The following is a 57,671-nucleotide window of genomic DNA, read 5'->3' as shown; positions in this document are numbered from 1 at the left end:
GAACCCGAAATTACACTGCGATACTCACGAGAATTGTCAAACTTAGAATACGAAGAAAAAGAAGAAGTGACGCGTATTTTAAAAGAACTGACAGATTTTGTACGTCCATTTGCTCCACTTTTGGAAGAATACCAACATTTTTTGAGTGATTTAGATGTGAGTTACGCAAAAGCAAAATATGCGGATTCTATGAATGCCATTTTGCCTGAAATCTCAGAAAATCGCGAACTATTCCTAAAAGATGCATATCATCCACTACTCTATTTAACCAACAAAGAACGAAACGAAAAAACCTATCCGCAAACTATTGAACTCAGTCAGGACAACAGAATCATTGTTATTTCTGGACCAAATGCTGGTGGAAAAAGTATCACGTTGAAAACCATTGGCTTATTGCAATTAATGTTGCAAAGCGGAATGTTAGTTCCTGTTCACGAACGCAGTAAAATGTGTTTATTTGAACGTATTCTAACAGATATTGGTGACGGACAATCAATTGAAAATCATTTAAGTACGTATAGTTACCGTCTAAAACAGATGAATTATTTCTTAAAGAAATGTAACAATCAAACACTATTTTTAATAGATGAATTTGGTACCGGAAGTGATCCAGAATTAGGTGGCGCGTTGGCAGAAACATTCTTAGAAGTATTTTACGAACGTGAAGCATTTGGAATCATTACCACACACTATTCAAATCTAAAATTATTAGCGAACGAATTGCCGCATGCGACGAATGCGAATATGATGTTTGATCGTAAAACATTACAACCTATTTACCAATTGGCATTAGGACAAGCAGGAAGTTCATTTACGTTTGAAGTAGCGCAGAAAAATGGAATTCCGTACAGTTTAATCAACAAAGCCAAAAAGAAAATTGAACGCGGGAAAGTTCGTTTTGATGCTACAATTGCAAAATTACAGAAAGAACGAAGTGCAATGGAGAAAACTTCCAAAGCGCTACGTGAGGAAGAAATAAAAGCGCGTGAAGAAAACGATCGTTTGGAAACGTTGAATACCAAAATGAAATCGAAGTTGGAAAGCTACCAACAATTGTACGATCATGACAAGCGTATGATTCATTTAGGGAATAAAATTAACGAAATTGCAGATCGTTATTTTGACAACCAAAAGAAGCGTCCGTTAATTTCTGAGTTTTTACGTATTGTAGAAACGGAAAATTCCAAACGGAAAAAGCAATCTGTAAAAGAAAAGAAAGTACAGAAAGAAAAACAGAAAGAAGCGAAAAAAGAAGTCATTCAGAAAGTGGCTGTCATTCGTGAAGAAAAGAAAGTTGAAAAGAAAAAAGCAGCCAAAAAAGAAGCGCAAAAGCCTAAACCGATCTTAAAAGTTGGCGATCGCGTTCGCATGCATGATGGAAAAGCTGTAGGAACCATTGATAGCTTGGAAAAAGGCAAAGCAACAGTGAATTACGGATTGTTTACCACTAGTATTTCTGTAGATCAGTTGGAATTGGTACAAGCGAAAAAATAGGTGTGTTTGGTGTTGGGTTGTTCTTTTGTTAAGTTGTTCATTTGTTGAGTTGTTGATTGCAGGAAGAACATACTTTTTCATTTCATATTTCGTTCTCACTAATGTATGAAAAGAAAAATTGGGTATACAATTCTAATAATTATCACAATAGGATATCTAATTCCTGAGAATTTCAGCATGCCAGTTCAAGGAGGAACTTCAAAAGATTACAATCAACAATCATTTTGGTATTATCCTTGGGGAAAATCAGTAACCCATAAAGGTGTCGATATTTTTGCTAAGAAAGGAACACAACTCAATACTTCTACAGCAGGAATTGTGTTATATACTGGAACGATCGAAATTGGCGGAAACGTAGTAGTTGTTTTAGGTCCAAAATGGAAATTACACTATTATGCACATTTGGATACCATTACAACTTCTTCCCTATCGTATGTAAGCAGAGATGAAAAAATTGGTACAGTTGGTAATTCTGGAAATGCAAAAGGTAAATCGCCACACGTACATTATGCAATTGCAACCATTATTCCGTATCCTTGGAAAATTGATAGCGACAGACAAGGTTGGAAAAAGATGTTTTACTTGAATCCTATTGAACAATTAAAAGCGTCAGGATATTAGTTAATCATTTAAGTTTTAGCATTGAGTTTCGCTAATTTACCAATATCAAAAGATATACAAACCAAACACCCAAACTCCCAAAACCCAAAATCCAATTCCAAAGACCAAAGACCCAAAACCCAAATCCAACATATTGTTCATTTAAAAAATTCCTCATTTACAATTTAAAATTTCACAAAGTCGTATCTTTGTATGATTACTGAAAAAGAAGTTAAAATGATTGATTCCTTACCAAAAGATAAAAAAATTGTACTATTTGATGGCGTTTGCAATCTTTGCAACGGTTTTGTGGATAAAATTATTTCAAAAGACAAAAAGGATGTTTTTCGTTTTGCATCGTTACAATCAGAAATCGGCATCGCAATACAAGAACACTTACAACTTGATGCTTCAAAATTAGATTCCGTCATTTTATACGAACCTGGCGTTGCTTATTATCACAAATCGACTGCAGCTTTAAAAATTATGAAAGAATTTGGTGGCGTTTGGAGTTTGATGCAAATTTTCGTAATACTGCCAAAATTTCTTCGTGATGGCGTTTATAACATCATTGCAAAATACCGTTACAAATGGTTTGGCGAAAAAAATACCTGTCGAATGCCAACTCCTGAAGAAAGAGCTCGATTTTTATAAGTACTTCACACTTTTCATCCAAAAAAAGCAACACTTGGTACACTTTTGGTTAAAAAGTTAGCAACGATTTGCGCTAAGCAAAATCGAAATACTATTTTTACAGCATCAAATATGGATACCATGAAAAAACAACTCATCACAACAATACTCCTATTTTCAATAGGTTTTTCATTCGCACAGAAAAAAGAAAAAATCAAAGGAAATCGTGAAGTAACAACCGTCATTTATGAATTAGATGCGTTTACTACGCTTGAAATTAAAGAAGACTTAGAAATTATTCTCATTAACGGAACAACATCGCAAGTCGAAATCAATGCAGATGAAAATTTACATGAAGTATTCACTGTTGAAGTTGTAAATGAAACGCTTCGTATTGCAACAACGAAAGAAATTAGAAGCAGTAAAAAACTTGAAATATTTGTTACTATTAGTGAAGATCTAAAACGTATTCATGTTGAAAATGATGCTGAATTGAAGTCGTTAACAACCTTAACAATCAATAATGCTGAAATCAATGCTATGGGAAATGCTGAATTAAAACTGAAATTGAAATCAGATTCATTAGCGATTAATAGTTACGGAAAAACTAAAGGACGTTACGAAATTGATACCAACGAATTGATTTTAACTGCTTTTGAAGATGCAAGCGTAAAAGCAAAAGTAAACGCTACAAAAGTTACTTCACAAGTAGAATTTGCAGATGTTAACGTAGAAGGTCAAACCGATAGTTTGTTTTTAGAAGCAAAAGAAAAAGGCGAATTTATTGCTCCATTATTCAAATCAAAAGAAATTAGCGTCACTACTACCGAACAAGCCAAAGTAAGCATTAACGCAACAGAAAAGATTCAAATTGACGCACATGATAATTCAGAGATTGATTTACTAGGAAACCCAACTTCAATTATACTATACAAGTTTGAAGAAGAAGCTATTTTACGTAAAATTGATGAAAATAAAAAAGGTTTCTTAAAGCATATTTTTTAAATCAATAAACGTATAGTTTTTGTATTTTTGAATTCCTATTTTCCATGGGAATGACACATAATTACAAAATCAATACATAACTACATGGGGACATTTTTTATCATTTTTATTATTTTCGGAATTATAGTGGTCGGCGGATTTGTGGTATTGATCGCTTTCATCATTAAAAAATCTACAGAACCGAAATCTGAAGCCTATATAGCGAAAGAAAAAAAGAAACTCTTCAATAATGTCATCAAAAAAAGAAAAACACTCAGCACGCATACGTCTCCATTATATGCTGAAATCACTGATGCAATGTCGTTTAATTATGTAAAATCGGTTACGTATGCGAAGCTTTCTGGAGTTATTTTGAATGAAAAACGCAAACCAATTGTTGCATTTGAGCGCATAGAACGCGGTTTTGACACCAAAGGTCATATGTATGCCATGAGTAAAAAACGTGAGTTTTACTATGAATTCACAGGATTAGAAGCTACATTTTATTGTGATGGGAAGCTTTTAGGACGATTTGACAAAGAAGGCATTATTTATGATCATAATAATCAACGTATTGGAAAAGCAAAACATCCTATAAAAGCTTCTTTTGAGATTGAAATTTTCAAAAAAGTAAAACATCGTTTAGGCGAAGGTCTCTTTCCTTTGGTAATAAATGATAGAGAATTAGCAACCATAAATGTTGTACCAAATTATGATGATATCGACTACGGACATTCAGTAGATATACTATTTGATGAATTAGAATTTGGAACGCCAATTATTACACTTTCAAAAAATATAGAACCAACGGTAGACGAAGAAAAATGGTTGTCAGCATTTGCAATATTTGAAACAGCTTTTCACGGACATTGGCTAATTCCGTAAAAACGCCAACTCAACTTATGAATTGACGTCTTTATTGTTTCCCTAAAACTTAAATTTTTAATAATGATTTGGGCAACAAAAACCTGCGCCACTACATGCCCAATTTGGCGGACAATCAGAATCTCTGTTGCAATAAATTTGTATTCCTCCATTAATTTTCGCTTGTGCTTCTTTCGTTAATGTTTGTGCATTTTCTACGTTTACGATTTTTTTTAACATACTATTTGTTTTTTGATGATTCCTACTCTATTGAAGCTTTTCGGATAACGCCTTTAAGAGTTATGAATTTAAAGCTAAAAATCATTAAAATTGTCAATCCCTATAAGCATTGACGGATTAGTTGTTTAAATTTATAAAAATGAAGTATGAATGCATGTGAGCATGAAGAAAGCTCAAAATAACGCTAAAAATAGGTTAGAATGACATTGTAATTTCAAAGCCTTTTTTGAAACAAATTTGCGTTACAAATCCTCTCAAAGTGACATTTCGAGTAGTTTAAATAACCAAGTAAAGTGACCCAAAAGCGTCTGCACTGAGCCTGCCGAAGTGAAGCGACCCAATTAGAACAATCCTATTTGTCCGTCATCAGCTGGTTTTTCGCCGCTTTCACTGCCTTTTACGGTTTCTTCGTCTACAACTTCAATTTCTTCTGCTGGCACTTCTTCTTCCTCTTCATAAGGTAAAGATTCCAACGTATTTATCTGTCGCACTTTATCTGTTGTGAGTTGATTTCCAAGTGCTTTGATTCCTTTTAAAGAAATAAATTCTTCCAAATTGACTTCTAAATTTGGCTTTTGGTCTTTTCCACGTTGTTTGTAGAAAACCACTTCTGCCATTGGTCGCCAATCTGTCATCACAATTTCTAGTTGCGATTTTGGATGATCCGTAATGAATAATTCTACTTTAGACGTATTTTCAACCAAGAAACGTTTTACATAGTAACGTTCTTTTTCTCCATCAAAATAGATGGCTGAAATTGGTTTTTTTGGATTCCATTTTTCCAACACAATCATGTCACTATCAAAATGAGCCGTCAATTCTGGAAGAATGGTTTTGATCTCTCCTTTTTGATTGATGATGAGCAAACGATCTTCTCCTCTAAATTCGCCGATCAATTCGCCTCTTCCATCAACATTCAAACGTTGTACAGTATCGTCAAACCATATTTTACGTGGTTTTAGTGTAGAAACTCCTTTTTCTTTGAGTTCGATACGTTTGATAGCATATTTTGTAACAATGTTTCCTTTTACGCCTCTTCCTTTGATCGATAAATCTGCAAAATCAATATCCCACTTCAACTTTTTGATACTTCCTGCTTGACGTAATAATATCGTAACGATTTCGGCTTCTCCATTTGGATTTGCTGAAAAATACGTTACCATAGAACCACTTTTTCCTTGTGTTAAATCGTACGCTTTGTCACGTGTAACTCCTGTAATTGCAAAACGTTTTATGTAACTTGCGCCACCTTTTCCATCACGATAAATCATGTTGTAAATGGTGCGTTTGTCTTTTTTCTTAAAAATGGCAACATGAATGATGTTTTTGCCAATAAAGGTTTTTGCATCAACACGTGTCACTTGCATTTTTCCGTCGCGTGTAAACACGATAATGTCATCAATATCCGCGCAATCGGCAACATATTCGTCTTTTTTCAATGATGTTCCAACAAAACCTTCTTCCCTATTTACATAGAGTTTTGTGTTTCGAATCACTACTTTTCTCGCATCAACATCATCAAAAATTCTGATTTCAGTTTTACGCTCTTTTCCTTCTCCGTATTGCTTTTTTAAACGTGTAAAATAATCAATAGCAAACGTGATAAGGTTTTCCAAATGATGTCTTACTTCTGCGATAGTTTCTTCTAACGCATCAATTTTTTGTTGTGCTTTGTCAATGTCAAATTTTGAAATACGCTTGATTCGAATTTCCGTCAAACGTGTAATATCTTCAACGGTTACCGCGCGTTTTAAATGTGTTATATGTGGTTTTAAACCTTCATCAATCGCATTGATAACACCTTCCCAAGTTTCTTCTTCTTCTATTTCACGATAGATTCTGTTTTCAATGAAAATTCGCTCTAACGACGCAAAATGCCATTGTTCTTGCAGTTCTGCCAATTGAATTTCCAATTCCGCTTTTAACAATTCTACGGTATGATCTGTAGAACGACGCAACATTTCAGAAACACCTATGAATAAAGGTTTGTTATCATAAATAATACAACCTAATGGCGAAATTGAGCTTTCACAATTCGTAAATGCATACAACGCGTCAATGGTTTTATCTGGCGAAATATTGTTTGGCAAATGCACTAAAATTTCAACATCTGCCGCCGTGTTATCTTCAATCTTTTTAATCTTGATTTTCCCTTTGTCATTTGCTTTCAGAATCGATTCAATTAATGAAGTTGTATTCGTTCCGAAAGGAATTTCAGTAATGACCAAGGTATTTTTATCCTGTTGTGAAATTTTTGCACGAACGCGTACTTTTCCACCGCGTAAACCATCATTGTAATTGCTGGCATCCATAATTCCCGAAGTTGGGAAATCTGGCAAGATGGTAAATCGTTTTCCTTGCAAATGTTTGATGGAAGCATCAATAAGTTCGAGAAAATTGTGTGGTAATATTTTAGTCGATAAACCAACCGCAATTCCTTCCGCACCTTGCGCTAACAACATTGGAAATTTTACAGGAAGATTGACAGGTTCGTTTTTACGACCATCGTATGACAGTTGCCAATCTGTAATTTTTGGACTGAAAACGACATCTAACGCAAATTTAGACAAACGTGCTTCAATATAACGTGAAGCTGCAGCTCTGTCGCCCGTGAGAATGTTTCCCCAGTTTCCTTGTGTGTCAATGAGTAAATCTTTTTGACCAATTTGAACCATGGCATCGGCAATACTGGCATCTCCGTGTGGATGATATTGCATCGTATGTCCAACAATATTGGCTACTTTATTGTAACGCCCATCATCTAAATCCTTCATTGAGTGCATGATACGGCGTTGCACTGGTTTAAAACCATCTTCAATAGCCGGAACTGCTCTTTCTAAAATTACATACGAGGCATAATCCAAAAACCAATCCTTGTACATGCCTGTAACTTTGGTTATGGTATCTTGCGAATTGTTTTCTTGTTGCTGATTTTCAGCATGTAATTCGTTATTTTCTTCCATTAAGAAATTGCGTTATTATGCTTTAAGACTTTGTCTAATGATTGTTTTAATGCTCTTTTTTTTCTGCGACTCAACAATGAAATGTTGAATTGTATTCGTTTTATTTTATTATTTCTCGATTTGATATAGACATATAACAAACAAAACAATATGTAATTTTTGATGCGATAGCTTTTTAGTTTTTCTTTGGGAAATTCTGCTCGTTGTTCTCTGTAATTCACAAAATTGGAGATGAATAATCCTTTGTTGATAAAAGTTAGCACATTGCCATCGCTGTCAAATTCAAAATATTTGGCGCTCGTGTATATCATTACAAAAATCACAACCAAAAAAATTGGAATTAGATACCAAAGTTTTACTTGATTGAATTCATCTTGAAAAAACATAACAAATAATATTGCTACTAAACTTCCCAATCCTAAAAAAAAATAAAGAAATGGAATCCACTTCTTTGTACTTGCGTTACTAAACCGCATATTACTCCCGATTATTTTTCTTCTATCAGATCCAATTCGACCTTCAAGTTATTAATGATAAATTCTTGTCTGTTCGGGGTATTTTTTCCCATGTAGAATTTCAATAATTCTTCAATGGATGTTTCACGATCTAACATGACAGGATCTAAGCGAATGTCGTCTCCAATGAAATGCTTGAATTCATCAGGAGAAATTTCACCTAATCCTTTAAATCGTGTGATTTCTGGTTTCCCAGATAATTTTAATATGGCTGATCTTCGTTCTTCTTCGCTGTAGCAGTAAATGGTTTCTTTTTTGTTTCGAACTCTGAATAATGGTGTTTGTAAGATGTACAAATGTCCCTCTTTTATCAATTCTGGAAAGAACTGCAAGAAGAAGGTAATTAAGAGTAATCGAATGTGCATTCCATCTACATCGGCATCGGTTGCAATTACAATGTTGTTGTAACGCAAGTCTTCCATTGATTCTTCAATGTTTAATGCTGCTTGTAATAAGTTGAATTCTTCATTTTCATAGACAATTTTTTTCGACATTGAATATGAGTTCAACGGTTTTCCACGCAAACTAAAAACCGCTTGTGTATTTACGTCTCTCGATTTTGTGATGGAACCTGATGCAGAATCTCCCTCGGTAATAAATAAAGTAGATTCTAAACGTCTGTCTTTTTTTACATCGCCTAAATGAATTCTACAATCACGTAATTTTTTATTGTGTAAACTTGCTTTTTTAGCACGCTCTTTGGCTAATTTTCGAATTCCTGATAATTCTTTACGTTCACGTTCTGCTTGCAAAATTTTACGTTGAATTTTTTCAGCAGTATCTGGGTTTTTGTGCAAATAGTTATCTAAGTATCGACCCACAAAATCGTTGATGTACGTACGAACTGTTGGCAAATTCCCGCCCATTTCTGTAGAACCCAATTTTGTTTTCGTTTGTGATTCAAAAACGGGTTCCATGACTTTGATACTTACCGCAGAAATGATGGATTTACGAATATCAGAAGCTTCATAGCTTTTTCCGTAGAAATCACGAACTGTTTTTACAATCGCTTCTCTAAAAGCAGCTTGATGCGTTCCACCTTGCGTAGTATGTTGTCCGTTTACAAACGAATGATATTCTTCACTGTATTGTGTTTTACTATGTGTAATTGCTACTTCAATATCATCACCTTCTAAGTGAATGATTGGATATAGCATGTCTTCTTTGTTGTTGTTGTCTTCTAAAAGGTCTTTTAAACCATTTTCCGAAAAGAATTTTTCACCATTAAAAATGATCGTCAAACCTCTGTTTAGATATACATAATTACGAAGCATTTTAGCAACATATTCTGTTCTAAACTTATACTTTTTAAAGATCAATTCATCTGGAATAAACGTAACTTTTGTTCCGCGTCTTCTTGAGGTTTCCTCTAAAAACTCTTTGTCAGTTAGGTTTCCTTGTGCAAATTCGGCTGCACTTGATTTTCCATCACGTGAAGATTCTACTCTAAAGTATGAAGAAAGTGCGTTTACTGCTTTTGTACCCACACCATTTAATCCTACAGATTTTTTAAAAGCTTTGGAATCGTACTTTCCTCCTGTGTTCATTTTGGAAACGACATCAACCACTTTTCCTAATGGAATTCCACGACCGTAATCACGCACGATTACTTTTGTTCCTTGAATAGAAACTTCAATCGTTTTCCCTGCGCCCATTACATATTCATCGATAGAATTGTCAAGTACTTCTTTTACAAGAATGTAAATACCATCATCCGCAGAAGATCCGTCACCCAATTTCCCGATATACATTCCAGGACGCATTCGGATATGCTCTTTCCAGTCTAGTGAACGTATGTTATCTTCGGTATATTGTGTGTTTTCTGCCATAAGTTGAAGTGGTATTAGGGTTGGTTGCTAATATAACACATACCTTTAAAAAATAAAACAGGAACGCCCGAAAATAATCAACAAAAAGCGCAATATTTTTGTGAATATTGCGCTTTTTTAATGGATTATGATATATTTCTATTATTCTGACCAATAACGTAGTGTTACCACAATGAATCCATCACTTCCAACTAAGCTTTGATCTAAGGTTACAATAGCGCTTGAAGCACCATCAAAGTAACCATCATACGCATCAAAACGATAGGTTCCTGCTGGTAAGTTTGCAAAGCTATCAAAGGTGTAGTAATCTGTATAGAAAATTTCACCAGTAGCTTGATTGGTAGCTGCATATCCTGGCAAAGTTCCTGCTGGTACTGAAGCGCCCGAACGCTCATCCACCAATTCAATACGAACATTGTATGTAACTGCTAGTGATTTTAAAGCCGTAGCTTCCGTTTTGATTTCTTTTGCTAAACGAATTTGCGTATTTAGTAATGCTCTAATTTCACGAATTAACTGACGTGCTGTTCCTCTGTTGTTTTGCTGAATTGCCGTTGCTAATGATGCACTTTTGATGCGTACAAAATCTTCATTGCCTTCAATCGTAGAAGCTTTCCCTTGAATGCTTGAAGGATCAATATTACTATTTCCTTGTGCTGCTTGTCCGATGTAATAGATAACTTCATCACTGAATTCTTCTACCACTTCCATGCTAACGTCCATAATTTGAAGATATGTTGCGACATCTGCATTTACATTGTTGTTTACTAAATAGTCTACAGTTAACACTTTTAAAGCCGCTTTTGTTCTTTTGGCTTCGATGAGAATTACATTTGCGGAATCAAATGTTTCGTCTAAATCGTCAATAACTGACTGTTGTGCTTGCATATTCATAACGAATAGCATTAGCACTGCACTGAATGCGTAGGTAATTTTTTTCATGATACATGTGTTTATATGGTTATTCAGCTAAAGTACGACCACAATGTATCTAAATGTTTACTGTTATATTATAAAAATCTTAATGTTTAATCTTACTTTTTGAAGTGATTTTGTATGAAATTTAATATGAAAATGAATAGATTTTATAAGATGAGTGCTATTTACGCAATCAAAACCGCAAATATATGGCATAAAAAAAGTGAACCTTTGGAGTTCACTTTGTTATATTTTTTGAGTAAAATTTATACATTAAACAAGAAATGCATTACATCGCCATCGCCAACAACGTATGCTTTTCCTTCTACTGAAAGTTTTCCTGCTTCTTTTACTTTGGCTTCTGTTCCATAACTTACGTAATCATCATATTTGATTACTTCCGCACGAATGAATCCTTTTTCAAAATCTGTATGAATCACGCCAGCCGCTTGTGGAGCCGTTGAACCAATTGGAATGGTCCACGCACGCACTTCTTTTACACCAGCCGTAAAGTATGTTTGTAAGTCTAATAGTTTGTAAGCGGCACGAATTAAGCGAGAAACGCCAGGTTCTTCTAAACCTATATCTTCCAAGAAAAGTTGACGTTCTTCATAGTCTTCCAATTCTGCAATATCTGCTTCTGTTCCGACTGCTAAAACAATAATTTCTGCATCTTCATCTTTTACAGCTTCACGTACTTTTTCTACATATGCATTTCCAGATTTTGCCGAAGCTTCATCAACATTACACACATATAAAATTGGTTTTGCTGTCAATAATTGAAAACCTTTCATTAATTCTGCTTCATCATCTGAAACTTCTACGGCACGAGCAGAAATTCCTTGTTCTAAAGCAGTTTTGAATTTTTCTAGTGTAGCTTGTTCTTTTTGTGCTTCTTTATTTCCTGTTTTTGCAGCTCTTTTTACTTTTTCCAAACGTTTTTCAACGGTTTCTAAGTCTTTTAGTTGCAATTCGATATCAATCGTTTCTTTGTCACGAATTGGATCAACACTTCCGTCGACGTGTACAATATTGTCATTATCAAAACAACGCAATACGTGCATAATTGCATTACATTCGCGAATGTTTCCAAGAAATTGATTTCCTAAACCTTCACCTTTACTTGCTCCACGAACCAATCCGGCAATATCTACAATTTCTACAGTTGCAGGTACAACACGTTCTGGGTTTACTAATTCTTCTAATTTTTCTATGCGTGTATCAGGTACGTTTACCACACCTAAGTTTGGCTCTATGGTACAAAATGGAAAGTTTGCACTTTGTGCTTTTGCACTTGATAAACAATTAAATAAGGTTGATTTTCCAACATTTGGCAATCCTACAATTCCAGCTTTCATTTGTATGTTTTTATTGTTTTCTATCTGTCAAATGGAACATCTTATACTGTCATTTTTTATCCTTTAGTATGTCAGGAATAGATGTTTCATGTGTATGTTTTGATAAAAATTTTCGTGGTGCAAATATAGTATTTATGCGTAGATATTATAATTTTATTTTTAGACAACTTAGACGTATTAGATTGTTGGATATTTAGAAGCGTTAGATTGTTGAAATTATTTGATACATGTTGGTTACTCTATTTATCCGAGTAAATTGTCAGCGTAAGTTTTTTTCCCATAACAGGTTTTATTAACACATAACCAAAACTTAAAATAAGCGTAAATTTATCTTTAGAATCAAAATAGAAATCTGCCTTTCCCATTTTATTCGATTTTACAATTAAAAATGGTGATGGAGTTACATATTCAACAAGTTCTCGTCCTGTTTCTGGATTAATATTAGTTTTCGGCCTATTATTAATAATTCGTATGGTTTGTTCTACATGTAAACTGTCTTTTGTTAGTATTGATAAACGCAACAGGAAACTCTTTGAATCTAAATGTTCACTTACTTTAGCACTATAATTAGTCGCTTTAATTTCTTGACCGTAAAGACTTATTCCTTTTGAAGGATTTTGATAAATATAACTTCTACAGCTTATCAAGAAACTGCATGCTAATATATAAATAAGCAATTTGTATTTCATATTTTAAATATAACAAAAATAAGGAAGTCTAAATCATTTAAATAAATTCAAAAACACTTCTCGAAAATAGAAATAATATTCACTTTTACATTTATAATTTAGCGTCATTTTTTGTTAAATACGGTATTCACGTTTTGAATTGAATCTCAAATAGTTGATTTTTGTACTTCAAACCAAACCAAAACAGTTAGATGTCTCAATTTTCAAGATGTATCTTAAGTGTACTTTTTCTGAGTACTTTCGCGTTAAGCGCACAAGAAACCACTTCACTTTCGTATTATTTACCACAAGATGTAACGTATAATAAAAGCATTCCAACACCAGAAAGTGTTATTGGTCATCCTGTGGGAAAATGGCATGTAACGCATGATAAATTGGTTATGTATATGAAAGTTTTGGCGAAAAGTTCAGATCGTATTACGCTGGAAGATCGTGGAAAAACCTTTGAAGATCGTCCGTTGTTATTATTGACCGTGACTTCGCCGAAGAATCATCAAGATATTGAAACTATTCGTAAAGAACATGTTTCGTTGACTGAAACTAGCGGACAAAATACAGATGTTTCTAAGATGCCAATTGTGGTGTATCAAGGATTTTCTATTCATGGAAATGAAGCTAGCGGAAGTAATGCAGCATTGCTCCTCGCCTATCATTTGGCTGCTGCAGAAGGAGATGCCATGTATGATTTACTCAATAATACGGTCATTTTATTAGATCCTTCTTACAATCCTGATGGATTGCAGCGTTTTGCAAGTTGGGTAAATATGCACAAAAGCGAACATTTAATTTCGGATCCACAAGACAGAGAATATAGTGAATCGTGGCCACGCGGACGTACCAATCATTATTGGTTTGATATGAATAGAGATTGGTTGCCTGTACAATTGCCAGAATCGAGAGCGCGGATTCAATCGTTTCATAGTTGGATGCCAAATATTTTGACAGATCATCATGAAATGGGTTCAAATTCTTCGTTCTTTTTTCAACCTGGAATTCCTTCACGAACGCATCCGCTAACGCCTCAGATGAATCAAGATTTGACGAAAGAAATTGGTACTTATCACGCAAAAGCATTTGATAAAATTGGTTCTTTATACTATACAGAAGAAAGTTTTGACGATTTTTATTACGGAAAAGGTTCTACGTTTCCTGATGTGAATGGAAGTATCGGAATTTTGTTTGAACAAGGAAGTGCACGTGGACATGTACAAGAAACAGAAAATGGTTTGCTAACATTTCCTTTTGCGATTCGAAATCAGTTTACAGCAGCTTTATCTACATTGGAAGCAGCAAAGAAGATGCGAACGAAAGTATTGAAATATCAGCAACAATTTTATAAAGACGCACAAGTTTTTAAATCACCACAACTAGGAAAAGCAATTGTTTTTGGAGATGAAAAAGATGCAGCAAAAACGTATCACTTTGCGGAAATGTTACAAAGACATCAAATTGCATTTCATGAAGTAAAAAACGACTTTACACATAACGGAAAAAGGTATAAAAAAGGTGCAAGTTATATTGTGCCAACCAATCAGCGACAAAGCAAATTGATTGCTGCAATGTTTGAAAAACGCACAGAGTTTCAAGACAGTTTGTTTTATGATGTTTCTGCGTGGACATTGCCTTTAGCGTACAATTTACAGTACGATGCGTTAAATTCTATTTCGAATGCTGGTACAAAAGTGACCAATTTGAAAGCGCCAAATGGTGCGGTAAAAGGAAACGGAAACTATGCATATCTTTTTGAGTGGAATGAATATTATTCGCCGAAAGCATTGGCACAAATTAAAGCAAAAGGATTGCGTGCAAAAGTTGCGATGAAACCATTCACTTTGGAAGGAAATCGGTATGATTATGGAACGATTATGATTCCTGTGCAAAATCAAAAGTTGAATGCGCAAGAAATTAAAGAATTTCTGAATACAGTTGCCAAAGAAAGTCATTTGATTATTACGGCTGTTCGTTCTGGCTTGACCGAAGGAATTGATTTGGGAAGTAATAATTTTGAAGCAATACAAGATACTAAAATTGCGATGTTGGTTGGTGGAAGTATCAATTCGTATGATGCTGGAGAAATTTGGCATTTGTTTGATCAGCGTTATGAAATTCCGTTAACAAAGCTAGATGTTCGAAACTTTGGCAGAATGGATTTAGACAAATACACACACATTATTTTACCAAATACGTATTCGTTAGATTCAAATGACACCAATAAACTAAAGTCTTGGGTTCAACAAGGCGGAACAATTATAGGTTACAGAAATACAAGTCGTTTTTTGAGTAATAAGAAGTTCATTTCCTTAGAATTTAAAAAGACGGAAATTGAAGCGAAGAATGTTTCGTTTGGCGACAGAAGAAATCACAATGGTGCGCAAGTGATTGGTGGCGCTATTTTTAATACAAAAATTGACCGTTCGCATCCAATCAATTTTGGGTATTTACATGATGAATTGCCAATATTTAGAAATACGACATTGTTTATTGAACCACATAAAAGAAGTTATAATAATCCAATTCAATACACTAATAATCCATTGTTAAGTGGTTATATTTCAGAAGAAAACTTGGAACATTTAAAGAATAGTGTGCCGTTTCAAACTTCACGATTGGGAAGCGGACGCGTGATTATTTTTACGGATAATACAAACTTTAGAGCTTTTTGGTACGGAACCAATAAGTTGTTGATGAACGCGATTTTCTTTTCGAATATGATGTAAGTTGGGTTTTGGGTTTTGGGTTTTGGGTCTTGGGTTTTAGGTCTTGGGTCTTTGGTGTTGGGTTTTGGGTTATGAGATTTTTAGACCATTTGGAATTTTTTCTGAAGGCTGCATTAAAATGACATCATCGCCATCAACTGCGCCCATAACTAAGCATTCTGAGAAAAAGTTCGCAATTTGTTTTTTAGGAAAATTTACAACTGCCATGATTTGTTTTCCAATCAATTCATCTTTGGTATAGCGTTTTGTGATTTGCGCTGAAGATTTTCGAATTCCAATTGTTGAACCAAAGTCAATTGTGAGCTGATACGCTGGTTTTCTGGCTTTTGGAAAATCGTTTACTTCGGTAATTGTCCCGATACGCATGTCTACTTTTTCAAAATCGTTCCAAGTTAAGTCGCTCATTGTATTTTTTTGAGTAAATTTAAACCATAAAAACGAAATAACAAATGGCACTTACTCCTTCTAATATGCTTTCTTTAGGTACGAAAGCTCCCGATTTTATGTTGTATGATACCGTTTCTGACCAAAATGTTTTCTTAAATCAAGAAAAAGGAAAAAAAGGAACGGTAATTATGTTTATCTGTAATCATTGTCCGTTTGTAAAACATGTGAATGCAGGAATTGTACAATTGGCAAACGATTATATGGACAAAGGAATTGGTTTTATTGCAATTTCTAGTAATGACGCTGTTAAATATCCTGATGATGCGCCTGATATGATGCAAAAAAATGCCAAAAAAGAAAAGTTTCCTTTTGTGTATTTATATGATGAATATCAAAATATTGCAAGAGCTTATGATGCGGCATGCACACCTGATTTTTACATTTTTGATGCTACATTGAAGTTGGTGTATCGTGGGCAATTAGACGATTCGCGTCCAAGTAACGGAATTCCAGTTACTGGAAAAGATATGCGAACGGCTTTGGATGCTTTGTTGAGCGGAAATGAAATTCCACAAGATCAAAAACCGAGTATTGGTTGTAATATTAAGTGGATTTCTTAGGTGTGTTGGTATGTTAGTGTTTTAGGAAGTAAACTTTTTTTAATTTAACATTCAGCATTTAACATTTATAATTCAACTCACTTCCAGTTTTCACGAATCATTAATTGATTGATATGTTCGTAATGATGATTGCAATGCCAAGCGTAGATTCCAATATTTTCTTTTAATGATACTTCTTCATTTCCTTCTGGATGAATGAATATTTGATTTAATTCATGATTGCTTAAACCTTTTAAAAAATAGGTCCATTTTGCATGCAACGCAGTAAGTGAATCTAGTGAAAGTTTAATGGGAGCATTTTTACTATCAAACAATTCCGCCCAACGATCTTCAAAATAAGCTTTAATTACAGGTTTATCTTCTGTTAATGTCCATTTGAATCGTGTGTAACTGTTGTGATGACTATCTGCTAAATGATGAATCACTTGTCTTACAGTCCAACCATCTGGACGATACGGCGTATTTAGTTGCGTTTCAGAAAGGTTTTCTACTAACGTTTTTAATCGTTCAGGGAATTTTTCTAATACTTCAATCCAATCAATAATATGTTTAGTAGTTATGAGTGTTGGAATTTGTATTTTCCCGATAGGATATTTTAATTTTTCTAAATCCATAGTATTTACAAGCAATAAAAAACGCTCTGAGATTTTCAGAGCGTTTTGTGTATTTATTTTACATCCATAAGTTCAACATCGAACATGAGTGTTGCATTTGGCGGAATAACGCCTCCTGCACCTCTTTCTCCGTATGCTAAGTGTGGTGGAATGACAAAACGAGCTTTATCGCCTATTTTCAATAATGCGATTCCTTCATCCCAACCTGGAATTACATTTCCTTGTCCTAATGGGAAATCGATTGGTTCATTTCTTTTATAAGAAGAATCAAAAACGCCGCCATCAGGAAACATTCCTTTATAGTGTACAGAAACTATTTTTCCTTTTTCTGCTTGCGCTCCTTCTCCTTTTTGAATGATTTTATAACGCAAACCACTTTCTGTTTTGTCAAAACCTGTAGCAATTTCTTCCAATGCTTTTTCTGCTTTTTCCTTCGCTGCTTTTTCTCTTGCGGCTTTGGCACCATCAAACAATCTAAATGCTTCTACGGCTTTAAATGCTTCCGCTTCTGCTCCAACACGTACAATTTCCACTGTATTTATGACATCACCTTGTGCAATAGCATCTACAACTTCTTGTCCATGTGCTACATTTCCAAAAACGGTATGTTTTCCGTCTAACCAAGGAGTTGCTACATGCGTGATAAAGAATTGGCTTCCATTTGTTCCTGGACCAGCATTTGCCATTGAAAGTACTCCTGGTTCACTATGTGTAAGTTCTGGATGAAACTCATCATCAAATGTATATCCTGGGCTTCCTGTTCCAGTTCCTTGTGGACAACCACCTTGAATCATAAAATCTGGAATAACTCTATGGAATTTTAAGCCATCATAATAAGGAGTTCCTTGTGATTTTGCATTATTTTCAAGTTGTCCTTCAGCTAATGCAACAAAGTTTCCAACTGTTCCTGGTGTTTTTTTAAAAGTTAAGTTGATTAAAATTTCACCTTTAGTAGTGTGCAATTTTGCGTATAATCCGTCTTCCATTTGTATATTTTTAATTTAAAGTGCGAAGATACACAACCTTCTACAATTAATAAATAAGTACTTTGAAATATTATTGAATGATGTTTTACTGTTAAACCATATTTATTTTATCGGAAAACCATACCACATTTCCCTAAGATGATTTTAACTTGATTTCATAAATCAAGTTAAAAATCTTTTAATTTAACACTATTGATTATCAGATAGTTAACTTTATTTTTTTGAAAAAGTGATTCAAATTTTGTCAAACATTACTAAGAAGAATGCTATTTACTAGAATTCTCTATAAAACAAATGTATGACAAGTTGTTTTTCGTAGTATACAAAAATATAGGAAGATTATTACGGTAATAACTTACAAATTATAAAAATTTACTTTTTCAATAAATAGTTTTAAAAAAAATGATTAACAGAATAGAAAAAAGATAACTAGTAAATAACTTAATTAAAATTTAAAAAAATGAAAAAAGTATTCGGATTATTCGCCTTATTAGTAGTAGTAAACTTAGGATTTATAGCTTGTGAGCCAAACAGCACTTCTGATGCAGGAGACGATAATGTATTTGAAAATGTAACAGGGACTGAAGATACTGATGTTGAACATGATCAACCTAATCAAGAAGGCTAAAAAATGCAAAAAACATATATAAAAAAGTCTTAAGCAAGTGTTTAAGACTTTTTTTTGTGAAAAAATACAAATAGATTTGTATACTAATACTAAAAAAAATTGTTCAAGAAGATTTACATCCTATTATTTTTTTTCCCAACATATTGCCTCTGTCAAAACGTTGGAAATGGTACAGTGGAATTTTCTACTGATGAGTCATCTATTGAAAAACTTATTAGCGAATCTAGAGAAAAGAAATTAGACCTTGTTATACGGAAGGCAGCCATTGATAAAGCCTACAAGTTAGTATTAGAAGAAGATAATACTATTGAAAAAAGTAAATTATTACAAAAAATTTCAAACACATATCTAAATTTAAAAGATTCAACAAGTTTCAAAAAGACAAATAAAGTTGGTAAAGCTGTTTCTACAGCTATAAATGATTCAATAACTTTAGCCAATCATCATTGGAACTTAGGTTTTTTTTACAACAGAAATAGTAAAAAAGATAGTGCCTTTTACTTCTACGACAAGGCTAAAAATATATTTGATGAATTAAATCCTGATCCTGACGAGAATGTTGCAAGATTACTTCTTAACATGGCTAGAATTCAAAAAGATCTAAAAGATTATACTGGTAGTGAAGTAACTACATTTGCTGCTATCAGAATATTTGAGGTTTTAGAAGACTACAGTAGGCTCTATTATTGCTATAATAACTTAGGAATTATTTTTAAAAATCTTGAAGATTATGATAAGTCTCTTGAATATCATAATACAGCTTTGAGCTATCTCAAAAAGATTGAAGATAATGATAAATTAACAAGATTTACTCTTAACGATATAGGTCTAGTTTACAGATATCAAGGTAAATATGAAGATGCTATTAATAATTTTAAACAAGCACTTGCTTACGATAGTTTGTATATCAAAGATCCTAAACAATATGCGAGATTACTCGATAATTTGGCATATACAAAATTTTTATCTAATGATGTTAGTGAATTACCCGATCTCTTTTATACTGCTTTAAAAATTAGAGATAGTATAAAATATGAATCTGGTGTTGCAGTAAGTAAAATGCATTTAGCAGAATATTTCTTGGAACAAAAAGATACTATTCAAAGTTTAAAATATGTATCTGAAGCTAGGAAGTCTGCTATTGAATCAAACAACGTTAAACAAAAACTAAATTCTTTATTATTATCATCTAAAATTGATGATGAAAATGGAACTGCATATTTGAATACATATATTCATATAAATGATAGCTTAATAAAGCATGAAAGAAAAGCTCAAAATAAATTTGCCAGAATACGCTTTGAAACAGATAAATATATCAGTAGGAATGAAAAACTAAATGTTCAAATTAACTGGATTGTGGCTATTTCATCTGCATTGGTATTCTTCAGTTTCCTTATTTATGTAATCACACAACAGCGAACACGTAATAAAGAACTGGAAATGGAACAGCAACAACAACGTGCCAATGAAGAGATTTATAACTTGATGATTGATCAACAAGATAAGATTGAAGAAGGTCGAAAACGTGAAAAAGAACGCATATCTTTAGAACTTCATGATGGAATTTTGGGAAGATTGTTCGGAACACGACTCAGTTTGGGAAGTTTAAACGCAAAAGATGATGCAAATTCCAAAAAAACACGCGAACAGTATATCAATGAGCTTCAGAGTATTGAGGAAGAAGTAAGAAATATTTCACACGAATTGGGGCTGGATAATTTTGACACAACGACGAGTTATAGTACAATGATTACAAATCTTTTGGAAGAACAGTCAAAAATAACTAACTTTAAATACCAGATTGAGGATGATGATCGTATTGTTTGGACAGATATTCCAGGTCATATAAAGATCAATATTTACCGAATTATACAAGAATCAGTCCAGAATATTAATAAATACGCGAAAGCGAAAAACGTAATACTAGATTTTAAAAAGAACGATAATCATATCATTTTAACCATTAAAGACGATGGCGTAGGATTCAATCAGGAAAAGAGAAGCAGTGGAATTGGATTAAAAAATATGAGATCGAGAGTAACTTTACTTCACGGGCAATTTACCATAAACTCGGTTCCAGGTAAAGGAACATCTATTAGTGTTGACGTTCCAATGACGTAGAGACTTAACCTATACATATGAGCAATAAAGATATTAAAGTACTAATCGTTGATGATCATCCAATGATTATTGAAGGCTATAAAAATGCCTTATTGGGAATCAATTCTGACGAAATGACTTTGCGAATTGACACTTCAGACAGTTGTGATGGTGCATACGCAAAAATTAAAAATGCATCGACAGGTACAGCCTACGATGTCGTTTTTTTAGATATTAAATTACCTCCTTCTTCCGATGGAAAAATCATTTCGGGAGAAGATTTAGGAATCAAAGTAAAAGAATTACTTCCTGATACTAAAGTTGTTATCTTAACAATGTTTAACAATAACTTTAGAATTCATAATATTCTCAAAAATATAAATCCTGATGGCTTTTTAGTAAAAAGTGATGTTACTTCAGATGAACTCATGCGCGCGTTTCAAGTTGTATTAACCGATCCGCCATATTACAGTCATACAGTTACAAAATTACTTCGAACACGAATTATCAATGAAGTTGTGTTAGATGATATTGATAGAAATATTCTTTTTCATCTCTCAAAAGGAATAAAAACGAAGAATTTAACCGAATATATTCCTTTATCACTTGCCGCCATTGAAAAACGAAAACGTCACTTAAAAGAAGTTTTTGATGTTGAAAAGAAAGGTGACGAATCATTACTAGAACAAGCTAGAAACACAGGATTTCTATAAAATAATTTACAAAAATGATATAAAAAAAGCTGTTTGAACACTCAAACAGCTTTTTTAATTTCTTATATTTCTATCTAGTTTGCTACATCACTGATGAACTTGATGCGATACAGTCGTAACTCTTCATCATCATAATCGCCATCGAACTCTTCCATAGCTTCTGAAATTTTATCATTTTCAGATTCTAAGAAATATTCATGAATCTCTTCTTGTTGATCTTCATCCAATACTTCATCTATCCAATAATTAATATTCAGCTTAGTTCCACTATATACAATTTGCTCCATTTCTTTAATAAAATCGGGCATTGCCAACCCTTTTGCCGCAGCAATATCATCTAGTGGAAGCTTTCTATCTACGTTTTGAATGATGTATAATTTCAAAGCAGAATTAACTCCTGTACTTTTTACAACCAAATCATCAGGACGAACAACATCGTTTTCATCAACATACTTCTTGATAAAATCAATAAAATCTTTCCCGTATTTCTTAGCTTTTCCATCTCCTACTCCGTGAATATTTTTCATTTCCTCTATAGAAATAGGATATTTTAAAGCCATATCTTCCAAAGATGGATCTTGAAAAACCACGAAAGGCGGCACTCCTAAACGTTTAGAAACCTTTTTTCGTAAATCCTTCAACATATTCATCAATTGCTGATCTGCAACAGCGCCACCAACTTTAGCGGCTGTAATAATACTATCATTAGTTGCGTCGTCAAAACTATGATCTTCCGTCATCATAAATGATGTTGGATTTTCAATAAAGTTCAATCCTGCTTCGGTAAGTTTGATAACGCCATACGTCTCAATATCTTTTCGAAGTAAACCAGCAACTAATACTTGACGAATTAATGCCATCCAGTATTTATCGTCATGAGATTTTCCAGAACCAAAAAATGATTGTAAATGTGTTTTGTGTGATTTAATCAAAGCATTTTCATGTCCAATTAAAACATTTACCACATTACGCGATTTATAGGTTTGTTTTGTATTTTGAATGGTTTTTAACAGCTCAACAACTTGGTCTTGCGCTTCTATCTTCTTTTTTGGAAAACGTACGTTATCATCCATGTCTGCTCCTTCTCCATCATCTGGAAATTCTTCTCCGAAATAATGAAGAATAAATTTTCTTCTAGAAATAGACGTTTCCGCATAAGCTACAACTTCTTGCAACAATGCATGGCCAATTTCTTGTTCGGCAACAGGCTTACCTGACATGAATTTTTCAAGCTTTTCAATATCTTTATAAGCATAAAAAGCCAAACAATGTCCTTCGCCACCATCTCTACCTGCACGTCCAGTTTCTTGGTAGTAACTTTCAATACTTTTTGGAATATCATGGTGAATTACAAAACGAACATCTGGTTTGTCAATTCCCATACCAAACGCAATTGTAGCAACAACCACGTCACATTCTTCCATCAAAAACATATCTTGATGTCGCGCACGTTTTTTAGGATCTAAACCAGCGTGATACGGAACTGCATTAATTCCATTTACTTGTAAAACTTGTGCCAATTCTTCCACACGTTTACGACTCAAACAATAAACAATACCACTTTTTCCTGCATTTTGTTTGATAAATCGTGTGATATCTGCATCCACATTTTTGCCTTTCGGACGTACTTCATAATAGAGATTGGGTCTATTAAACGAAGCTTTAAATGTGTTTGCGTCCGACATTCCTAAGTTTTTAAGAATATCTTCTTGCACTTTCGGAGTTGCTGTAGCTGTCAATCCAATAATTGGAATTTCGTCTCCTAAGTTTTCAATTTTTTTAATAATGTTTTTGAGATTTCTGTATTCAGGACGAAAATCGTGTCCCCATTCTGAAATACAGTGGGCTTCATCAACGGCCATAAATGAAATTGGCACAGTTCGTAAAAACTCTACGTTTTCTTCTTTCGTCAATGATTCTGGCGCTACATACAATAATTTTGTAACACCATTCGTAATGTCTTCTTTAACTTGTTTTGTCTCAGCTTTGGTAAGCGAAGAATTTAAAACATGTGCAATACCATTTTCCGAGGATATTCCTCGCAATGCATCCACTTGGTTCTTCATTAAGGCAATTAGGGGAGAAACAACAATAGCAGTACCTTCTTTCATTAATGCTGGCAATTGGTAACATAACGATTTACCGCCTCCAGTTGGCATAATGACAAAAGTATTCGTATTGCTGATAATGCTTTTAATAACTTCTTCCTGTAGTCCCTTGAATTGACCGAACCCGAAGTGCTTCTTTAGTTCCTTGTGTAAGTCAATTTCCAATAAACTCATTCTATCTTTTTACTATTTTACATACATTTGCAATTCACTAAAGATACTATTTTCTTTAGTAACAACAATTTTTAAACTTATTCATTTTGAAATATAAAGATAGTATTATTAGTGTTGCCAAGCAAACCATTGAAACAGAATATAATGCAATAAAAAATTTAATCTCTTTAATTGATGACGAGTTTGCAGAAGCTGTCTCCTATATCTACAATTCTAGCGGTAGAGTTGTCGTGACTGGAATTGGTAAAAGTGCAAACATTGCAACAAAAATTGTAGCTACGTTAAATTCTACCGGAACACCTGCAATTTTTATGCATGCGGCTGATGCAATTCATGGCGATTTAGGAATAATTCAAGAAGATGATACGGTAATTTGTATTTCTAAAAGCGGCAATACGCCTGAAATCAAAGTATTAGTTCCGTTAATTAAAAATAGTAACAATAAATTAATCGCAATTACGTCTAACAAGGAATCATTTTTAGGAATGCAAGCAGATTATGTCTTGCATGCATATGTTGAAAAAGAAGCGTGTCCGAACGGATTGGCACCAACAACAAGCACAACCGCACAATTAGTTTTAGGCGATGCGTTGGCAATTTGTTTGCTAGAACTACGCGGATTTTCAAGTAAAGACTTTGCAAAATATCATCCAGGTGGCGCTTTGGGTAAAAAATTGTACTTGCGTGTAAACGATTTAGCTTCTGTAAATCAAAAACCAAAAGTACATTTGGAAAGCTCTGTAAAAGATGTCATTGTAGAAATTTCAAAAGGAATGTTGGGTGCAACAGCAGTTGTAACTGAGGATGATGAAATTATTGGTGTAATTACGGATGGAGATATTCGACGTATGTTATCAAACAATGATTTCATAGGAAATCTTAAAGCTAGCGACATCATGTCGTCTAATCCGAAACAAATTGCCAACGATGCAATGGCTGTAGAAGCACTAGAAGTCATGGAAGACAACGGAATTTCACAATTAATGGTAGAAGAAGGTGGAAAATATGCAGGAATCGTACATTTGCATAACTTAGTTAAAGAAGGAATACTATAATGGGGAAAAACAAAAATGAAATGTCGTTCTTAGATCACTTAGAAGAACTAAGATGGCACCTTATCCGAAGTTTTACGGCTATATTCATCATTGCAATTGTCGTATTTGTTTATATCGAAACGATTTATGACAATTTATTAATAGTCCATTTGGATGGAAATTTTGTAACCTACAAATTTTTCTGTAAAGTATTCCAACTCATTGGAGTTGAAAGCGATTTCTGTAACTTAGAATTTCAAGCTGAATTGATAAATGTGAATGCTACTGGGCAATTTACTATGGCAATTTGGACTTCTTTAATTCTCGGATTAATCTTTGCTTTTCCATACATTATATATGAATTATGGCGATTTATTATGCCAGGATTAAGTCCAAAAGAACGTGGAAAATCAAGATGGTTTATCGTCTTGGCTTCGCTCCTATTCTTTGTCGGATTATTATTTAGTTACTATGTAATTATGCCAATGTCATCGTACTTTTTCTATAATTTCGAAATTACAGAACAAATAAAAAATACTATTACCGCACAATCACACATCAGTTTACTAACCAACACATTACTAGGAGTTTCCTTAGTGTTTGAATTGCCGTTGGTAATTTATTTCCTATCAAAATTAGGATTAATTACTCCTTCATTCTTACGCAAATATAGAAAACATGCGATTGTTGTTGTTTTAATCTTAGCAGCGATAATTACACCGCCCGATGTCGCAAGTCAGATTGTAGTAGCAATTCCAATATTAATCCTATACGAAATAGGAATCATCATATCAAAAAGAGTAGAAAAAAACTATAAAAAGAAATTTAAACATGGCTAATCAAGTAGAAGAATTTAACGCCTACAGAGCTAAAATGAACGATAAAATTTTAGCAGATAACAATAAAATAATCAAACGCATATTTAATCTAGATACCAATGCTTTTTCAGCAGGCGCGTTGGATGTACAAACAAAAGAATTGCTCGGTTTGGTAGCTTCAACAGTTTTGCGCTGTGATGATTGTGTAAAATATCACTTAGAATCTTGCTACAAAGAAGGTTTGAGCAAAGAAAAAGTAGTGGAAACCTTAAGTATTGCTACGTTAATTGGCGGTACAATTGTAATTCCACATTTGCGAAGAGCGTACGAATATTGGGAAGCACTAGAAAATCAAGATTTATAGACCGCTACGCTGTTAGAATATAGATAATAGACTTATAAGGAAATCAAAATTTAGATGTCATTTCGAGCGCAGTCGAGAAACAAATAGAGCAAACGCGAATATTTACAATACAGAATAATAATAATACCACGTTAATTAAGTATTAAAAAACAGCGCTGTTATACTGAAATTAGTATTTTTACGCTGTTTAATGACCAAAGTATATGATTTTAAGAGCCGATAGTATCATGAAGTCCTACAAAGGACGAAAAGTTGTAAAAGGAATTTCCCTTGAAGTAAACCAGGGAGAAATTGTTGGTTTACTAGGTCCAAATGGAGCCGGAAAAACTACTTCTTTTTACATGATTGTAGGATTGATAAAGCCTAACGGTGGAAACATTTACTTGGACGACATGGAAATTACGAATTATCCAATGTACAAACGTGCGCAAAATGGTATCGGATATTTGGCACAAGAAGCTTCTGTATTTCGTAAACTTAGCATTGAAGAAAACATATTAAGTGTATTGCAATTGACAAAAATGTCGAAAAAAGAGCAACACATGAAAATGGAATCGCTAATTGAAGAATTTGGCTTAGGACACATTCGAAAAAACCGTGGCGATTTACTTTCTGGTGGAGAACGAAGACGAACTGAAATTGCGCGTGCACTAGCAACAGATCCAAAATTTGTATTGTTAGATGAACCGTTTGCAGGAGTTGATCCAGTTGCGGTTGAAGACATTCAGCGAATTATTGCACATTTAAAAAACAAAAACATTGGAATTTTAATTACGGATCACAACGTACAAGAAACACTTGCTATTACTGACAGAACGTACTTAATGTTTGAAGGTAACATCTTAAAAGCTGGAAAACCTAGAGAATTGGCAGAAGACGAAATGGTTCGTAAAGTATACTTAGGTCAGAATTTCGAATTACGCGAAAAGAAATTAGATTTTTAACTCCAATCAGTAATACTTCAAAAAGCGTATTCAAGTTACTTTTTATCAAACTAATATTTGATGAATTTATGTCCGCTTATATAATTCAGAAAAAATAAATATTTCAAACCAATAGTGCTTCTATGAAATTCAAACTGACACTTCTACTCCTTTTTATGTTAAATTTTTCATGTTTTGCACAGCTCAATCCTTCAAAAATTATTTTAAAATCAGGAGATACAATCACTGGTGTTATTGGAAAATTAAAAAGCAAGACATTCAAATATAAAAGGTATTCAAAAGCAAAACCCGAAGAGATTAATTTCTCTGATATAAGTTCTGTCCAGATTAGTTATAGTAAGAATTCTATTAAAACATATACGTTTTTTGCAACTCAGGAAAATGACAAGTTAATTGCTGTTGAAGAACTCGTTATTGGGGAGAAAGTACAACTTTATGGTGTTGTATATAATACACGTAGTTTCGTTGCTAATTCCTCACTAAGTCATAGTCAAACAGTGGTAACGTACTATCTGAAGAAGAGTTCTGAGACCAAATTAACAAAATTAGGTCCTTATGATCCGTTAACTAATAACCTGAAAGCAAAAACATTAGCTTATTTTTCAGATTGCAAAAATTTAATTGAAAAAATTAACACTAAAGAATTTAGAATACGAGATGGTTTGGAACAAATTGTTACATTTTACAATGAAAATTGTGACTCAGATTAATTGATTGTTTCTGTCTGATTTCACAAAATCACTTCTTAAACAACGAAATCAACACGTATAATAAGATAATAATTGGAACCGCTAAAAAGTGAAGAAAGACCAATAATAACACACAAGCAATTAAGAAAATGTATTTTGTCATGTTATTCTTAAAGCTCCAATCTTTAAATTTTAATGCAAATAGTGGAATGTTTGCGTTTAATAAATAACTACAAAGTATCGTAAAACCTATCAAGAACCATTTGTTCAAAATAATGGCATCAATCATTTCACTTCCTTGATACATTAAAATGAGTGGTAAAGAAATGATCAACAATGTATTTGCTGGTGTTGGCAAGCCAATAAAAGAAGAAGTTTGGTTTTCGTCAATATTAAATTTTGCCAAACGATATGCAGATGCCAAGGTAACTATCAAACCAAATAATGGTAAAAAACTCACTTCGGTTTGAAACCAATGAAAAACATCTGACCACGAATGTCCATCATTAACATTTTCAGTAATTTGTAACGATCTGTTAAACAATTGATACATAAAAATTCCAGGGACAACTCCGCTTGTCACCATATCTGCTAATGAATCTAGTTGTAAACCCAATTCACTTTGTACTTTTAAAATTCTAGCGGCAAAGCCATCAAAAAAATCGAAAAATATTCCTAAAAACACAAAAAATGCTGCAATTTCCAGTTGATTCTTTACTGCAAAAATAACAGCCAAACAACCGCAAAATAAATTTAAAAGTGTGATGAAATTTGGAATATGTCGTTTCATGTTCATGAATATGATTTTTTGTAAAAATAAATAAACTTTACAAACTCAATCAAAAAGATTGTAAAATGTTATGCTAATACGCACAATATCTATGTTTTTTTTGAGTTTATTAGATTAGAAAATTGCATATTTGTATAAAAATTATTCTCTTGAAAAAGTTATTACTCGGTCTCCTACTCATAAATATATATTTTGTCAACAGCCAAACTGTTGTAAAATACTCAAACGAATTCATGAATATTGGTGTTGATGCAGCTGCTTTTGGTATGGGTAATGCCGTTGTTGCTACTGTTAACGATGTAAATGCTGGATATTGGAATCCCGCAGGTTTGGTACAGTTAGAAGACAAACAATTAGCACTGATGCATTCAAGTTATTTTGCAAACATTGCCTTGTATGATTATGCGGCGTTTGCAATGCCAATTGACGATAGAAGTGCTTGGGGAATTTCTTTAATTCGTTTTGGAGTTGATGATATTTTAAACACAACTCAATTAATTGATAGTCAAGGAAATATTGACTTCAACCGAATTAGCCTCTTCTCTACTGCAGATTACGGAATTACATTTTCATACGCTCGAAAATTACCCGTACAAGGATTCAATTATGGAGTCAATGCGAAAGTAATTCGTAGAATAATTGGCGACTTTGCTTCTTCTTGGGGATTTGGTTTTGATTTTGGATTACAATTTCAAAAAAATGATTGGAGATTCGGATTAATGGCGCGCGACATCACAACAACTTTCAATACATGGAGCATTGACGAAGATTTATTTGACAATGTAAGTGATCAAATTCCAGAACAAGAATTGCCTGAAACAACAGAAATTACAATTCCGAAACTACAACTTGGTGTTGCAAAATCATTCACATTCAATTACGATTATACGCTTACTGCCGAAGTTGATTTAAATATGCGTTTTACGCAAACCAATGACATTATTTCTACTTCATTTGCAAGTATTACACCAGCAGTCGGATTGCAATTTGCCTACACAGATTTGGTATTTTTAAGAGCCGGCGTTGGAAATTTTCAAAATGAAAACAATTTTGGTTCAGAATCATTAACCTTTCAACCCAACTTAGGAATCGGTTTCAAATACAAAGGAATTCAAGTGGATTATGCATTGACAGACATTGGCGATCAAAGTGCTGCTGTTTATTCTAACGTATTTTCATTAAAAATTGACTGGAGTTTATTTAGATAACAAGCAATGAAAAAAATTGTCTTACTTCTACTCTTTCTTTACACAGGAACTCTTATTGGGCAACAAATAAAGCTTTCGCCAAAAGCTACATTTTCAGTAGTAACTTGTGGTGCTGGAGAAGAACTCTATTCTGCATTTGGACACAGCGCATTTAGACTCAAAGATCCTATAAATGGATATGATGTTGTATACAATTATGGCGTTTTTGACTTCAACACTCCTAATTTTTATGTAAAATTTGCACGCGGTAAACTTCCATATCGATTGGGCAGAACGAGTTTTAAAAACTTTGTACGCATCTATCAATATGAAAAACGTTGGATAAAAGAACAAATATTAGACTTAACGCCTGAGCAAACAACAACCTTATTGGCATATTTAGAAAACAATTACAAAGAAGAAAATCGATACTATAAATATGATTTTTTCTACAATAATTGTGCAACTAAAAAGCGTGACATTATTAAAGAAAATTTTCAAGATGCATTTATCTTTAATGACGATCATCTTACGGAAGAAAAAACATTCAGAGATTTACTTCATGATAATTTAAACGCAAATTCATGGTCTAGTTTTGGAATTGACATTGCTTTAGGCGCCGTGATTGATAAAAAAGCACCTGCAAAAGATTATCAATTTCTGCCAGAATACGTATTTAAAGCCTTTGCAAATGCTACTAAACAAGAAACGGGAACGCCATTAGTAAAAGCAACCAAACTCATCTTAGATGCGCCTGAACAAACAACTTCTAAAAGCAGTATTTTCAGTCCTTATGTAGTGTTTTCAATACTTCTATTAATTGTTTTAGCTATTACATTTATAGACTTTAGAAACCAAAAACGCACACGTTTGCTCGACTTCATCATCATGCTCACAACAGGAATTGCAGGAATTATCATTGCGTTGCTTTGGTTTGCAACCGATCATTCTGCAACTGTAATGAATTGGAATGTATTATGGTTATTTCCAATAAATATCTTCTTTGCGTACAAATTCTTATCAAAAAAACAAGAATGCGCATCTTTGTGGAAACACACTGTTTTTCTATTAATATTGCTAGGAATTATGCTACTATTGTGGCTTTTCAGTATTCAAGTCTTTGCAACTGCTGCGATTCCATTAGTAATAGCTTTGGTAATTCGATATGCGTATCTGACGTATTATTTCAGAAAATTAGAAGCGTAAAATCAACTAGATTTAGTATGATTCTGAAATGTAAAGCGAAATATTAATAGAAGAATTTCCCTTTTACAACATACCTAAATGTTCCGTCTAAACGACCAAAACCATCAGCTGGAGTGTATGTGATTTCGTATTCATAAGAAAACTCCTCCGCCAAATCATTATTATAGATTTCGTCATAACTTAACTTAGGAATTATAAAATCATCCGTAAAAGTACGATCAACATTCGGTCGTGTGAAATCTATATACGGATAAAAACTTGCAGCATACGGCAACAAATCATCTTTAATTTCAAAGACAATTGGAGTTACTAATCCATCTACAGAATTGTATATCGCAGGATTTTTTAAATTATAAGGACTCGTTAAAACCAGATTCTCAAAGTCTGAAGCATCAAACTGAATCGAAAAATCATACGTTTCCATTTCATCGTAATCTATGATATCGATAAACTTAGGAAGCGCTGTAAATGTAATAGATTCTATTTGTATTTGACTCGGAAGTGTTGGTGTAGCGTCATCAGCATCGCAAGAAGTCATAAAAACTGCAATAGCAATTATAAGAAGTAATTTTTTGAACATGAGTTGGTATTTTTTATCAATTTAGTTTAACAATAATTACGCCAAAAAAGACAAATAGATTACTAATGTAAGAAATTTTAACAAAAAATAGCCAAGATTTTCAAAGAATGAAAGTGCCATGAAACTCATAAAGTAAGAAACTCATCATTATCGTCCGCGATAAAAAAGTACGGTACTTAAGGTTTTTACGATAATATTCAAATCCAAAAAGAAGCTTCGGTGTTTTATATAATAGAGATCGTATTGTAGTTTGCGCAAACTATCTTCCATAGAAGCGCCATAATCCGTTTTTACTTGTGCCCAGCCAGTTACGCCAGGTTTTACAATATGGCGAATTTCGTAAAATGTGAGACTTTCCGAAAGTTGTTTTACAAATGCAGGACGTTCTGGTCGTGGACCAATCATGCTCATTTCTCCTTTTAGTACATTGATAAATTGAGGCACTTCATCCAATCGCGATTTACGCAAAAAACGTCCAAATCGAGTTACACGCGTATCATTTTTAGTTGCCCAAACAGCACCATTTTTTTCAGCATTCACAATCATACTGCGGAGTTTGTAAATTTTAAAAGGCACACCATTTTTCCCAACGCGTTCCTGTGTATAAAATAATGGACCTCGATTTCCAATCAAGTTTCCGATTAAAATAAAAGGTAGAAACAAAAAACTCACAAGTAAACCTAAAATAGAGAATACAACATCAAAAAAACGATGAAAGAATAAATACAATTTGTTTTGATTGCTTCGGCTAAACGGAAAATACTTGTAAAAATCTTTTCCCACATATTGCACTGGCACTCTGAATGTTAATTCTTCATAGACCTGAATATATTCCTTAATCGGCAAACCTGTTTCTAACAATGAAATCAAACCATCAAATAACGGTTTGTTCAATTCTTCTCTTTCATTACTTGCAATAATTACTTCCGAAACTGCTTTTTCTTTGGCAACTTTCTGTAAATCCAAACTTGTAATTTCTTCAATATCAGTTAAATCAACATCGTTATCTGTCACAGTTGCACTCGAATTGATATATCCGACAACTTTTGAATAATTTGTATTTTTTCGAATCGCTCTCGCAATGATGGCAACTTCTTCCTTATTGCCAATAATTAAAATATTTTTATAGAATCTAGGAGATGAAATAAAGAAAATATACGCACAACGCCACAAGAAAATAGAAACCGAAATTGCTAAAAAGAAATAGAGAATCTGCAAACGATTTTCAGGTAATTCTGGTGTAAAAAATGGTGTTAGCAAATAACACAAAACGGTAATGGAAACAGTTAAAACTAAACTTTGAAACGTAGTATCGTATCTACTACTTTTTTGCAAATTGTACATTTCCAATACTGTAGAAAATAGCATGTAATACACAATCAACACTACAGACCAAAACCAACGTTGTTGAGTCAATTTAAAATAATCAAAATCAAAAATGCTTGAAACTACATATAAGCCTGATAATAAAGCCAATACATCAAAAAACCTAAGCAATAGCTTACGTTCCGAAATTTCGAAATGCATGTTAGAATTTGAGGCCATACGTACTTAAATATAAGAGATAAAACTCTTAGTTTTTCCTTTTACTTCGGATTTCTTCACATTTTGATTGATATTGTAGGTAATATCATCAGAAAAGTAGTTGTAAATTTCTCCTTTAAGTAATTGTTCTTGTTTATTAGTTATCTGTTCTTCGAGGTTAAATATAAGAATTCCTTTTTCTTTTTGGATAATTTGGTATGTAAGTTTTATGTTATGTTTTTTACCCAAATTTTTAAAAATATAATAGAAATACAAACTAGGATAAATTTCTTGTTTTCCATACACATTCTCTCCTATTCTACCGGTAACTTCTTCTAAAATATAGTGCGATTTTCCACAAGTACACGTCTTATTTTCAGGAGCTAACTGAATATAATCGCCCAATTGATAACGGATAATTGGAAACGCTTTCATTTGCAAATTGGTCACTACAATTTGATGATCAATTTCTTCTACAATGACACCTTCCATGTTAATATGCATGTTGCCTTTTTCACATTCAAACGCAATAATTCCCGTTTCTGCGGCGCCATATTCGCTAATTATCGGCACGCCAAACGCTTTTTTAATTTCTTCTTTATAACTATCGTAAATTTTCTCCGAAGTTCCTTTCACCATTTTCAAATGTTTTGGTTTCGGAAGATTTTTATCATTAATCAACTTCGCAGATTGATAAATCATAGACGAATAACCGTGAATATATTTCGCCTTTTGCAACTTTTTTACAAATTGATTAAACGCTTTTTCCTTATAATCAAACACACGGAAACGATTCTGTAATGCATCTAAAATTCGTACTTTGAAACATTTCAATCCTGAAAAATCAAATCCCCAAAAATAACCGTTTCGTTCCCAAGGTTGTACATTATGCCATGAATATCCCCTAAAAATGGAAGCTCTGTTAAACGAATCGGCTTCTTCTTCTCTTTTATACACTAACGGATCGCCTGACGAACCTGAAGTAGTCGCTGTAAATACTTTTTTAAAACTATGTTTGGCATGAATAGCTTCGTTGTGCGCAATAACATCAGCTTTTGACAATACAGGTAATTTCGTAAGATCGTCTAAAGAATTAAAAGTTGCCACATCAATGTCTTTGAACTTTTCTTGGTAATAAGGAGAAGTTGCTTTCGCAAAGCTAATCAATGCTTTTAGTTGTTCCAATTGATACGTTTCCAAGGCTTCAATTGACCATTTTTCCGAAGTTTTCAAAAAGGCAAACCATTTCCGTATGGAAGGATTTCGTAAACGTTCGCCAAGTTTAAAAAGGAATTTATGGAGCATGATTTAGGTCAATAAAAAGTGAAAGTAATCAAATTTTATGAGTTATAAAATGTCTGTTACGATAGTTTGATTAATTTAAAAGAAATAGATCTTTATAAAGATTAACATCATCATAAAGACAAAATATAATAAAGGTAAAAGTCCTATTATAATCCATATGATATACATTCTCCATGTCTTTCTATTGTTCAAACATATGATTATCGTATGAAAAAATGACCCAGTTAATGAGCCAAAAACAAGTAGATAATTAATCAACTTTCCATATTCGTAGATCCAACGATAGTTTGAAAAACGAAATCTTTCAACGTAAAATCCAACTAATATTCCTGATAAGAAAAGAAATAAAATCAAAATAGCAGACCATTTAGGATTATATATGAGTTTAAAAGCTTTCATATGCACTACATTTTGAATTATTCCTACGAAAACGGAAAAAATTACAACTGGACAAAATTAGTCTAATAAAGATAAAGAGTTCAAAATAATCATTTTTTATTTGTTATTTTGCAATCGAATCGAATCGTTCATGAATCACAAAATCAAATCGCTTATTTTTAAATCGTTAGATATCTTACCCAACAAAATGGGCTATGGTGTCTATCATCAAATACAAAAATTTCTCAACAGAAATAGCATTCATCATAAAATTAAGACGAATGATCGATCATTTAAGGAAGCTTTGAACATTCTGGCGGAAGCCAATATTGACCTAACAGACAAGACTATTTTTGAATTGGGTTCGGGTTGGGCGCCAATTATTCCGTATTACTTTTTATACTTCCAAAACGCGTCAAAAGTGGTTACTTATGACATCAACGAACATTACGATGTAAAAGCTATTGCAAAATTGAACGCGTATTTTAAAGATGAATTTCAAATCGAAGTCGCTACAGCACAAAAAAAATATCAATTGCCCAAAAATGTAGCATATTTTCCAAATGTGAATTTAGCGGCAACCAATTCGTTAGCTACAAATGCAGTTGATTTGGTTTTTTCCCGATTTGTGTTGGAACACATTCCACCGAAAGAATTATTGGAAATTCATAAAAATCTAGCGAAAAACTTACAAAAACCGTTTCATGTATTACACATGATTTCGCCAAGCGATCACAGAGCCTATGATGACAAATCGCTTTCGTATTATGACTTTTTGAAATATAGTGCTGACGAATGGAAACAACAACATACAAAGTTCGATTATCACAACCGATTGCGATTACCTGATTATATAAGAATATTTCAAGAATCTGGTTTTGAAGTTGTTTCGTTATCTTATGATACTTGTGAAAAAGACTCTGAAAAATATCGAAAATTCAAGGAATTGACACTTCACAAGGATTTTGAACATTATACAGAAGAAGAAGTATTGGCAGGAAGCATCAATGTATTGTTGAAAATCAGGTAGGAATATTTTGTTTGAAATATTACTCAGCATACAATCTAATAATCTAACAGTCCAGCAATCTAACAATCCGATAACCTAACAATCAACCAACAAATCTTTCCATTGTTTTTTCACTACTTCCCAATCGAACATTTCGGCTTTTTCACGTGCTTGAAGCACTAGTTTTTCTGCCATTTCAGGATTAGCAATTAGCTTTTTTATTTGAAGAATCATCTCTGAAGCGTTATTTGGCGAAACCAACAAACCATTTTCTGCATGATTGATGAGAAACGGAATTCCGCCAACATTGGTAGAAACAATCGGCATTCCGAGCGCCATGGCTTCTATTAAACTAATTGGCGTATTGTCAAAATTGGTCGTATTGATAAAAATATCATAGGTTTCGGAAAGCGAAATCCAATCGTGTTTTGAAAGTTTTCCTGTAAATTTCACATTCACTTCCAATTCGTTGGCAAGTTCTTGTGTTTTTTCAAACGAAGCGTCTTTTTTGGGTCCAACCATGCACAAAGATGTTTCAATTCCTTGTTGTTTCAAACCGTGCGCCACATGAATTGCTAATGTTGGATTGTAAATTTCGGCAAACGAACGCACCCACAATAAATTGGCTTTTAGATTTTTACGTTTTTTAAAAGGATAATCCGTCAATTCCACATTATTGGGAATGTGTTGTACCGTATGATATCCGTAACGTTCAAATACTGTTTTTAAAAATAACGATGGCGAAACATTTATATATGCATTGTTAAAAATCAGATCACTTTTTGCTTTACTCTGTTGCAAACGTGTTTCTAAATTTCCGCCATGTAAAATTGGAATATACTTGATTTTCAGTAAAATACACAACTTACTTACCCAATACGCATATAGAAAATTTGTAGTACTGTACGTGTCAATCAATACATATTGCAGTTTTTTTCGATGACGAAAAACCGTCCACAACATGTCCAACAAGCGTAACATTTTATTTTTCTTATCAGAAGTCAATCGAACTTGAAAACCTTCTTTTTGGAGCAATTTCCCTAAAGTTTCAACGGTTGTTGCCGTTTTTCCATGACCTGAAACGATATTTCCAACATACACAATCATATTACAAATTGTTGGTAAAGCTAAACGTTATTTTTTCTTTCCCGTAACCATAACCGTCGTAAATTGCTTTGTAAGTGCCATCGGGTAATTTGTGAATGTCAATGTGATGCATTCCATTTTTCGTCCACGTTTCTCCTTGGTGTTTTAAAATCGGATTGTTTTTTAGTTGACTTTCTTCATAGTATGTTTTTGATATGGAATCGATTGAAAATCCATATACGGCACGTCCATAACCGCCAAAATGATCTTGCGCAAAACGAATTGTTTGTGTTGGTTCTTGTAAAACGCGTCCTGCCGATCGTGTGTAATTTCCGCTTTTTATAGGAGACATCGGATGTTCTGTCCAAGTTCCTTTGAGATTTTCACTGTAATACAAACGCAAGTCGTAAGCTTCTGTAGCCAACATAAACCAAGTGTCATTTTGTTGAAAAAGTGTGGCATCTACTATTTTTTTGTCATCTAGCAATACCGTATCCAATTCCCATTGCAATGGAAAATTCGTTGCTTTGTATAAGCGTACTTGCTCAAATTTCTTGGTTTCAGGCATCATGTAGATTTCGCCTTCGTGTTTAAAAATAAACGGATACGAAAGATGTAATTTTTCATCAAGTGCCAATCCTAAGTATTTCCAATTGCCGTTTTCTTCAACTGCAACACCAATATCTGCATGTTTTTCGCCCATAATTTCGAAAAAAGCGTACCAATTGCCATTTTCAAAATGTAAAAACGGATCTGCCATGAGCAATTTTTCAGGAATAGCATTTTGTTTTCTATCAAATACAATAGTCTTTTTTACATTCCATTGCAATGGATCATTCGAAATATTGGTTCCGATAGAAAAATACGCACCACTAATTTTTCGCCCAAAAAATGGCACAGGTTTCTTAGCAAGATAGCAATACACAACGTAGCTTCCCATTATAAAGAGGAAACCAACCAATACTATCAGTATGCGTTTTACAATTTTCATGCTACTAATTTACTTTATATAATCGCCAATTTTCAATTTGATGTATCAATTTGAGTTCAGGCCATTCAATATCAACCAACACATAGTCAATTCCGTATGATTTTAGAAACGTGTTTCCTTCAATTCTGGAAGGTTTGTGTGTAAACTCCGTATAGTTTTGATACCATTGTATAAATCGTGCCGGATTGCCTTCAATAATCATAGAAGCGCCTTTTGTGTCTAAATCTACAGAACGTTGTGCACCTGATCTGCACACTGGAGGCGCATAAAATAATGCGTCTTTTGGTGTGTTTATCTTTATATATTCCAACATTTCATGAAGTCCTTTGTTTCCCGATGCTGCACTTTTGATGTAACCTACAGAAAGAGAATTTGGCAATACGCGCGTAAAAAATTCTTTGGACACGACGGGAATTCCAGCCGTAGCCGCCGATTTTGAACCAATTAGCAATAAGATATATCCCATTAAAATAGCAGGAACAACATGATGCTTTTTATATTCCTTTAGTAAATAATCCGCTAAAAATAATGTAGATATAAAACTACTCAGAATAATGAGCTTTTGCATTCGAATCAACTGAAAAGACATGCGAATGTTCATGTCAAATATTTGATTTACAGCACGTTCAATATACACCGAAATGTTTGGTAATATAAAAACTAACGCAGTTACAAAAAGTAGTATGTAGCATTTTTGACGTTCTTGATGTTTGAAATATGCCAACACTATATACATGAATAAAGGAACGAAAAACACCAAAATACTCGGCGACAACCATTTTTTAGCATACGCCACAGGATTCAGAAAATATGCAGGAATTCGATTGTAAAAAGCTGCATTGTACGCTTCTATGTCGTAGCTTACATCAACGTTGACACTATTAAAATATGTCGCAAAAAACGGTAACATTCCCAAGAATATTGCCATGAGAAGATATACGGTTTGCATCGAAATTATTTTTTTTAATGATGCCTGAACTACTGTAAACGAAGTATAAATTCCTAAAAATATGAGAATTCCGCCCAAACCACTAATTGGATGAAAGTTGAAGATCAATCCGATTAAAAAACCTGCAATGTAAAGTCGTTTTCGCGAAAGCGTACTAAATAACAAAAATGGAAGTGGCATGATTGCGTAATACATAACTCTTGGCAATAGCGACCAAATGTCTGAAATCCCCCAATATTCTGCACCTGGCAACCAAATAATACCGCGCATTGCAATGGAAATTAAGACAGCTAACCAAAAGTTTCCTGATAAACGAAAAAGAAGCAAATACCATAAAATTCCAAAAGCAATGTGACAAATAAACGTCAGGATGTTCATGGCGTGTACATAATCTCCATGTGTACATTTGGCAATCGCACGAATAGTTTCAATGTAAAACGGCGTGTAATAGGCTACATTTTCAAGTTTTTCGGCAAATACATCTTTTGGAAATAAGCTTGGATCATCTTTTTTTAAACAAACCGTAATAATGTTATTTTGATCAGAACTGTAATGTGTTGCATTCGCATTTTTATTTCCCAAAAGATAACCGAACGCAATAATCAAGTTGATTGCTACGACAATTACGATGTGATATTTTTCAGGAATGGTACGCATTAGCTACTTTTTGGAGCGCGTAAAATGTCAAATTGAATCGCTTGTAGAATTAACTGAAATCCTAAAATGATACAAAGCGTGATGAGCATAATAGTTCCCGTTGGCGCAAATGTATCAATATGTGTGTAATACCACCAATTGTATATTCCGTACACCAATCCGAACATAAACATTGGAAATCCTACCAAAATGTACAACGAACCAATGTTAAAATCGTAGATAAAGTACGATTTCACAAGTCGCTTTACAAATGTTTTAAACAGTTTCGGAAGAAATATAAACGGCATTTTCCATACTTGCATACTCGATTTTTCATCGCCGTAAAATGCAGGCATTGGCACATCTTTTATTTTGGCGTCTGTGAGGTATAATTCAGCAATCAAAGAGGTTTCAAAGTAATAATCGTTGTGAATATTATCGAAATCCAACAGTTTTAAATTGTCTACTTTTATGGCGAAAAATCCGTTGGTAGGATCAAAATTGTTCCAATATCCAGAAGCAACTTTCGTTAAAAACGACAATCCAAAGTTTCCTATTTTTCGAACCCAAGGCATTTCGCGCAACGCTTTAAAATCTTTAAAACGATTTCCTTTTGCATATTGTGCCTGATTTAGAATTAATGGCAATAGCAATTCTGGAATACGACTACTGTCCATTTGATCGTCCGCATCTACTTTTACCACAAATTCCAATTGCAGTTCAATGGCTTTTTTAAATCCTGCTTTAGTAGCGCCACCAACGCCCAAGTTTTTAGGATTTTTCACAATGACAACCTTCTCGCCTACTGAACTATTGATGATTTCTGTAGCTGGAATTGGTTCTTTCCCACAATCGTCCACAATGATAATAACATCAATGCATTCGGGCAGTTTAGTCACAACAGAAACAATATGTTTTGCTGCGTTGTAGTATGGAATGACTACACCAATAGCGTGTTCTTGAAAGTTGATCATTTCATTTTAAGTTTATAATATCTAGGGCTGATAAATACCGCTGCGGCGAACAAAAATAAGCCTAAAATTGCAAAAATTGGTCTGTAAACGTATAAATGTTCTCCAAAAAATAGTGTTACCATCATGGCGATTACCATTCCTTTTAACGATAAGTCTAACGATCTGTATCTGGAAAGATTGAGTCTGAAATAATTGACCAACCAACGCACGTAGAAAAATAGTCCCAAAAGTCCAACTTCATTAATAAGTGTCAAATAAATGTTATGCGCCGAATTTCCTACTAATATAAAGTTGTTAAACCCTGATCCAAAAGGAATTACCTGCGGATTCGCTAATAAATGATCTACATATCGTAATGATAAGTTTTTTCGCCCTGAACCTAAATCTTCGTACAATTGATCAACATCTAAATTTCCTTCTCCCAGCATTGTTGGATCGGATATTTTATTGACCACACGTCCTTCAAATACATCGGTTACCATTGTCAACGATTCTACATTGTAAAATGACAAGATAATGACGCCAATTCCAATGATGATAGACATGTAAATAAATTTTCCCGTTCGCATGATAAAGAAATATACCGCAAATACAGCAACTCCTGTGTAACTGGTTCGTGATCCGCTAATTCCAATACAGAACATCGCAATTAGAATTCCGCTAATGAGCAAAATTTTATTGACTTTTATATTTTTTTCAAGATATACGCCAATGAATGTAATCATAGACAACATCATGGTCATTCCTAGCACAATTTTGTTTGGTCCTAAGGTTCCTGAAAAGAAGTTTCCATAAGCACGTCTGTCGAGTTCGCTCCACAAATACGGTACAATTCCTAAATTTTGTAAAATGACGACAGTTCCTGCCAACAGCGTAAATATGACATGTAAATAGATGAATAATGTTAGGTTTTTTTTACGTTTCATCGCAATCATAAAGAAAACGCCTGATAAAAAGAATGTCACAAAGTGATACATAAACAAAGATGTACGTAAAATCCAGATGTTTTTCCCATTCAAAAAACTAATTGTAAACGTCATTACCATGGTAACCATTGCCCATTTCATAAAAACGCTCAAATAGTACAAATAGCTTCTATTTCGGATAAAATAATCAATGAATACTTTATTGGTGAAGTAGTAATACAAGACAATTAATCCTAAAAAATCATACAATCGAAGTTCATTGTTTCCTGTAAGACTGTAATTAAAAACGGCTAAGTTGTAGAAATACGAAGTCAGCATACCGACCAACAATATTTTTAAATAAATATCATCCGCCAACATGAGTAATTTCTTTTCTACAAGCTCTTTTACGTTCATTGAGTACTTATTTCAGCATACAAGGTATGTACTTTATTTATAATTGCCGTTTCGGAATAATTTGCAATGATATGTTTTTTAAAATTAGCCGCAATACTTTTTCGTTTGTCGTTTTGTACTAATAACCACTGTAATTTTTCTGCCAAAGCGTTTGCATCTTCAGCGGGAACAATACATCCGAGACTTTCGTCGGAAACCACTTTTGCACATTCGCCAACATTCGTAACAACGACGCTCAATTCGTGCAAACCATATTCAAGCAAAGCGATGGGCAAGCCTTCTGATTTTGAAGAAAGTACGCCAATTTCACATTGTGATAATATATGAGAGATATCGCCTTTGCTTCCATAACTAAAGATGACTTTTTCTAGATTTTTTTCGTGAATATAATCATGAACTTCTGTTGCGTATGCGTCTTCAAAGTTTTTACCAACTAAGTGTAATGTCCATTCAGGAAACTGCTTCGTTATGTTTTCAAACGCCGCTATTAAATTGAAATGATCTTTCTGAGGACGTAAATTTGCCAAACAAACAATTCGTTTTCCTGCGGTTCCGAACAACTGTGTTTGCGGTATTTCATGGATGTTTTTTACGGGAAAATTTGGCATGTATACTACATTTTTCACGTTTAATTTCTGAATTGCCCAATTTTTCAATAATTGATTAACAGAAATAATAGCGTTCATACTGAATGAGCTGATCCAAATTGGTACTAATTTTCGTTGCTGTAATGCCTCACTATTTCCATAATGATCGTGCCAAACAATTTTTATGTTTTTGTAATATATTTTTACCAAAAAAGCAAAAAAGTACGAACTTGCATGTGCGTGAACAATGGTAATTTTATGTGTTTTTAAAAACGTTACAAATCGTTTGATCGCTTTAAAATCAATGGTTTTCTTTTTTTCTAAAAACAAATAACCTACAGTTTCTGCTAATTGATCTTTTAATAAACCTTCTTCACGTGTCGTACACAAAAAGGACGTTCCGTATTTTTTTGACAACGCATTTGCATAGCTTACCGCCAATTTTTCAGCGCCACCAGCATGTAAAGAATCTATGAGTTGTACTACCTTCATACGCGTAATCGTTTTGGTAAATATGCATCACCTAAAAAGGCAATACTGATCATAAACAATCCTATAGATGGTAGCATATAGCGCAATAATGGTACTACTACAATTGCCATTCCCCAAAAATAGAAAGTGATGAGCAGTATACTGATTAACAACCACGAATATTGCTTGTTTTTCTGCCTAAATATCAAAACACTTCCTGTAATAAAAAGAATAATGTACAAGATGCTGATGATTTTTATATATCGTTCTTTTTTTGAGTTTTGACTGTCCAATCCGTACCAAACACGTTGTGCTTTGAACAGGTAAAAGTTTAGCAACGCACCTTTATCTTCTTCCCACTTTTTTCCTAAAAATGTAAGTACATCGCCCAAGTTCTGTACTTCTTCCCGCTGTTCATAAAAGGAATTACTAATCATAGAAACATCTTCGGAAACTTCAATTTTTTCACGGTAAAATTTGTTGCTCAAATTAAAACCATCTTTTATTGAATTGACGCCATGAGAAGACAGCAACACAAATTGGTTACTTTTTGCATAATTATACGCTGTCCAAGGCGCAATAGTCAACGCAATGACACTCGCAATAATAGCAATACTAACGAATGCCCGTTTTTTATGTTTGAATAGATAAATTATACAAACCAATGCATAAATCAACGGAATTAAGATACCAATCGGTCTCGTTAATAATGCCAACCCTAGTAAAACACTACTAATAATGAGCTGTTTGTAGTCTTTATCATAGAATAAATATTTCAATAAATAATACAAAGAGGCATACAATAAAACGCAAAAAGGTACCAAACTCAACGGTTTGTACGTGGCATAAATGATGAATGGACAACTTAGAAATAAAAGCATTGCCAAACGTGCCATTCGTTCATTTTCTGAAAATACCAAGCGGACAATTTTATAAATAAAATGTCCCGAAAATAACGTAATAACAATGGAAAATAATGAGGTTAGCAGTATTTGTGGAATTCCCGTAAATACGGCAATTTGATATTGTATGTACAGCCACAATGGAAATAATGGAGGTGTTTTGTTCCATAAAAAACCTGTTTCATCCAAAAAACTACCATTGTTAATCAGACTTTCTACAGGCGCCGTATAATCTTGACTTTCCGAACTTAAAATCCCCATTTTATAAAATACAATGTGTGCCAGCGCATACAGGATAAAAAATAGGATATAATATGTTTTGTAGGATAATTTCATAAGAAACGCATACTATTGCTGTAGGAGTTTTTTAATTTCGCTTTCAAAAGTGTCTAAGGTATAATTTCTTGACCAATTGATCGCTTTTTCCGCCATTTCTTCATACTTTTTTGGCGAATTCAATACGGTTTCAATAGAAGTTACTGCGCTAGCAACATTTGGTGCTATCAAAATACCACGATTTCCTGAATCTAACATAAAAGGCACACATGAAATATTGGTCACAATTGGTAAACTTCCCCAAAACATCGCTTCTGCAACTACTTTTGGCCAACCTTCCGATTTGGATGGTAATAGCATAAAATGTGTATTTTGATGTACTTCTTTAATAATTGCTGCAGTAACGTTTCCATGCAATTTGATGTATGTTGCTAGCTGATTTTTTTCAAGATACGTTTCTAGTTCGCTTCGCAGCACGCCGTCGCCATACATGTCTAAACGCACTTGATGTCCATGTTTCCGAAGTGCCTCCACAATTTGAATGCTTAGTAACGGACGCTTTCCAGGCGATAACGAACCTACAAAACTAAACTTGATTGTTCCTTCAAGCCTTCGCAAGCTCACTTCTTTTTTATCACTGTTTTGATAACTTGCCGTAAAAAATGATTTGATATTTTTTGTCTGCGCTTTCCAGTCGCCATACACCAATACATTCATATTTTTGGTAAGGAAAGTGTTGGAAAGTATTTTTTTTTGCCATCGGTACGTCATTGGCTGCTTGCTTTTTGGATCCCAATTTCCAGCATATTTCGCCGTTTTGGTTTTTGACGGGAAGAAAATTTGCGCTACACAACCTACCAATCCGATGTTTCCAGGACAACGTAAGTGAATATGATCGGCTTTCCGCATTGCCGCAACAATTTTGAAAAAGATGATTGGCAACACAAAAAGTGTTTTTATACTTGCTACAATATTTAGCAGGTTAAAGGCAGGAATCTGTTTGAATTCTAGTTGATCGTGTTCGTAAGCAATGTCGATTGGACTAATTTCCTTTGAAGCCAATAATGGCGCTACAATAGTTACGGAATCTACATGTTTTAGCCATAAATTCATTTCCTTAACATACGGTGCATAAGCGAAATAATTAGAAGCCTTTTTGGCATGCAAAACATGGGTTACAATTAGAAAATTCATACTAAGCAATGTTGTTTCCCGCAAAGGTTATGACTTCTCCATCTTTGTAAAAAATGGTTTTATGAGGATAGTTTTTCGCTTTAAAAAACGCTTCAATTTTTTTATACGTTTGCTCATCATTTACCCAGTGATAACTAGCAATGGCAAAGTTGGGTTTAAATTTTTCAAGTACTTCTACCAAACCGTCCATAGCTTCAATTTCGGCACCTTCAATATCCATTTTAATAAAATCCAAACGTTGCAATTGTTCCTTTTTATAAAAAGAATCAATAGTAATGGCATCTTTTAAAATCGTTTTTGCGTTTTTTGGTTTGTAATGAATTGAAGAAGAAACGGTTCCAGCTTCAAAAAAATCGAGTTGGGTATTTTTGTCCCAAATCAATTCTTCTTGTATTTGAATATTGCGCATGTCAGAATTCAACGCCATATTCGCCTTCATTTCTGTAATATTTTTCTTGTCAGGTTCAAAAGCATATACTTTCCCTTTTGTACCAACTTTTTTACTGTAAAATGTAGCTAAATGCCCATGATTTGCACCAGCGTCAATGACAATATCGTCTTTTTGCACGGAATAAAAGGTCTCATATCGAGCAATATCGTTTACGACATAATACATAGGAAGTTTCGTGACAATTTCTATTCCGTTTGCAAAAGTTGTATGATAATTCCCTTCCAAGCGTTTAAATTTTTCTTTCCGTATTTGGTTAAAGTACAGCTCTTTGAGTGTTTCTTTCAAACGTTCCGAAAGGAATATATTGTATATTTTTCTAAGAAAACTCATCGTTCGATTTGGTCTTTTTTGGAACCATAAAGAGAACCATGCGACAAATCTGCCGAGTGATTCTGTAAATGCTTCCATTTTTTTGGGCGCTGTAAAGATATTCGTAAATCTTAGAACTGCCAAGAACAAAGTGGTTGCATTCCATTTTATTCTTGCTTTTAGTGTTGGTGTAGGATATTTCACGCGCCAAACGTGCCAACCATTTTTAACAACCATTTTTCCATAATGATACTGATTAGGTCTTCCTGCAGCGTTGTGATGATGTTCCAATTTGGCAGCCGTATTCACATATAACTGTCCTATTTTGGAAACTCTCAAGGTAAAATCGGCATCTTCATACAAACCATAACCTTCAAAATACATTGAAAATTTAATCGTATCAAAAACTCCTTTTCGAAACGACGAAACGCCACCCATAAAGAGTTCTACTTCGTAAATTTTGTCTGTTGGCGGTAAAAAACTAACCGATCTTCCATGTGCAAATGTTGGTAAATAACACGGTTTCGTATCGTCTAATAAACCAAATTTTCGGCGCAATCGGAAACGTAACGATTCTTTTCGAAACCAGCCATCGTACACAAAAGAACTTTTTTTAGGCTTTGTAGCTTCTGTGATTTTTGTCCATTGCACTTCATTGGTAATAAAGCCACCAACACCAAGCGCATTTGGATGAATCGTATATGTTTCTAGTAAATTTTTGAAATAATTTTCATCTAAAATTGTATCATCATCTAAAAAACAGACAATTTCGCTGGTTTCAGATACATTTCTAATCCCAAAATTTCGTTGTTTTGTCAAACCGCGTTCGGAATCGTCAACTTTAAAATAGTGCAGGTTTTCAAATGGATTTTCCTGCAACATTACTTTTGTTTCATCATTACGAGAACCATCAACAATCAAAATTTCATTCGGATACACAGTTTGCTTCGATACCGATTGCAGTAATGTTTGCAAGGGTTTCGGACGCATATATGTACAAATGATTAAGGTAAAGTTCATAATTATTTGACTACTAATGATTGATAAACGGCAATATTTTGCTTCGCTATGTTGGTAATATCAAATTGACGCATTGCTGCCACACGTGCACTTTTTGCCATGCGCGTTGCTAATTCTTTATTGGTAATTAATAGATTTATTTTTTCAGCAAATTCTTTGTGCGATTTCGGATGTACCAAAAACCCTGTTTCGCCATCTTTTACAATCTCTTTTGCCCACGGATAATTGGTGTTTACAAACGGTTTTTCCAACGCCATTGCTTCAATAGTGACCATTCCGAACGATTCTGCCAATGACGGAAACACACAAACGGTTGCTTCACTAATCAAGGTTTTCATTCGGTCATAATCAACGGTTCCTAAATATGTTACTTTTTTTATCGCTTCCGCAGAAAATACTTCTCGTACCATTTCCCAAGTTGAACGTTTTTCTTGTATATCTATCGCATCATTGCCCACAAGTAGCAACTTACAATTGTCGTTCTGTTGAATCAACTCGTTAAAAATATGTGCCAATTCAATAATTCCTTTTTTCCGAATCAATGTTCCAAAATACAGAATGGTATTTTCTTGAACGGAAGTATGATTGGGTTGAAAATCATCTATGTAAATTCCGTTGGGAATGACTGTAATTTCTTTGTTTGAGTTGAATAATGCATTGGTTTTTTCTGCTACAAATTTACTTACTGCTATGATTTTATCGGCTTTCAAAAATGCCTTTCTTTCTCTATCAAAATTTGCTTTTTTCACTGCTCTACCTTCCAAATCGCAGAAAAAAGTATCACTTCCATGCAAACGCATTACTTGTGGAATGTTGAAAGTCATGTTTGCCGTAATTCCCGTCCAATCGACCACTTCCAACACATCAATAGGAGTTTGTTTGTGGATTTTCTTGATGTATTTCTCAATAATTCCTTCATTGAATTTCCAAGTTAATACGGGGAGTTTTTGCAATTTTATTTTATGAATCGTGATGTCGCCATCTTGAAACACTTCTTGCGAATTTTGAAAATAGGTAAACACGGTAATTTTCATTCCTGCATCTACCAAAGCTTTGAGCAAATTTTTTGTACTCGTCCCTATTCCTGCGGATTTCGGGAGTTTTTCATGCGGATATTCAGGAAGTAAAAAAGCTATATGCATACACACGTTTTATGAATCTAATAGGTTGATGATATGAAAAATGTGAGTGCTATGTTAAAAACTGACACCAGTGCTAAAGATATAGAAAATACCATATCTACCGTTGATTTTCGATATTTTTGTACAACTAATGGAATGCTAGACAGTATTGCGATTAACAATATAATTTCGTATCCTACAAACCATCTGTATTCCATCATCGTGAAACACAACATGCAAATTAAAAATGTGTACGTTATAAAAAGCCAAGAAGGCAATTTTTTATCTGAAAATAATGGTTTTTTAAACAAAATAACCAACGGAATTAATAGTAAAAAGGCATAATAGCGGAAAAATTTTGCAAACGAATATACCAAATTGTACCCAACAACCTGACTATACAGTTTTGGATCTTTTTTTAGGAATTCGCTAGGAGATTTCGGTAACGAGTTTTCGCCGTGTTCTTGCACATACGCTTTTACTTCACTAAAGGGCGTTTTATTGAAAATGGCACTCTTATGAATAGGTTCTTTTCCTTCCTGTATTTTCTTTAAACCCAAGTAATTGCGTTGTACCCAATTGACTTCAGGATCAAAATTTTTATTGTAAAAACTAACAGTTCCATTTTCCTTTAACGATGGATAATGTAGTATAGAAACAATCGTGACGAAGGAAAATCCAATGACAAAACCCGCATGTAGTAAGGATTTCCATTGTATTTTTTGCAATATGAATTTTATCCCAAAAAATACCGTAACCAACACAATTGCAAATAACGATGTAGGACGAATTGCGGTACACAATCCGAGTAAAATTCCAATAAAAATATAGTATTTTGTATGACGTGTAGCTTCTTTTAATTTGTAAAAAAGAATGTAATAAAGTAGTACTAAAAACACAGCCATAAACGCATCATTTGCCGTGCGCACGTATGCATGAATGTTCAATGTAATGAACACATATAAAGCAATAATCGCATAGAAATAGATCGTTTCTACAGTGCCTTTTATTTTTTTAAGCAACTGAAAACCAATATATATAAGTAATATTTCTACTAGAATATTGACTACAATAAAAGCGGTTGAAACATCTTGAAATATCTTATAAAATACGGAAGCTGCCAAATTGTACAATAAACTCGTTCCTTTTACACTTGCTTCATAAAAACCATGTTCTTGAAAAAAACGAAAGCTCTCCATATATCGATCTGGATCACCTACAGTTGTAGTTCCAAAAAATAGTTTTTTCGCAATAAAAATTATCCCCGAACCAATGAAAAACAGCAATGCTACTTTCAGTATTTTTCTCGAACGCGTTTCTTGCGAAATGGAATCTGTATTGCTCATGCTACTTTCCTCCTATTTTTAGAAATGCTGCATGCATTCGTTGTTGAACTTCATCTAACGGATGTTTTGCCACACTTTCCGCCCAATTGGTACGTGCAACACTGTTTTGATGTTTCAAGTTATCAAAATCTTGCAACATGGTTTCAATAGCTTCTTTGGAACGTAGTATGTGAACAGCTTCCGAATGCTTGTCAAAGGTCTTAAAATGCACAAATTGATACAAACGATCAATGTTGAAGTCTTTATGTCCGTTTAGTTGTTTGTAATGAAAGTAAAATGCTGGTTTTCCCAGCAATATCGCGTCAAGCGCCATGGTGGAACCAATGTTAAAAATAGCTTCACTGTAATACAATGTACTATACAAAACGCCTAAATTGGAATTTACATGATATGTTTTTGGCAATGGAAATTCGTCAGCATTCCACGTGGGAATGACTTCTGTAATGACATCTTTGTATTTTTCTAATATGGGCGTGAATCCTGTATTGTAATCTGCGGGATTTGCTCGCAAAACGATATGATACTGAACCGATTGAAATTCATTGTACGCACGAACAGCTGCTGCCAAATCCTGTAAATACAAAGGATCGTCCATTCCGATAGACGTAAAATTTCCCGAAAAACAGAGTAATTTTTTGTCCAACGGCAAGTTGTATGCTTTGTAAAATAATTCTTTTGGAATCAAATATTCCGGTTTGGTGTAAAAGGCAAATTGTGGAGTTCCTGTAACCGTTATGTTATTTTCCTGAACTTCATCAGAATAATATTGTTGCATTTCTTCCTTCATGTATTCGCTCCAAACGAAGTAATGATCGGCTTTTAGCATTTTATTCCCTTTCGGGAGATTGTCCCACGAATGGATGAAACTTACAACAGGAATTCCCAAATCGCGCGCTGCAATAACAGGTGCCAACGAAAAACTTGACACTTGATGCGAACAATAGACCATTGTTGGTTTTTCCGCTTGTAAATATGCCAAACATTCGTTGTAATAGCTTGATTTTCGAGTCAAGTTGAAATACAAATCTTCCAATTTCTGAATGGCAGGTTTTGAAGCGTAAAACTTGGAAATGAAATTGATTAAGCCAAATTTGAATTTCTTTTTCAAATTGCTTTTCCCTGGCGAAACCCTGTACAGAAGATGATTTTTATTGGCTTGAATTTTATCATTATAACGCAAGGTAGACTTCGCTTTTAGATAACGCAAAAAGTCTGTTTTCCCTTTATAATCAAAGGTTGGCAATTGCTTTGTTTCAATGGAGTTTGGCAATTTTTCTAATGCCGAAGATTTTACATTGTGCCAAACCAGCATATCAATTTCCTCAGGAAGATTGAAGAAATTGCTTGCATAATGATTTTCAAAACTTTGATATCCAACAAATATGGAGATTATCTTTTTTCGCATGGGGCAACAGCGTTATTGATATTGTCCACAAATATAGCCATTGAAAGGATTCTGAAAAGAAAATATAGTCCTCTATTCGGACTTTTTTGCTGTTTTTTTACCAATTGTAATACTTTTTCCGTGTCGAAGACAGTTTTTAATGCGTGAATGTGCTTTTCTAACAAGTCATACAGCGTTTCTCCTACTTCATTTTGCAGTCTGTGATACCAATTTTGAACACTGACATCTGACACAATTGGATTTTTGAAGTATTGTAATAAATCTTGGTTTCCATCATAGATAATTTGTTCGTGAATTTGATCAAATTCGTAATGATCATGCGACAAATTGTGTGTTGCTTTGATGAAGTCTTCATGCAGAAATGGCGTGATTTTATTTCTAAAAACGGACAACAATTTGTGACGATTTCCAAAGTTTCCTGGCAAACGTCCGCTTCGATAGAAATTGAGCAACTTTTCAGCATTGGAATTTCCTGCGTAATTTTCGGCAACAGCCGATGTTATATTTTCAGGATAATTACTTATAAATTCGTTGTAATCAGCTGTAAATGTATCTGATAGAAATTCTTTTGGCGTAATATAGTTGTGCATCGCTTGTGCTAGATTTTCATCATTTTTGAAAAACATGCGTACACATTCGCCTGCTTCTCCCATGACATAGCTGTAATTTTTAGGAATGGTTTCATCTGCAAATTTTAGCATGTCAACATAGGAAATTGTTGCTAAACCTCCTGAAATAGTCGCAATTTGCGTTGCGTAGTGTTCAAATTCGAATTCATCGCACAACGTATTGTGTTCGTAAGAAAGGTCTAAATTGATAGCGATTTCTTTTCCTTGCAATACATCTGCCGAATATACGTTTCCGAAATTTCCCGTTTTTACTGCTTGATCGCCTTCTGTAACTTGACTTAACAATGCGAGACTGTCTTTTCCTGCTGTTACACCAAAAAATAGAGTATTGGACACATTTATCCCATCTTTGAGCGAAAATGTTTTGTTTTTTTCTGAAAAGTTGATGTCTAATTTGGTACTTTCTACGTTTAGATTTGCATCAAAACTGTGCAATTTTCCGCCTTGCAATCGTGTAATATTTTTATACGGTAACGGAAACGGCGTTACTTGATATCCAAAGGTAAAATGTACTTGCATACCAACTTCATCTAATACAAGCGGAATGCGTAATTCGTTGAAATTTTGAAAGTTTAGAAAGAAAAGTTGTTGATTTTTATAAGCTGAAGTATAACTTCCATTCACTCCATATAAATCATTTACAGTGAATAATTTGCAATTTTTTTTATCAAATATAAATAGTTCAAAAACTCCACCAAATGTGTCATATATTTTGGAAAGTGCAGTTATTGAATTCTGTTGAAATTTTTGAATGAAATTTGTGATTTTTTCTTCTGTATGATCTGACGAATACCAAATAATTTCATGCGTTTCATTTTCTATCCAATACAATGTGCTTCCTTGATTGGCTTTTTTAAAAAGTTGTACATGCAAACGTACTCCGTTAAAAGAGATATGAAAGTTCGTGATGGTATGTTTTTCAAATTTCACAGCGCGAGTGTTTTAGCGAGTTTTTCTGCTTGTTGCCAATCTGCTGGCGTATCAATGTTTACATAGTACTTTTCATCAGAAACGATATACGCTAACGAATTTCCATATAATGAGTTTTCATCTTGAATAATCTTCGTTTTTGTAATGTAAATACTTCCGTCTCTGTGATATGCTTTTGGTAATTCTTGTCGCCTTGGGATGATGTGTTTTTCGCCCGTAGCGATCTGTAAGATACCATTTTTATTGGGTTTAAACGTCCAATGTGGATTATATTGATGCGGAACTTCCAAAACCGAAACCAATGCATCTGTTTGTTTTTCTTGAAATGTTTGCAATGCTTGGTCTAAAAATCCTGCAGGTCGAAAAGGACTTGTCGGCTGCAATAAACAAATGGAGTCAAAGTGTTTGCCTGCTGCTTCAAAGTAAGAAATAACGTGTTGTATAACGGGCAACGTCGGCGTTGTGTCTTCCGCCAAGTGTTTTGGACGTACAAAGGGAACATTCGCGCCAAGCGACTTAGAAATTGCCATAATTTCCTCGTCATCTGTCGTAACTACAACTTCAGAAATATGTTTTGATTGCAAAGCTGCGTCAATACTGTACTGAATGAGCGGTTTTCCATGGAGCAGTTTTTTGTTCTTTCCTGGAACTCCTTTGCTTCCGCCTCTTGCTGGTATTACTGCTAGAATGTTCATGTTTGGTTTTGGGTTTTGGGTCTTGGGTCTTGGGTCTTGGGCTTTGGGTCTTGAAAATATCTTTCTTCATTTAAAATTCAACATTTAGCATTTAAAATTTTGAACTTTTTTCAAATACTTCTCGATACTAAATTTCTTGGGAAATTTCACTCGAAGTGACGTTGTTTAGTTGTTGAAATTAGGTGCTTTTATTATACAATGAATTTTTTTCTCTGTTCTATTTTCTATTTTCTATTTTCTTGGGTTTTGCCTCTTTGGTCTTGGCTCTTGGCCTGTTGTTTAGTTAAAATTTCTCAATATTTTCCTAATCCCTAATCCCTAATCCCTAATCCCTAATTCCTAATCCCTCATTCTTCATTCCTCATTCCTCATAAAATTAATACATAATCGTTTTGTGTGCAATGAGTTTTGTGTTTGCGAGTGCGTCAGCAATGCGTTTTCCAGAGTTTCCGTCGCCGTAAATATGCTCAGAAAGCATGCCTTTTTTTCCAATTCGTTCCTGAATTGCGACTTTTATTAAGTCTTTATCGTAGGCAACATCTAATACATTTTTTCCACGTTGACGACGATTTTGACGTGTTCCGATGTTTACCGTTGGCACACCAATAAACGAACATTCGCGGATTCCTACACTAGAGTTTCCAACCAAACAATCGCTATTTTTTAGCAAATGCAAAAAGTCGTTTGGCTCCATGTTTTTAAAGAACCGAATGTTTTGTGGATTAAAATTTTCGCGATAGTAACGAATTCCGTTGGAAGTTCCATCGGAACCTGCATCTACGTTTGGCCAAAACCAAAATGTTGGCATGTTCAACTCGTGAATCGCTTTTAAGGTTGCCAACACGTCTTCTCGCGCCGATTGGTATCGATTGGTTTCAGGATGTTGCATGACTACCAAATATCCGTTAGAAATGTCTAAATCGGCGCCTACACCACCGTATTTTTTGATAAAATCTATATTGTGATTGTTGTTTTCTAAGACTTGTTTTGCAATGTCAATTGACGGACAACCTGTGTTTAGTACATATGCTGGATCTTCGCCTAGTTTGATGACTCTTTTCTTCGCATCTTCCGACGCCACTAAGTGTAAATCTGCCAGTTTTGTATTGGCATGACGTACTTTTTCATCAATGTTTCCTGTAACTTCGCCACCTTGTATGTGAACCAACGGAATGTTTTGATACGCCGCCGCAATACTGGTTGCAATGGTTTCAAAACGATCTGCAATGGTAATCACAGCATCGGGTTTTAGGTTGTAAAACACATTTGAAAGTTCCATAACGCCTAAGCCTGTCGTTTTTGCCATTGCGGTCGGATTTTCTCCTTCCAATACCATAAACACTTTTTCGTCAATCTTAAAACCATCGTTTTCAATGACATTGACAGCATTTCCGTAACGACCTAATAATGCAGAACCCGCAACGACCAATTGCAATTCAAGAGTTGGATGTTCCTGAATGGCTTTGAGCGCAGTTTTGATTCTACTGTATGATGGTCGTGCAGTTACTACAGCACATATTTTTCGTTTGCTCATTTGTTGATTGTTGGTTTTAATTTTCGTAGAACGTCTTAATTTTTGCTACAATATTTTCTACTTCGTTGATAGACAATTCATAATATAAAGGCAATCGCAGAAGTTGATCGGAGTATTTTTCAACATTTGCTAAGTTTCTTCCATCATGTTGATCGCTAAAATAAGCACTTAAATGTAAGGATTGATAGTGAAATACTGCATGTATATCGTTATTTTTCAAGTGTTTGATGAGCGCGTTTCGTTCTTGAAGATTTTTACAAATTATATAGAATAAGTGTCCGTTTGATACATTTTCTTCCAGATTAAAAAGTGCTACATGTCCTTTTTCTTGAAGCGATTTGAGTCCCAAATAATAGGTATTCCAAATTTGCTTGCGTTTGGATTGTATTTTTTCAAGATTTTCCAATTGCGCGTACAAAAATGCAGCGTTTAGTTCAGAGGGCAAAAAGGAGGAGCCAATATCAACCCAACCGTATTTGTCAATTTCCCCACGGAAAAAAGCAGCTCTGTTAGTCCCTTTTTCCCAGATAATTTCTGCACGTTCTTTAAATTTTTCGTCGTTAATCATCAACATGCCACCTTCGCCACATTGAATGTTTTTGGTTTCATGAAACGAATACGTTCCCATGTGTCCAATACTTCCTAATGCTTTTCCGTTGTAAAACGAATCAATTGCTTGCGCGGCATCTTCTATAACATATAATTTGTGTTGATTAGCAATCCGCATGATTTCATCCATATTGCACGCCATTCCAGCATAATGTACTACGACTATTGCTTTTGTTTTGTCGGTTATTAGCGCTTCAATTTTAGTTTCATCAATGTTTGGATTGTTTTCTTTGCTATCCACAAATACAATTTTTGCGCCTCGTAATATGAAGGCGTTTGCCGTAGATACAAAGGTAAATGCTGGCATTATGATTTCGTCACCTGATTTTATATCTAACAATATCGCAGCCATTTCTAACGCATCTGTGCATGAAGTTGTCATCAAACATTTTTTGAATCCGTATGCAGTTTCAAAGAATTCTTGACAACGTTTGGTATATTTTCCATTACCAGATATTTTCCCGTATTGTACAGCATCAGCGATGTACGAGAGTTCATTTCCAATGATATATGGCTTGTTGAAAGGTATTAGTTTATTTTGCTCCAAAACGTAGTGTTGAATTTTTGAGAGTTAAATCGCAATGGCGGATGATACATAATTTTTTCATTATGCTGAATTTCCACATGACCGCTTGTTGTTTCAAAATTAGCAATTATATATAAAGCATTGTACAAAGTGATACAAGCATTTTTGAAAATTACATCGTAAATCATCGTTATTTCTTGATTCCAATCGACAGCATATACACATTGTGAGATTATTTTTCCCTCATCTACATGTTCATTTACATAATGTGCCGTGGCGCCAATAAGTTGTACGTTTTTCTTTTTTGCTTCTTGTACGGTTTTCATTCCGATGAATCCTTTAAAAGCAGGAAGCAATGAGTAATGCAAGTTTATAAAATTATCAGGAATGAGGTCTAAGACTAATTTTGGAATGATTTTGTGAATTGTGGTAATGACAATGTCTGGTTGTACCTGTTGTAATTCTTCTGAAAGTTGTTGCCAGCCGTCTTTTTTAAAATCGAATATTTTTGTTGCTATGTGTTGCTGTGTAGCGTAATCCGATGCGCCACAATTTCGATCTGCAATGACAGCGACCACTTCAAAAGGCGTATTGAGCAGTTTGCTGGCTTCCACTATAAATTTGAGCGTTCCGCCATTACCAGATACAAGAAACATGATTTTTTTCATCGATTTACTTTTTTATGGTATAGTTTGGACGCTTGGTCGTTTTTAAGTTGATTCGGTATGTGTATTCTCCAATGATTCCCAAACCGAGCAATAGCAAGCTTACGCCGATTCCGATGGCAATGATTAGCGTTGGAAAACCTGCAATTAAATCATCATAGACTAATTTTCGAACGACAATGTAAATACTATACATCAGTGTAATGAAAAATATAATGATGGACGAATAGGATAAAATCCGAATGGGAATGTTTGAAAACGTAAAGAGAATGTTAATGGAATGCTCAATGAGTTTTTTCATCGTGTACGAACTTTCGCCCGCGAAACGCTCTTTGTGCTCTACTGTTGTGCTTGATACGTGGTTGGTAATCCAACTGAGATATCCATCTAAAAATGTATATGAGTTTTGCATTTCTATCAGTTGCAACGCTATGTCACGTTTGATTAATCGAAATGCGGAATAATCTTTATGTAAGTTTTCAATAGCATACGACAGCACTTTTTTCATAATGCGTGACGTGATGTTTCGAAATCGCGAATGCTCGGAAGTTTTGTTAACACCATATACAACATCATAATCGCCTTCTTTTTGCTTGTTGAGCAGATTTTTAATGTCTTTTGGCAAATGCTGCAAATCTTCATCCATCGTAATAATCATGTCGCCTTCGCATGAACCAAATCCTGCAATAATGGCATTGTGTTGTCCGTAATTGCGCGTTAACTGTAATACTTTTATATGTTTCGGATGATTTTTTTGTAGCTTTTTTAAAATGGAAAGCGAATTGTCAGGACCACAATCATGAACAAAAACAACTTCATAGTGTAGTTTTTCCGCATCACAGAATGTTGCAATTTGTGAATACAGTGCTTCTAAGGTTTTTTCACCGTTGTATACAGGAACAATTATTGAGATGTCCATATTAGAAACTTTTCATGAATTTGTAAGCGTTTGGGCCTTCATTGAATATTAAATCTAATATAGTTACACCATGCTCAAAAGGCAAATATTTTTGATGGTATTCTGGATATCCTGTATAATCCATCCATTCAATATTGATATTTGCAGCGTTGAACAGCG

General features: G+C 34.0%; 52 protein-coding genes (2 of these 52 cut by a window edge). 18 read left to right on the top strand and 34 right to left on the bottom strand.

Going from position 1 to position 57,671, the window contains the following annotated elements; all coding sequences use genetic code 11:
• The 5 genes from AA089_RS04125 to AA089_RS04105 all read left to right on the top strand — a co-directional run.
• Positions 1–1,494 carry the 3' portion of an endonuclease MutS2 gene (locus tag AA089_RS04125; protein WP_046755653.1) on the top strand. It extends 678 nt beyond the left edge of the window, so the window shows 1,494 of its 2,172 coding nt (coding positions 679–2,172); the start codon falls outside the window, past its left edge; it ends in the stop codon at positions 1,492–1,494.
• Between the two features lie 105 nt (positions 1,495–1,599).
• On the top strand, positions 1,600–2,115 hold the full coding sequence (locus AA089_RS04120) for a M23 family metallopeptidase (RefSeq protein ID WP_046755652.1): 516 nt from the start codon (positions 1,600–1,602) through the stop codon (positions 2,113–2,115).
• A gap of 192 nt (positions 2,116–2,307) precedes the next feature.
• Positions 2,308–2,748: a thiol-disulfide oxidoreductase DCC family protein gene (locus AA089_RS04115; protein WP_241479969.1), complete on the top strand. Its 441-nt coding sequence runs from the start codon at positions 2,308–2,310 to the stop codon at positions 2,746–2,748.
• Positions 2,749–2,868: 120 nt separating this feature from the next.
• Positions 2,869–3,732: a GIN domain-containing protein gene (locus tag AA089_RS04110; RefSeq protein ID WP_162200407.1), complete on the top strand. Its 864-nt coding sequence runs from the start codon at positions 2,869–2,871 to the stop codon at positions 3,730–3,732.
• An 84-nt stretch (positions 3,733–3,816) separates the two neighbouring features.
• Positions 3,817–4,596, top strand: coding sequence for a hypothetical protein (locus AA089_RS04105; RefSeq protein WP_046755650.1), 780 nt, complete (start codon positions 3,817–3,819; stop codon positions 4,594–4,596).
• A gap of 57 nt (positions 4,597–4,653) precedes the next feature.
• Here AA089_RS04105 and AA089_RS24555 read toward each other — a convergent pair whose 3' ends face one another.
• The 7 genes from AA089_RS24555 to AA089_RS04075 all read right to left on the bottom strand — a co-directional run bounded on the left by AA089_RS24555 (position 4,654) and on the right by AA089_RS04075 (position 13,087).
• Positions 4,654–4,815 (bottom strand): hypothetical protein, encoded by a 162-nt coding sequence (locus AA089_RS24555; RefSeq protein WP_156168894.1) that lies wholly within the window; start codon positions 4,813–4,815, stop codon positions 4,654–4,656.
• A 341-nt stretch (positions 4,816–5,156) separates the two neighbouring features.
• Positions 5,157–7,778 (bottom strand): DNA gyrase/topoisomerase IV subunit A, encoded by a 2,622-nt coding sequence (locus AA089_RS04100; protein WP_046755649.1) that lies wholly within the window; start codon positions 7,776–7,778, stop codon positions 5,157–5,159.
• A complete protein-coding gene (locus AA089_RS04095; RefSeq protein ID WP_046755648.1) occupies positions 7,778–8,254 on the bottom strand; it encodes a hypothetical protein in 477 nt (158 codons plus the stop codon). The genes AA089_RS04100 and AA089_RS04095 overlap by 1 nt, the downstream gene beginning before the upstream one ends.
• Before the next feature lie 11 nt (positions 8,255–8,265).
• On the bottom strand, positions 8,266–10,122 hold the full coding sequence (locus AA089_RS04090; protein WP_046755647.1) for a DNA topoisomerase IV subunit B: 1,857 nt from the start codon (positions 10,120–10,122) through the stop codon (positions 8,266–8,268).
• A gap of 141 nt (positions 10,123–10,263) precedes the next feature.
• Positions 10,264–11,064, bottom strand: coding sequence for a hypothetical protein (locus AA089_RS04085; RefSeq protein ID WP_046755646.1), 801 nt, complete (start codon positions 11,062–11,064; stop codon positions 10,264–10,266).
• Between the two features lie 242 nt (positions 11,065–11,306).
• Positions 11,307–12,398 carry a redox-regulated ATPase YchF gene (gene ychF / locus AA089_RS04080; RefSeq protein ID WP_046755645.1) on the bottom strand — a complete coding sequence of 364 codons (1,092 nt, stop codon included), beginning with the start codon at positions 12,396–12,398 and terminating at the stop codon, positions 11,307–11,309.
• Between the two features lie 239 nt (positions 12,399–12,637).
• The gene (locus tag AA089_RS04075) at positions 12,638–13,087 is read right to left on the bottom strand and encodes a hypothetical protein (RefSeq protein ID WP_046755644.1); all 450 of its coding nucleotides are present in this window, start codon (positions 13,085–13,087) and stop codon (positions 12,638–12,640) included.
• A gap of 191 nt (positions 13,088–13,278) precedes the next feature.
• On the opposite strand from AA089_RS04075, the gene AA089_RS04070 reads away from it, so the two are divergent.
• On the top strand, positions 13,279–15,804 hold the full coding sequence (locus tag AA089_RS04070) for a M14 family metallopeptidase (RefSeq protein WP_046755643.1): 2,526 nt from the start codon (positions 13,279–13,281) through the stop codon (positions 15,802–15,804).
• 69 nt (positions 15,805–15,873) lie between these two features.
• On the opposite strand, the gene AA089_RS04065 is transcribed toward AA089_RS04070, so the two are convergent.
• On the bottom strand, positions 15,874–16,209 hold the full coding sequence (locus tag AA089_RS04065) for a tRNA-binding protein (protein ID WP_046755642.1): 336 nt from the start codon (positions 16,207–16,209) through the stop codon (positions 15,874–15,876).
• A 44-nt stretch (positions 16,210–16,253) separates the two neighbouring features.
• On the opposite strand from AA089_RS04065, the gene AA089_RS04060 reads away from it, so the two are divergent.
• Entirely contained in the window at positions 16,254–16,811 is a 558-nt protein-coding gene (locus AA089_RS04060) for a thioredoxin family protein (RefSeq protein ID WP_046755641.1), read from the top strand.
• A 77-nt stretch (positions 16,812–16,888) separates the two neighbouring features.
• Here the strand turns inward: AA089_RS04060 and AA089_RS04055 are convergent, their stop codons facing one another.
• Together AA089_RS04055 and AA089_RS04050 are read right to left on the bottom strand one after the other, a co-directional pair.
• On the bottom strand, positions 16,889–17,425 hold the full coding sequence (locus tag AA089_RS04055; protein ID WP_046755640.1) for a YfiT family bacillithiol transferase: 537 nt from the start codon (positions 17,423–17,425) through the stop codon (positions 16,889–16,891).
• A gap of 53 nt (positions 17,426–17,478) precedes the next feature.
• Positions 17,479–18,411: a peptidylprolyl isomerase gene (locus AA089_RS04050; protein WP_046755639.1), complete on the bottom strand. Its 933-nt coding sequence runs from the start codon at positions 18,409–18,411 to the stop codon at positions 17,479–17,481.
• 460 nt (positions 18,412–18,871) lie between these two features.
• Between AA089_RS04050 and AA089_RS24550 the strand changes: the two genes are divergently transcribed.
• From AA089_RS24550 to AA089_RS04040, 3 genes are all read left to right on the top strand, one after another.
• Complete coding sequence (locus tag AA089_RS24550) at positions 18,872–19,039, top strand: hypothetical protein (RefSeq protein ID WP_156168893.1); 168 nt, start codon at positions 18,872–18,874, stop codon at positions 19,037–19,039.
• 174 nt (positions 19,040–19,213) lie between these two features.
• The gene (locus AA089_RS04045; protein ID WP_046755638.1) at positions 19,214–21,163 is read left to right on the top strand and encodes a tetratricopeptide repeat-containing sensor histidine kinase; all 1,950 of its coding nucleotides are present in this window, start codon (positions 19,214–19,216) and stop codon (positions 21,161–21,163) included.
• 17 nt (positions 21,164–21,180) lie between these two features.
• Entirely contained in the window at positions 21,181–21,855 is a 675-nt protein-coding gene (locus tag AA089_RS04040; RefSeq protein ID WP_046755637.1) for a response regulator, read from the top strand.
• Between the two features lie 74 nt (positions 21,856–21,929).
• Here AA089_RS04040 and AA089_RS04035 read toward each other — a convergent pair whose 3' ends face one another.
• Positions 21,930–24,137 carry an ATP-dependent DNA helicase RecQ gene (locus AA089_RS04035; RefSeq protein ID WP_046755636.1) on the bottom strand — a complete coding sequence of 736 codons (2,208 nt, stop codon included), beginning with the start codon at positions 24,135–24,137 and terminating at the stop codon, positions 21,930–21,932.
• Between the two features lie 86 nt (positions 24,138–24,223).
• Here AA089_RS04035 and AA089_RS04030 point away from each other — a divergent pair, with 86 nt between their 5' ends.
• The 5 genes from AA089_RS04030 to AA089_RS04010 all read left to right on the top strand — a co-directional run bounded on the left by AA089_RS04030 (position 24,224) and on the right by AA089_RS04010 (position 28,007).
• A complete protein-coding gene (locus AA089_RS04030) occupies positions 24,224–25,192 on the top strand; it encodes a KpsF/GutQ family sugar-phosphate isomerase (RefSeq protein WP_046755635.1) in 969 nt (322 codons plus the stop codon).
• Complete coding sequence (gene tatC / locus AA089_RS04025; RefSeq protein ID WP_046755634.1) at positions 25,192–26,010, top strand: twin-arginine translocase subunit TatC; 819 nt, start codon at positions 25,192–25,194, stop codon at positions 26,008–26,010. Before AA089_RS04030 ends, tatC begins: the two co-directional genes overlap by 1 nt.
• Positions 26,003–26,353 (top strand): carboxymuconolactone decarboxylase family protein, encoded by a 351-nt coding sequence (locus tag AA089_RS04020; RefSeq protein WP_046755633.1) that lies wholly within the window; start codon positions 26,003–26,005, stop codon positions 26,351–26,353. The genes tatC and AA089_RS04020 overlap by 8 nt, the downstream gene beginning before the upstream one ends.
• Before the next feature lie 203 nt (positions 26,354–26,556).
• Positions 26,557–27,297 (top strand): LPS export ABC transporter ATP-binding protein, encoded by a 741-nt coding sequence (gene lptB / locus AA089_RS04015; RefSeq protein WP_046755632.1) that lies wholly within the window; start codon positions 26,557–26,559, stop codon positions 27,295–27,297.
• Positions 27,298–27,419: 122 nt separating this feature from the next.
• Positions 27,420–28,007 (top strand): hypothetical protein, encoded by a 588-nt coding sequence (locus AA089_RS04010; RefSeq protein ID WP_046755631.1) that lies wholly within the window; start codon positions 27,420–27,422, stop codon positions 28,005–28,007.
• A 28-nt stretch (positions 28,008–28,035) separates the two neighbouring features.
• Here AA089_RS04010 and AA089_RS04005 read toward each other — a convergent pair whose 3' ends face one another.
• The gene (locus AA089_RS04005; RefSeq protein ID WP_046755704.1) at positions 28,036–28,776 is read right to left on the bottom strand and encodes a CDP-alcohol phosphatidyltransferase family protein; all 741 of its coding nucleotides are present in this window, start codon (positions 28,774–28,776) and stop codon (positions 28,036–28,038) included.
• A gap of 149 nt (positions 28,777–28,925) precedes the next feature.
• Between AA089_RS04005 and AA089_RS04000 the strand changes: the two genes are divergently transcribed.
• Positions 28,926–29,984 (top strand): putative type IX sorting system protein PorV2, encoded by a 1,059-nt coding sequence (locus AA089_RS04000; RefSeq protein WP_173427044.1) that lies wholly within the window; start codon positions 28,926–28,928, stop codon positions 29,982–29,984.
• A 6-nt stretch (positions 29,985–29,990) separates the two neighbouring features.
• On the top strand, positions 29,991–31,169 hold the full coding sequence (locus tag AA089_RS03995) for an Lnb N-terminal periplasmic domain-containing protein (RefSeq protein ID WP_046755629.1): 1,179 nt from the start codon (positions 29,991–29,993) through the stop codon (positions 31,167–31,169).
• A gap of 43 nt (positions 31,170–31,212) precedes the next feature.
• Here AA089_RS03995 and AA089_RS03990 read toward each other — a convergent pair whose 3' ends face one another.
• From AA089_RS03990 to AA089_RS03980, 3 genes are all read right to left on the bottom strand, one after another.
• Positions 31,213–31,749, bottom strand: coding sequence for a hypothetical protein (locus AA089_RS03990; protein ID WP_046755628.1), 537 nt, complete (start codon positions 31,747–31,749; stop codon positions 31,213–31,215).
• A gap of 147 nt (positions 31,750–31,896) precedes the next feature.
• Positions 31,897–33,294 (bottom strand): sugar transferase, encoded by a 1,398-nt coding sequence (locus tag AA089_RS03985; RefSeq protein ID WP_046755627.1) that lies wholly within the window; start codon positions 33,292–33,294, stop codon positions 31,897–31,899.
• Between the two features lie 6 nt (positions 33,295–33,300).
• Complete coding sequence (locus AA089_RS03980) at positions 33,301–34,578, bottom strand: phenylacetate--CoA ligase family protein (protein WP_046755626.1); 1,278 nt, start codon at positions 34,576–34,578, stop codon at positions 33,301–33,303.
• A 529-nt stretch (positions 34,579–35,107) separates the two neighbouring features.
• Here AA089_RS03980 and AA089_RS03975 point away from each other — a divergent pair.
• Positions 35,108–35,986: a class I SAM-dependent methyltransferase gene (locus AA089_RS03975; RefSeq protein WP_046755625.1), complete on the top strand. Its 879-nt coding sequence runs from the start codon at positions 35,108–35,110 to the stop codon at positions 35,984–35,986.
• Between the two features lie 75 nt (positions 35,987–36,061).
• On the opposite strand, the gene AA089_RS03970 is transcribed toward AA089_RS03975, so the two are convergent.
• The 19 genes from AA089_RS03970 to AA089_RS03885 all read right to left on the bottom strand — a co-directional run.
• Positions 36,062–37,072 carry a glycosyltransferase family 4 protein gene (locus tag AA089_RS03970; RefSeq protein WP_046755624.1) on the bottom strand — a complete coding sequence of 337 codons (1,011 nt, stop codon included), beginning with the start codon at positions 37,070–37,072 and terminating at the stop codon, positions 36,062–36,064.
• A 1-nt stretch (position 37,073) separates the two neighbouring features.
• On the bottom strand, positions 37,074–38,042 hold the full coding sequence (locus AA089_RS03965) for a glucosamine inositolphosphorylceramide transferase family protein (protein WP_053002186.1): 969 nt from the start codon (positions 38,040–38,042) through the stop codon (positions 37,074–37,076).
• Between the two features lie 4 nt (positions 38,043–38,046).
• Positions 38,047–39,648 carry a hypothetical protein gene (locus tag AA089_RS03960; RefSeq protein ID WP_046755623.1) on the bottom strand — a complete coding sequence of 534 codons (1,602 nt, stop codon included), beginning with the start codon at positions 39,646–39,648 and terminating at the stop codon, positions 38,047–38,049.
• On the bottom strand, positions 39,648–40,601 hold the full coding sequence (locus tag AA089_RS03955; RefSeq protein WP_046755622.1) for a glycosyltransferase family 2 protein: 954 nt from the start codon (positions 40,599–40,601) through the stop codon (positions 39,648–39,650). Before AA089_RS03955 ends, AA089_RS03960 begins: the two co-directional genes overlap by 1 nt.
• Entirely contained in the window at positions 40,598–41,923 is a 1,326-nt protein-coding gene (locus tag AA089_RS03950; RefSeq protein WP_046755621.1) for an O-antigen ligase family protein, read from the bottom strand. Before AA089_RS03950 ends, AA089_RS03955 begins: the two co-directional genes overlap by 4 nt.
• Entirely contained in the window at positions 41,920–43,002 is a 1,083-nt protein-coding gene (locus AA089_RS03945) for a glycosyltransferase (RefSeq protein ID WP_046755620.1), read from the bottom strand. The genes AA089_RS03950 and AA089_RS03945 overlap by 4 nt, the downstream gene beginning before the upstream one ends.
• Positions 42,999–44,219, bottom strand: coding sequence for a glycosyltransferase family 39 protein (locus tag AA089_RS03940; RefSeq protein ID WP_046755619.1), 1,221 nt, complete (start codon positions 44,217–44,219; stop codon positions 42,999–43,001). Before AA089_RS03940 ends, AA089_RS03945 begins: the two co-directional genes overlap by 4 nt.
• Positions 44,220–44,231: 12 nt before the next feature.
• On the bottom strand, positions 44,232–45,353 hold the full coding sequence (locus AA089_RS03935) for a glycosyltransferase family 4 protein (RefSeq protein ID WP_046755618.1): 1,122 nt from the start codon (positions 45,351–45,353) through the stop codon (positions 44,232–44,234).
• 1 nt (position 45,354) lies between these two features.
• Complete coding sequence (locus AA089_RS25735) at positions 45,355–47,133, bottom strand: FkbM family methyltransferase (RefSeq protein ID WP_316936943.1); 1,779 nt, start codon at positions 47,131–47,133, stop codon at positions 45,355–45,357.
• 2 nt (positions 47,134–47,135) lie between these two features.
• Positions 47,136–48,275: a glycosyltransferase family 4 protein gene (locus AA089_RS03925; protein ID WP_046755617.1), complete on the bottom strand. Its 1,140-nt coding sequence runs from the start codon at positions 48,273–48,275 to the stop codon at positions 47,136–47,138.
• Positions 48,276–48,292: 17 nt separating this feature from the next.
• Positions 48,293–49,600, bottom strand: coding sequence for a glycosyltransferase family protein (locus tag AA089_RS03920; RefSeq protein WP_046755616.1), 1,308 nt, complete (start codon positions 49,598–49,600; stop codon positions 48,293–48,295).
• A gap of 1 nt (position 49,601) precedes the next feature.
• Complete coding sequence (locus tag AA089_RS03915; protein WP_046755615.1) at positions 49,602–51,005, bottom strand: glycosyltransferase family protein; 1,404 nt, start codon at positions 51,003–51,005, stop codon at positions 49,602–49,604.
• The gene (locus AA089_RS03910; protein ID WP_046755614.1) at positions 50,990–52,564 is read right to left on the bottom strand and encodes a hypothetical protein; all 1,575 of its coding nucleotides are present in this window, start codon (positions 52,562–52,564) and stop codon (positions 50,990–50,992) included. Before AA089_RS03910 ends, AA089_RS03915 begins: the two co-directional genes overlap by 16 nt.
• The gene (locus AA089_RS03905) at positions 52,561–53,259 is read right to left on the bottom strand and encodes an acylneuraminate cytidylyltransferase family protein (RefSeq protein WP_046755613.1); all 699 of its coding nucleotides are present in this window, start codon (positions 53,257–53,259) and stop codon (positions 52,561–52,563) included. The genes AA089_RS03910 and AA089_RS03905 overlap by 4 nt, the downstream gene beginning before the upstream one ends.
• A gap of 376 nt (positions 53,260–53,635) precedes the next feature.
• Positions 53,636–54,793: a UDP-N-acetylglucosamine 2-epimerase gene (neuC, locus tag AA089_RS03900; protein ID WP_046755612.1), complete on the bottom strand. Its 1,158-nt coding sequence runs from the start codon at positions 54,791–54,793 to the stop codon at positions 53,636–53,638.
• 16 nt (positions 54,794–54,809) lie between these two features.
• Positions 54,810–55,949 (bottom strand): dTDP-4-amino-4,6-dideoxygalactose transaminase, encoded by a 1,140-nt coding sequence (gene rffA, locus AA089_RS03895; protein WP_046755611.1) that lies wholly within the window; start codon positions 55,947–55,949, stop codon positions 54,810–54,812.
• Positions 55,931–56,596, bottom strand: coding sequence for a phosphoribosylglycinamide formyltransferase (gene purN, locus AA089_RS24160; RefSeq protein WP_082113194.1), 666 nt, complete (start codon positions 56,594–56,596; stop codon positions 55,931–55,933). Before purN ends, rffA begins: the two co-directional genes overlap by 19 nt.
• A gap of 4 nt (positions 56,597–56,600) precedes the next feature.
• Positions 56,601–57,512 carry a glycosyltransferase family 2 protein gene (locus AA089_RS03890; RefSeq protein WP_046755610.1) on the bottom strand — a complete coding sequence of 304 codons (912 nt, stop codon included), beginning with the start codon at positions 57,510–57,512 and terminating at the stop codon, positions 56,601–56,603.
• 1 nt (position 57,513) lies between these two features.
• Positions 57,514–57,671 carry the end of a WbqC family protein gene (locus AA089_RS03885; RefSeq protein WP_046755609.1) on the bottom strand. The gene runs 535 nt beyond the window's last position, so the window shows 158 of its 693 coding nt (coding positions 536–693); the start codon falls outside the window, past its right edge — the gene reads right to left on this strand; its stop codon occupies positions 57,514–57,516.

The organism is Kordia jejudonensis (assembly GCF_001005315.1).
In the GTDB taxonomy this organism is placed as follows: Bacteria; Bacteroidota; Bacteroidia; order Flavobacteriales; family Flavobacteriaceae; genus Kordia; species Kordia jejudonensis.
The sequence above is the reverse complement of the archived record's forward strand: the minus strand, read 5'-3'. Positions and strand labels throughout refer to the sequence as shown.

Excerpts from the sequence above, each read along its gene's own strand:
- AA089_RS04100 (WP_046755649.1), bottom strand. The coding sequence starts at position 7,778 with ATGGAAGAAAATAACGAATTACATGCTGAAAATCAGCAACAAGAAAAC.
- AA089_RS04040 (WP_046755637.1), top strand. The coding sequence starts at position 21,181 with ATGAGCAATAAAGATATTAAAGTACTAATCGTTGATGATCATCCAATG.
- AA089_RS03955 (WP_046755622.1), bottom strand. The coding sequence starts at position 40,601 with ATGATCAACTTTCAAGAACACGCTATTGGTGTAGTCATTCCATACTAC.
- AA089_RS03920 (WP_046755616.1), bottom strand. The coding sequence starts at position 49,600 with ATGAGCAATACAGATTCCATTTCGCAAGAAACGCGTTCGAGAAAAATA.
- AA089_RS03950 (WP_046755621.1), bottom strand. The coding sequence starts at position 41,923 with ATGAACGTAAAAGAGCTTGTAGAAAAGAAATTACTCATGTTGGCGGAT.
- AA089_RS04010 (WP_046755631.1), top strand. The coding sequence starts at position 27,420 with ATGAAATTCAAACTGACACTTCTACTCCTTTTTATGTTAAATTTTTCA.
- AA089_RS24550 (WP_156168893.1), top strand. The coding sequence starts at position 18,872 with ATGAAAAAAGTATTCGGATTATTCGCCTTATTAGTAGTAGTAAACTTA.
- AA089_RS04065 (WP_046755642.1), bottom strand. The coding sequence starts at position 16,209 with ATGAGCGACTTAACTTGGAACGATTTTGAAAAAGTAGACATGCGTATC.
- AA089_RS04105 (WP_046755650.1), top strand. The coding sequence starts at position 3,817 with ATGGGGACATTTTTTATCATTTTTATTATTTTCGGAATTATAGTGGTC.
- AA089_RS03965 (WP_053002186.1), bottom strand. The coding sequence starts at position 38,042 with ATGAAAATTGTAAAACGCATACTGATAGTATTGGTTGGTTTCCTCTTT.
- AA089_RS03975 (WP_046755625.1), top strand. The coding sequence starts at position 35,108 with ATGAATCACAAAATCAAATCGCTTATTTTTAAATCGTTAGATATCTTA.
- AA089_RS04090 (WP_046755647.1), bottom strand. The coding sequence starts at position 10,122 with ATGGCAGAAAACACACAATATACCGAAGATAACATACGTTCACTAGAC.
- lptB (WP_046755632.1), top strand. The coding sequence starts at position 26,557 with ATGATTTTAAGAGCCGATAGTATCATGAAGTCCTACAAAGGACGAAAA.
- AA089_RS03945 (WP_046755620.1), bottom strand. The coding sequence starts at position 43,002 with ATGAAGGTAGTACAACTCATAGATTCTTTACATGCTGGTGGCGCTGAA.
- AA089_RS03940 (WP_046755619.1), bottom strand. The coding sequence starts at position 44,219 with ATGAAATTATCCTACAAAACATATTATATCCTATTTTTTATCCTGTAT.
- AA089_RS04020 (WP_046755633.1), top strand. The coding sequence starts at position 26,003 with ATGGCTAATCAAGTAGAAGAATTTAACGCCTACAGAGCTAAAATGAAC.
- AA089_RS04005 (WP_046755704.1), bottom strand. The coding sequence starts at position 28,776 with ATGAAACGACATATTCCAAATTTCATCACACTTTTAAATTTATTTTGC.
- AA089_RS04075 (WP_046755644.1), bottom strand. The coding sequence starts at position 13,087 with ATGAAATACAAATTGCTTATTTATATATTAGCATGCAGTTTCTTGATA.
- neuC (WP_046755612.1), bottom strand. The coding sequence starts at position 54,793 with ATGAGCAAACGAAAAATATGTGCTGTAGTAACTGCACGACCATCATAC.
- AA089_RS04060 (WP_046755641.1), top strand. The coding sequence starts at position 16,254 with ATGGCACTTACTCCTTCTAATATGCTTTCTTTAGGTACGAAAGCTCCC.
- AA089_RS03995 (WP_046755629.1), top strand. The coding sequence starts at position 29,991 with ATGAAAAAAATTGTCTTACTTCTACTCTTTCTTTACACAGGAACTCTT.
- AA089_RS03935 (WP_046755618.1), bottom strand. The coding sequence starts at position 45,353 with ATGAATTTTCTAATTGTAACCCATGTTTTGCATGCCAAAAAGGCTTCT.
- AA089_RS04035 (WP_046755636.1), bottom strand. The coding sequence starts at position 24,137 with ATGAGTTTATTGGAAATTGACTTACACAAGGAACTAAAGAAGCACTTC.
- AA089_RS04085 (WP_046755646.1), bottom strand. The coding sequence starts at position 11,064 with ATGAAAAAAATTACCTACGCATTCAGTGCAGTGCTAATGCTATTCGTT.
- AA089_RS03990 (WP_046755628.1), bottom strand. The coding sequence starts at position 31,749 with ATGTTCAAAAAATTACTTCTTATAATTGCTATTGCAGTTTTTATGACT.
- AA089_RS04095 (WP_046755648.1), bottom strand. The coding sequence starts at position 8,254 with ATGCGGTTTAGTAACGCAAGTACAAAGAAGTGGATTCCATTTCTTTAT.
- AA089_RS04120 (WP_046755652.1), top strand. The coding sequence starts at position 1,600 with ATGAAAAGAAAAATTGGGTATACAATTCTAATAATTATCACAATAGGA.
- purN (WP_082113194.1), bottom strand. The coding sequence starts at position 56,596 with ATGAAAAAAATCATGTTTCTTGTATCTGGTAATGGCGGAACGCTCAAA.
- AA089_RS24555 (WP_156168894.1), bottom strand. The coding sequence starts at position 4,815 with ATGTTAAAAAAAATCGTAAACGTAGAAAATGCACAAACATTAACGAAA.
- AA089_RS03970 (WP_046755624.1), bottom strand. The coding sequence starts at position 37,072 with ATGATTGTGTATGTTGGAAATATCGTTTCAGGTCATGGAAAAACGGCA.
- AA089_RS04050 (WP_046755639.1), bottom strand. The coding sequence starts at position 18,411 with ATGGAAGACGGATTATACGCAAAATTGCACACTACTAAAGGTGAAATT.
- AA089_RS03905 (WP_046755613.1), bottom strand. The coding sequence starts at position 53,259 with ATGAACATTCTAGCAGTAATACCAGCAAGAGGCGGAAGCAAAGGAGTT.
- AA089_RS03915 (WP_046755615.1), bottom strand. The coding sequence starts at position 51,005 with ATGCGAAAAAAGATAATCTCCATATTTGTTGGATATCAAAGTTTTGAA.
- AA089_RS03925 (WP_046755617.1), bottom strand. The coding sequence starts at position 48,275 with ATGCATATAGCTTTTTTACTTCCTGAATATCCGCATGAAAAACTCCCG.
- AA089_RS03980 (WP_046755626.1), bottom strand. The coding sequence starts at position 34,578 with ATGCTCCATAAATTCCTTTTTAAACTTGGCGAACGTTTACGAAATCCT.
- AA089_RS25735 (WP_316936943.1), bottom strand. The coding sequence starts at position 47,133 with ATGAACTTTACCTTAATCATTTGTACATATATGCGTCCGAAACCCTTG.
- ychF (WP_046755645.1), bottom strand. The coding sequence starts at position 12,398 with ATGAAAGCTGGAATTGTAGGATTGCCAAATGTTGGAAAATCAACCTTA.
- AA089_RS03985 (WP_046755627.1), bottom strand. The coding sequence starts at position 33,294 with ATGGCCTCAAATTCTAACATGCATTTCGAAATTTCGGAACGTAAGCTA.
- tatC (WP_046755634.1), top strand. The coding sequence starts at position 25,192 with ATGGGGAAAAACAAAAATGAAATGTCGTTCTTAGATCACTTAGAAGAA.
- AA089_RS03960 (WP_046755623.1), bottom strand. The coding sequence starts at position 39,648 with ATGCGTACCATTCCTGAAAAATATCACATCGTAATTGTCGTAGCAATC.
- AA089_RS04055 (WP_046755640.1), bottom strand. The coding sequence starts at position 17,425 with ATGGATTTAGAAAAATTAAAATATCCTATCGGGAAAATACAAATTCCA.
- AA089_RS04110 (WP_162200407.1), top strand. The coding sequence starts at position 2,869 with ATGAAAAAACAACTCATCACAACAATACTCCTATTTTCAATAGGTTTT.
- AA089_RS04070 (WP_046755643.1), top strand. The coding sequence starts at position 13,279 with ATGTCTCAATTTTCAAGATGTATCTTAAGTGTACTTTTTCTGAGTACT.
- AA089_RS03890 (WP_046755610.1), bottom strand. The coding sequence starts at position 57,512 with ATGGACATCTCAATAATTGTTCCTGTATACAACGGTGAAAAAACCTTA.
- AA089_RS04115 (WP_241479969.1), top strand. The coding sequence starts at position 2,308 with ATGATTACTGAAAAAGAAGTTAAAATGATTGATTCCTTACCAAAAGAT.